54 protein-coding genes and 4 tRNA genes (1 of these 58 only partly in view) are annotated in these 55,233 nt (G+C 71.2%); 25 read left to right on the top strand and 33 right to left on the bottom strand.

The features are described from left to right. Window positions 1-132, top strand: the 3' portion of a protein-coding gene (locus ACULK2_RS00290; protein ID WP_445967729.1) for a hypothetical protein. It extends 87 nt beyond the left edge of the window; 132 of the gene's 219 nt are visible here — the last part of the coding sequence; its start codon lies off the left edge, out of view; it ends in the stop codon at window positions 130-132. A gap of 59 nt (window positions 133-191) precedes the next feature. Here the strand turns inward: ACULK2_RS00290 and ACULK2_RS00285 are convergent, their stop codons facing one another. Further along, window positions 192-1,175 (bottom strand): acetylxylan esterase, encoded by a 984-nt coding sequence (locus ACULK2_RS00285; RefSeq protein WP_445967730.1) that lies wholly within the window; start codon window positions 1,173-1,175, stop codon window positions 192-194. Window positions 1,176-1,298: 123 nt separating this feature from the next. Here ACULK2_RS00285 and ACULK2_RS00280 point away from each other — a divergent pair, with 123 nt between their 5' ends. Then, a complete protein-coding gene (locus ACULK2_RS00280) occupies window positions 1,299-2,171 on the top strand; it encodes a carbohydrate kinase family protein (RefSeq protein WP_445967731.1) in 873 nt (290 codons plus the stop codon). 79 nt (window positions 2,172-2,250) lie between these two features. Here the strand turns inward: ACULK2_RS00280 and ACULK2_RS00275 are convergent, their stop codons facing one another. The 4 genes from ACULK2_RS00275 to ACULK2_RS00260 all read right to left on the bottom strand — a co-directional run bounded on the left by ACULK2_RS00275 (window position 2,251) and on the right by ACULK2_RS00260 (window position 6,090). Next, window positions 2,251-2,676: a pyridoxamine 5'-phosphate oxidase family protein gene (locus ACULK2_RS00275; protein WP_445967732.1), complete on the bottom strand. Its 426-nt coding sequence runs from the start codon at window positions 2,674-2,676 to the stop codon at window positions 2,251-2,253. A gap of 62 nt (window positions 2,677-2,738) precedes the next feature. Then, the gene (locus ACULK2_RS00270; protein ID WP_445967733.1) at window positions 2,739-4,163 is read right to left on the bottom strand and encodes an MBL fold metallo-hydrolase RNA specificity domain-containing protein; all 1,425 of its coding nucleotides are present in this window, start codon (window positions 4,161-4,163) and stop codon (window positions 2,739-2,741) included. Window positions 4,164-4,169: 6 nt separating this feature from the next. Beyond that, a complete protein-coding gene (locus ACULK2_RS00265) occupies window positions 4,170-5,006 on the bottom strand; it encodes a universal stress protein (RefSeq protein WP_445967734.1) in 837 nt (278 codons plus the stop codon). Between the two features lie 166 nt (window positions 5,007-5,172). Further along, on the bottom strand, window positions 5,173-6,090 hold the full coding sequence (locus ACULK2_RS00260; protein WP_445967735.1) for a DNA-3-methyladenine glycosylase family protein: 918 nt from the start codon (window positions 6,088-6,090) through the stop codon (window positions 5,173-5,175). Between the two features lie 183 nt (window positions 6,091-6,273). Between ACULK2_RS00260 and ACULK2_RS00255 the strand changes: the two genes are divergently transcribed. From ACULK2_RS00255 to ACULK2_RS00240, 4 genes are all read left to right on the top strand, one after another. Then, complete coding sequence (locus ACULK2_RS00255) at window positions 6,274-7,428, top strand: trans-sulfuration enzyme family protein (RefSeq protein ID WP_445967736.1); 1,155 nt, start codon at window positions 6,274-6,276, stop codon at window positions 7,426-7,428. A gap of 102 nt (window positions 7,429-7,530) precedes the next feature. Continuing rightward, window positions 7,531-8,016: a hypothetical protein gene (locus ACULK2_RS00250; RefSeq protein ID WP_445967737.1), complete on the top strand. Its 486-nt coding sequence runs from the start codon at window positions 7,531-7,533 to the stop codon at window positions 8,014-8,016. 86 nt (window positions 8,017-8,102) lie between these two features. Then, window positions 8,103-9,098 (top strand): hypothetical protein, encoded by a 996-nt coding sequence (locus ACULK2_RS00245; RefSeq protein WP_445967738.1) that lies wholly within the window; start codon window positions 8,103-8,105, stop codon window positions 9,096-9,098. 9 nt (window positions 9,099-9,107) lie between these two features. After that, on the top strand, window positions 9,108-10,346 hold the full coding sequence (locus tag ACULK2_RS00240; protein WP_445967739.1) for a DNA polymerase domain-containing protein: 1,239 nt from the start codon (window positions 9,108-9,110) through the stop codon (window positions 10,344-10,346). Between the two features lie 79 nt (window positions 10,347-10,425). Here ACULK2_RS00240 and ACULK2_RS00235 read toward each other — a convergent pair whose 3' ends face one another. After that, window positions 10,426-11,028: a TetR/AcrR family transcriptional regulator gene (locus ACULK2_RS00235; protein WP_445967740.1), complete on the bottom strand. Its 603-nt coding sequence runs from the start codon at window positions 11,026-11,028 to the stop codon at window positions 10,426-10,428. A 75-nt stretch (window positions 11,029-11,103) separates the two neighbouring features. Between ACULK2_RS00235 and ACULK2_RS00230 the strand changes: the two genes are divergently transcribed. The 3 genes from ACULK2_RS00230 to ACULK2_RS00220 all read left to right on the top strand — a co-directional run bounded on the left by ACULK2_RS00230 (window position 11,104) and on the right by ACULK2_RS00220 (window position 13,590). Then, on the top strand, window positions 11,104-12,186 hold the full coding sequence (locus ACULK2_RS00230; protein WP_445967741.1) for an SDR family NAD(P)-dependent oxidoreductase: 1,083 nt from the start codon (window positions 11,104-11,106) through the stop codon (window positions 12,184-12,186). A 115-nt stretch (window positions 12,187-12,301) separates the two neighbouring features. Continuing rightward, entirely contained in the window at window positions 12,302-13,318 is a 1,017-nt protein-coding gene (locus ACULK2_RS00225) for an SDR family oxidoreductase (RefSeq protein WP_445967742.1), read from the top strand. A gap of 101 nt (window positions 13,319-13,419) precedes the next feature. Next, entirely contained in the window at window positions 13,420-13,590 is a 171-nt protein-coding gene (locus tag ACULK2_RS00220) for a hypothetical protein (protein WP_445967743.1), read from the top strand. 20 nt (window positions 13,591-13,610) lie between these two features. Here ACULK2_RS00220 and ACULK2_RS00215 read toward each other — a convergent pair whose 3' ends face one another. Beyond that, the gene (locus tag ACULK2_RS00215) at window positions 13,611-14,795 is read right to left on the bottom strand and encodes a low temperature requirement protein A (RefSeq protein ID WP_445967744.1); all 1,185 of its coding nucleotides are present in this window, start codon (window positions 14,793-14,795) and stop codon (window positions 13,611-13,613) included. A gap of 158 nt (window positions 14,796-14,953) precedes the next feature. On the opposite strand from ACULK2_RS00215, the gene ACULK2_RS00210 reads away from it, so the two are divergent. After that, entirely contained in the window at window positions 14,954-15,613 is a 660-nt protein-coding gene (locus tag ACULK2_RS00210) for a DUF305 domain-containing protein (RefSeq protein WP_445967745.1), read from the top strand. A 99-nt stretch (window positions 15,614-15,712) separates the two neighbouring features. Here the strand turns inward: ACULK2_RS00210 and ACULK2_RS00205 are convergent, their stop codons facing one another. After that, window positions 15,713-17,494 carry an LVIVD repeat-containing protein gene (locus ACULK2_RS00205; protein ID WP_445967746.1) on the bottom strand — a complete coding sequence of 594 codons (1,782 nt, stop codon included), beginning with the start codon at window positions 17,492-17,494 and terminating at the stop codon, window positions 15,713-15,715. 289 nt (window positions 17,495-17,783) lie between these two features. On the opposite strand from ACULK2_RS00205, the gene ACULK2_RS00200 reads away from it, so the two are divergent. Then, complete coding sequence (locus ACULK2_RS00200) at window positions 17,784-18,506, top strand: SOS response-associated peptidase (RefSeq protein ID WP_445967747.1); 723 nt, start codon at window positions 17,784-17,786, stop codon at window positions 18,504-18,506. 35 nt (window positions 18,507-18,541) lie between these two features. Beyond that, on the top strand, window positions 18,542-18,931 hold the full coding sequence (locus ACULK2_RS00195) for a DUF2255 family protein (protein ID WP_445967748.1): 390 nt from the start codon (window positions 18,542-18,544) through the stop codon (window positions 18,929-18,931). Window positions 18,932-18,957: 26 nt separating this feature from the next. Here the strand turns inward: ACULK2_RS00195 and ACULK2_RS00190 are convergent, their stop codons facing one another. The 7 genes from ACULK2_RS00190 to ACULK2_RS00160 form a co-directional block, all read right to left on the bottom strand. Next, window positions 18,958-19,272 (bottom strand): SHOCT domain-containing protein, encoded by a 315-nt coding sequence (locus ACULK2_RS00190; RefSeq protein WP_445967749.1) that lies wholly within the window; start codon window positions 19,270-19,272, stop codon window positions 18,958-18,960. 105 nt (window positions 19,273-19,377) lie between these two features. Further along, on the bottom strand, window positions 19,378-20,010 hold the full coding sequence (locus ACULK2_RS00185; protein ID WP_445967750.1) for a DnaJ family domain-containing protein: 633 nt from the start codon (window positions 20,008-20,010) through the stop codon (window positions 19,378-19,380). Window positions 20,011-20,034: 24 nt separating this feature from the next. After that, on the bottom strand, window positions 20,035-20,652 hold the full coding sequence (locus tag ACULK2_RS00180; RefSeq protein ID WP_445967751.1) for a DUF333 domain-containing protein: 618 nt from the start codon (window positions 20,650-20,652) through the stop codon (window positions 20,035-20,037). A gap of 85 nt (window positions 20,653-20,737) precedes the next feature. Continuing rightward, a tRNA-Gly gene (locus ACULK2_RS00175) sits at window positions 20,738-20,810 on the bottom strand. 144 nt (window positions 20,811-20,954) lie between these two features. Then, window positions 20,955-22,055: a hypothetical protein gene (locus tag ACULK2_RS00170; RefSeq protein WP_445967752.1), complete on the bottom strand. Its 1,101-nt coding sequence runs from the start codon at window positions 22,053-22,055 to the stop codon at window positions 20,955-20,957. Window positions 22,056-22,064: 9 nt separating this feature from the next. Continuing rightward, window positions 22,065-23,936 carry a substrate-binding and vWA domain-containing protein gene (locus tag ACULK2_RS00165; protein WP_445967753.1) on the bottom strand — a complete coding sequence of 624 codons (1,872 nt, stop codon included), beginning with the start codon at window positions 23,934-23,936 and terminating at the stop codon, window positions 22,065-22,067. Window positions 23,937-24,002: 66 nt separating this feature from the next. Continuing rightward, entirely contained in the window at window positions 24,003-24,668 is a 666-nt protein-coding gene (locus ACULK2_RS00160) for a phosphatase PAP2 family protein (RefSeq protein WP_445967754.1), read from the bottom strand. A 57-nt stretch (window positions 24,669-24,725) separates the two neighbouring features. Here ACULK2_RS00160 and ACULK2_RS00155 point away from each other — a divergent pair, with 57 nt between their 5' ends. Then, window positions 24,726-25,265 (top strand): YaeQ family protein, encoded by a 540-nt coding sequence (locus ACULK2_RS00155; protein ID WP_445967755.1) that lies wholly within the window; start codon window positions 24,726-24,728, stop codon window positions 25,263-25,265. Between the two features lie 45 nt (window positions 25,266-25,310). On the opposite strand, the gene ACULK2_RS00150 is transcribed toward ACULK2_RS00155, so the two are convergent. Continuing rightward, a tRNA-Leu gene (locus ACULK2_RS00150) sits at window positions 25,311-25,397 on the bottom strand. 364 nt (window positions 25,398-25,761) lie between these two features. Between ACULK2_RS00150 and ACULK2_RS00145 the strand changes: the two genes are divergently transcribed. The 9 genes from ACULK2_RS00145 to pknB all read left to right on the top strand — a co-directional run bounded on the left by ACULK2_RS00145 (window position 25,762) and on the right by pknB (window position 37,896). After that, a complete protein-coding gene (locus tag ACULK2_RS00145) occupies window positions 25,762-26,505 on the top strand; it encodes an HAD-IA family hydrolase (protein ID WP_501045003.1) in 744 nt (247 codons plus the stop codon). Continuing rightward, window positions 26,502-29,024: a glycoside hydrolase family 65 protein gene (locus ACULK2_RS00140; RefSeq protein ID WP_445967756.1), complete on the top strand. Its 2,523-nt coding sequence runs from the start codon at window positions 26,502-26,504 to the stop codon at window positions 29,022-29,024. The genes ACULK2_RS00145 and ACULK2_RS00140 overlap by 4 nt, the downstream gene beginning before the upstream one ends. A 99-nt stretch (window positions 29,025-29,123) precedes the next feature. Continuing rightward, window positions 29,124-29,873 (top strand): FHA domain-containing protein, encoded by a 750-nt coding sequence (locus tag ACULK2_RS00135; RefSeq protein ID WP_445967757.1) that lies wholly within the window; start codon window positions 29,124-29,126, stop codon window positions 29,871-29,873. Next, a complete protein-coding gene (locus tag ACULK2_RS00130; RefSeq protein WP_445967758.1) occupies window positions 29,870-30,406 on the top strand; it encodes an FHA domain-containing protein FhaB/FipA in 537 nt (178 codons plus the stop codon). The genes ACULK2_RS00135 and ACULK2_RS00130 overlap by 4 nt, the downstream gene beginning before the upstream one ends. Before the next feature lie 2 nt (window positions 30,407-30,408). Next, complete coding sequence (locus tag ACULK2_RS00125; protein WP_445967759.1) at window positions 30,409-31,641, top strand: PP2C family protein-serine/threonine phosphatase; 1,233 nt, start codon at window positions 30,409-30,411, stop codon at window positions 31,639-31,641. Window positions 31,642-31,702: 61 nt separating this feature from the next. After that, complete coding sequence (locus tag ACULK2_RS00120) at window positions 31,703-33,034, top strand: FtsW/RodA/SpoVE family cell cycle protein (RefSeq protein WP_445968210.1); 1,332 nt, start codon at window positions 31,703-31,705, stop codon at window positions 33,032-33,034. Beyond that, window positions 33,031-34,485, top strand: coding sequence for a peptidoglycan D,D-transpeptidase FtsI family protein (locus ACULK2_RS00115; protein ID WP_445967760.1), 1,455 nt, complete (start codon window positions 33,031-33,033; stop codon window positions 34,483-34,485). The genes ACULK2_RS00120 and ACULK2_RS00115 overlap by 4 nt, the downstream gene beginning before the upstream one ends. Then, entirely contained in the window at window positions 34,482-36,167 is a 1,686-nt protein-coding gene (locus ACULK2_RS00110) for a serine/threonine-protein kinase (protein ID WP_445967761.1), read from the top strand. Before ACULK2_RS00115 ends, ACULK2_RS00110 begins: the two co-directional genes overlap by 4 nt. A 52-nt stretch (window positions 36,168-36,219) precedes the next feature. Continuing rightward, complete coding sequence (pknB, locus tag ACULK2_RS00105; RefSeq protein WP_445968211.1) at window positions 36,220-37,896, top strand: Stk1 family PASTA domain-containing Ser/Thr kinase; 1,677 nt, start codon at window positions 36,220-36,222, stop codon at window positions 37,894-37,896. Window positions 37,897-37,906: 10 nt separating this feature from the next. On the opposite strand, the gene ACULK2_RS00100 is transcribed toward pknB, so the two are convergent. The 3 genes from ACULK2_RS00100 to ACULK2_RS00090 are packed head-to-tail and all read right to left on the bottom strand — an operon-like array spanning window position 37,907 to window position 39,497. Beyond that, on the bottom strand, window positions 37,907-38,545 hold the full coding sequence (locus tag ACULK2_RS00100) for an anthranilate synthase component II (RefSeq protein ID WP_445967762.1): 639 nt from the start codon (window positions 38,543-38,545) through the stop codon (window positions 37,907-37,909). Continuing rightward, window positions 38,542-38,706 (bottom strand): hypothetical protein, encoded by a 165-nt coding sequence (locus ACULK2_RS00095; protein WP_445967763.1) that lies wholly within the window; start codon window positions 38,704-38,706, stop codon window positions 38,542-38,544. Before ACULK2_RS00095 ends, ACULK2_RS00100 begins: the two co-directional genes overlap by 4 nt. After that, window positions 38,703-39,497, bottom strand: a complete 795-nt coding sequence (locus tag ACULK2_RS00090; RefSeq protein WP_445967764.1) for a class E sortase — start codon at window positions 39,495-39,497, stop codon at window positions 38,703-38,705. Before ACULK2_RS00090 ends, ACULK2_RS00095 begins: the two co-directional genes overlap by 4 nt. An 80-nt stretch (window positions 39,498-39,577) precedes the next feature. Between ACULK2_RS00090 and ACULK2_RS00085 the strand changes: the two genes are divergently transcribed. Next, window positions 39,578-39,817 carry a cell division protein CrgA gene (locus ACULK2_RS00085; RefSeq protein ID WP_430646827.1) on the top strand — a complete coding sequence of 80 codons (240 nt, stop codon included), beginning with the start codon at window positions 39,578-39,580 and terminating at the stop codon, window positions 39,815-39,817. Window positions 39,818-40,134: 317 nt separating this feature from the next. Here the strand turns inward: ACULK2_RS00085 and ACULK2_RS00080 are convergent, their stop codons facing one another. Both ACULK2_RS00080 and ACULK2_RS00075 read right to left on the bottom strand, forming a co-directional pair. Beyond that, window positions 40,135-40,761 carry a rhomboid family intramembrane serine protease gene (locus tag ACULK2_RS00080; RefSeq protein WP_445967765.1) on the bottom strand — a complete coding sequence of 209 codons (627 nt, stop codon included), beginning with the start codon at window positions 40,759-40,761 and terminating at the stop codon, window positions 40,135-40,137. A 250-nt stretch (window positions 40,762-41,011) separates the two neighbouring features. Then, window positions 41,012-41,551: a peptidylprolyl isomerase gene (locus ACULK2_RS00075; RefSeq protein ID WP_445967766.1), complete on the bottom strand. Its 540-nt coding sequence runs from the start codon at window positions 41,549-41,551 to the stop codon at window positions 41,012-41,014. A 15-nt stretch (window positions 41,552-41,566) separates the two neighbouring features. Here ACULK2_RS00075 and ACULK2_RS00070 point away from each other — a divergent pair, with 15 nt between their 5' ends. Both ACULK2_RS00070 and ACULK2_RS00065 read left to right on the top strand, forming a co-directional pair. After that, a complete protein-coding gene (locus tag ACULK2_RS00070) occupies window positions 41,567-42,211 on the top strand; it encodes a hypothetical protein (protein WP_445967767.1) in 645 nt (214 codons plus the stop codon). Window positions 42,212-42,763: 552 nt separating this feature from the next. Continuing rightward, window positions 42,764-43,000, top strand: coding sequence for a hypothetical protein (locus ACULK2_RS00065; RefSeq protein WP_445967768.1), 237 nt, complete (start codon window positions 42,764-42,766; stop codon window positions 42,998-43,000). Window positions 43,001-43,088: 88 nt separating this feature from the next. Here the strand turns inward: ACULK2_RS00065 and ACULK2_RS00060 are convergent, their stop codons facing one another. From ACULK2_RS00060 to dnaA, 12 genes are all read right to left on the bottom strand, one after another. After that, window positions 43,089-43,532 carry an NUDIX hydrolase gene (locus ACULK2_RS00060; protein WP_445967769.1) on the bottom strand — a complete coding sequence of 148 codons (444 nt, stop codon included), beginning with the start codon at window positions 43,530-43,532 and terminating at the stop codon, window positions 43,089-43,091. Then, window positions 43,532-44,335 carry a class I SAM-dependent methyltransferase gene (locus tag ACULK2_RS00055; RefSeq protein WP_445967770.1) on the bottom strand — a complete coding sequence of 268 codons (804 nt, stop codon included), beginning with the start codon at window positions 44,333-44,335 and terminating at the stop codon, window positions 43,532-43,534. The genes ACULK2_RS00060 and ACULK2_RS00055 overlap by 1 nt, the downstream gene beginning before the upstream one ends. 108 nt (window positions 44,336-44,443) lie before the next feature. After that, the gene (locus ACULK2_RS00050; RefSeq protein ID WP_445967771.1) at window positions 44,444-44,665 is read right to left on the bottom strand and encodes a hypothetical protein; all 222 of its coding nucleotides are present in this window, start codon (window positions 44,663-44,665) and stop codon (window positions 44,444-44,446) included. 184 nt (window positions 44,666-44,849) lie between these two features. Then, window positions 44,850-44,922, bottom strand: a tRNA-Ala gene (locus ACULK2_RS00045). Window positions 44,923-44,963: 41 nt separating this feature from the next. Next, a tRNA-Ile gene (locus ACULK2_RS00040) sits at window positions 44,964-45,037 on the bottom strand. A gap of 65 nt (window positions 45,038-45,102) precedes the next feature. Continuing rightward, window positions 45,103-45,507, bottom strand: a complete 405-nt coding sequence (locus ACULK2_RS00035) for a DUF3566 domain-containing protein (protein ID WP_129233062.1) — start codon at window positions 45,505-45,507, stop codon at window positions 45,103-45,105. Window positions 45,508-45,512: 5 nt separating this feature from the next. Then, window positions 45,513-48,026, bottom strand: a complete 2,514-nt coding sequence (gene gyrA / locus ACULK2_RS00030) for a DNA gyrase subunit A (protein WP_445968212.1) — start codon at window positions 48,024-48,026, stop codon at window positions 45,513-45,515. A 73-nt stretch (window positions 48,027-48,099) separates the two neighbouring features. Beyond that, the gene (gene gyrB / locus ACULK2_RS00025; protein WP_445967772.1) at window positions 48,100-50,115 is read right to left on the bottom strand and encodes a DNA topoisomerase (ATP-hydrolyzing) subunit B; all 2,016 of its coding nucleotides are present in this window, start codon (window positions 50,113-50,115) and stop codon (window positions 48,100-48,102) included. Between the two features lie 124 nt (window positions 50,116-50,239). Beyond that, a complete protein-coding gene (locus tag ACULK2_RS00020; protein ID WP_445967773.1) occupies window positions 50,240-50,719 on the bottom strand; it encodes a DciA family protein in 480 nt (159 codons plus the stop codon). Next, entirely contained in the window at window positions 50,712-51,995 is a 1,284-nt protein-coding gene (recF, locus tag ACULK2_RS00015; protein WP_445967774.1) for a DNA replication/repair protein RecF, read from the bottom strand. The genes ACULK2_RS00020 and recF overlap by 8 nt, the downstream gene beginning before the upstream one ends. Before the next feature lie 68 nt (window positions 51,996-52,063). Continuing rightward, window positions 52,064-53,218, bottom strand: a complete 1,155-nt coding sequence (gene dnaN / locus ACULK2_RS00010; protein WP_445967775.1) for a DNA polymerase III subunit beta — start codon at window positions 53,216-53,218, stop codon at window positions 52,064-52,066. A 509-nt stretch (window positions 53,219-53,727) separates the two neighbouring features. Further along, on the bottom strand, window positions 53,728-55,233 hold the full coding sequence (gene dnaA / locus ACULK2_RS00005) for a chromosomal replication initiator protein DnaA (protein ID WP_501044942.1): 1,506 nt from the start codon (window positions 55,231-55,233) through the stop codon (window positions 53,728-53,730).

The following is a 55,233-nucleotide window of genomic DNA, read 5'->3' as shown; positions in this document are numbered from 1 at the left end:
GTGCAGGTACGGGAGGACCTGCGCCTCGGCCACGCGCAGGACGAGGCAGGGGAGCTCCGGCGCCGCTTCGCCGACGCCGGCATCGCGGTCTCCGACGACGAGATCGAGCGCTACGCGGCGCACGAGATCTGAGCCGGTCGCACGAGACCGACCCGTGCGGCGAGCCCGCGCGTCCACCCGGGTGCCGAGCGTCAGCGCGCGTCGACCGCCGCGAGCCGCTCGGCGAGCCAGGCCGCCTGGCGCTCCCAGTGCACGCCCTGCCCGCCCTCGTGCTCGTTGAACGCGTACTCGACGACCTCGGCGCCCACGCCGTGGTGGTTCGCCGCGGCGTAGACCGTCGACGGCGGGCACACCGGGTCCATGAGCGCGACGGAGACGAGCGCGGGCGCGCTGGCGCGCTTGGCGAAGTTCACGCCGTCGAAGTACGACAGTGTCGAGAACACGGTGGGAGCGGCATCCCGGTGGATCGACAGGTACCGCACGATCTCGCGGTACGGATCGCGGTCGGTGAGTCCGACCGAGCGCTCGAAGCAGCAGAGGAACGGCACGTCGGGCATCGCGCCGACGAGTCCCTCGACCAGTCCGGCCGCGGCGAGCGCGATGCCGCCGCCCTGCGACCCGCCGGTCACGGCGACCCGGTCCGCGTCGACCACCTCGAGCGAGCGCACGGCGTCGATCGCGAGCACCGCGTCCGTGAACACGCGCCGGTAGTAGTACTCGTCGGGGTCGTGGATGCCGCGGGTCATGAACCCGGGGAACGACGGGCCGGTGCCGTGCGGGTCGGGCGTGCCGCCGCCGGTGCCCCACGCGCTCCCCTGCCCCCGGGTGTCCATGAAGAAGTGCGCGAACCCGGATGCCGCCCAGTGCAGCCGCTCGTGCGGGAGGCCGCGACCGCCGCCGTACCCGTTGTACTCGACGACCGCGGGCAGCGGCCCCGAGGCGTCCGCCGGCACCAGGAACCAGCCCTTCACCGGGTCGCCCGCGTACCCGGAGAACTCGACGTCGTAGACCTCGACGAGCGACAGGGGCGAATGGATGCGCTCGAGCCGGGGCGGCTCGGCGGCGGCGCGCGACGCCGCGAGCGTGCCGGCCCAGAACTCGTCGAAGTCGGCGGGCTCGGCCACCTCGGGCCGGAAGGCGCGGAGGTCGGCGGCGGGCAGGTCGAAGAAGGGCATGCGGAGCTCCTCCGGATCGCGGCGGGACGGGCGTGGAGGTCAGCGTAGCCGTGCCGGCGCTCGCGGCGAGCAGGCAGGATGGGACGGACGCCGCGATCGACGCGGCCGGGACGGGAGCAACGCGTGGGCGGCAGGGTCGTGGTCTCGGGGCCGGCGTCGTGGAACCGGATCGTGCAGGTCGAGCACCTGCCCCAGCCGGTGCCGCACATGCAGTTCGCCCTCGGCGACCACGAGACCATGGGCGGCACGTCGGCGGGCAAGGCGCTCGGCCTCGCGGCGCTCGGCCGGCCGGTGGCGCTGTTCACGTCGATCGGGTCGGATGCCGACGGCGTGCGCCTGCGCGAGATCCTCGGGCGCGTCGACGGGCTCGAGCTCGACGTCGTCGACGGCGGCCGCACCGAACGCCACCTCAACCTCATGACACCGCTCGGCGAGCGCGTGTCGATCTACCTCTCGACGCCCGACGATGCGGACTCGCCCGACGACGACCGGCTGACCGCCGCGATGGAGGACGCCGCGGCGATCGTGCTCGACCTGTCGGAACGCTCGCGCCGCCTGATCCCCGACGCCCGCGCCTCGGGCCGGCCGATCTGGACCGACCTGCACGACTACGACGGGGAGAGCGAGTTCCACCGGCCGTTCCTCGATGCCGCCGACGCGGTGTTCCTGAACGCCGATCGCCTGGCCGGCGACCCGCTGCCGTTCCTCCGGCGCGTGATCGACGAGGGTGCCCGGCTCGCGGTGTGCACGCTCGGCGCCGAGGGAGCGGTCGCGCTCGCCTCGGAGCACGGCGCGGTCACCGGGCATCGCGTCGACGCGGTGCCCGTCGAGGTGCTCGACACGAACGGCGCCGGCGACGCCTTCATGTCGGGCGTGCTGCACGCGATGCTCGACGGGGCCGGCGTCGATGCCGCGCTCGGGCTCGGTGCGCAGCACGCGGCATCCGCCCTGGTCACGCGGCACCTGCACCCGACGCTCGACGCGCTCATCGGCTGATCCGGGCGGTCCCGTGGCAGCCTGATGCCGCGGGCGCCGCCGCCCGCGGCGCGACCGCCGGCGACCGGCTCGCTCCCGCTCAGCGCAGGAACTGGCGCCCGCGCACCTCGGCCGGCTGGATCCGCACCCAGCGGTCCTTCGATTCGGGAGCCCACGGGCGAACGCCGAGCGTCTCGGCATGCTCGATCTCGCTCTGCCGCTCGAGCTGGCGCGCCTCGCCCTTGACGACGACGCTGTACGCGCTCTCGTCGGTGTACCCGTCGACCTCGAACGCGACACGCGAGTGGATCGTCAGCTCGAGGAGCTTGGTGCCCGCGGAGGTGCGGAACACGATCGCGGGTCCGTCGACGCCGTCGCGGTCGACCACGTGGTTGACCGGGAAGATGTCGACCTCGCCCGCCGCGAACACCGCGATGCGGCCGAAGGGCGCGGCCTCGATGCGCTTCCAGCACTCCTCCTCGCCGAGCTGCTCGGTGGGGGGCCGCAGGTCGTCCTGTTCGTCCATCGGTGTCCCTTTCTCTGTGGTTCGAACCTGTCGGTGAGCGGATGGCGGTGGCGACCCCCCGCTCAGATCGAGGCGTCGATCGCCGCGACCGCGTCGGGCATCGGCGCGGCTCGCGCCGGAGCCGGCTCGAGCGCCGCGACCTGGCCGTGCTCGGGGACGCGTGCGCGCCAGCCGAGCTCCCTCCGGATCCGGGCGCGGAGCGTGTCGGCGGCATGCGCCTCGCCGTGCACGACCCAGGTCATTCCGGGCGCCTCGGGTGCGGTGCGCATCCAGGCGAGGAGCTGCTCCGCATCGGCGTGCGCCGACATCGACTCGATCGTCGCGACCTCGGCGCGGATCGGCAGGTCGTGGCCGAACAGGCGGAGCGAGCGTTCCCCGCCCTGCAGCGCCGCGCCGCGCGTGCCGCCCGCCTGGAAGCCCGTCAGCACGATCGCGTTGCGCGGATCGGAGCCGTACGCCTCGAGGTGATGGAGGATGCGGCCCCCCGTCAGCATGCCGCTCGCCGAGATGATCACGAGCGGGCCGCCGCGCAGGTTCAGGAGCTTGGAGTCGTCGACGGTCGTGACGCGGCGCGCCAGGCGGTACATCCGCTCGAGTTCCTCATGGCCGAGCCGGTGCTCCTCGGGGTGCTGCTCGTAGATCTCGGCGGCATCGACCGCCATGGGGCTGTTGAGGTAGATCGGCACGTCCGGCAGCTCGCCGCGATCGGCGAGGCGCGAGAGGTGCAGCAGCACGGTCTCGGTGCGCCCGACGGCGAACGCGGGGATGAGGACGACCCCACCGCGACGCGCGACGCGACGGATGACGTCGCCGAGTTGCCGCTCCGGGTCCCCGGTGGGATGCGCGCGGTCGCCGTAGGTCGACTCGACGACGAGCACGTCGGTCGCCTCGAGCGGTTCGGGGGGCCGCATCAGCGGGTCGTCGGCCCGGCCGAGGTCGCCCGTGACGTGCACGGTCGCGCCGCCGACGTCGAGTCGTGCCTGCGCGGCGCCGAGGATGTGGCCGGCGTGCACCAGGCGCGCGTCGACGCCCGGCGCGATGCGTCGCTGCTCGTGGAAGTCGAGCGGCTCGAACCGGGCCATCGTCCGGCGCACGTCCTCCGAGGTGTAGAGCGGGCGAGGCTCGGCGTGTCGCGACCAGTGACGGGATGCCGCGTGGCGGGCCTCCTCCTCCATGAGGTACGCGCTGTCGGCGAGGAGGATCGCCGCGAGCTCGATCGTGCCGGGCGTCGCGAGGATGCGGCCCGCGAAGCCGTCGCGGACGAGTGCGGGCAGATGGCCGGAGTGGTCGAGGTGCGCGTGCGTCAGCACGACCGCGTCGATCGTGGCCGGCGCGACCGGGAACGGCTGCCGGTTCCGCGCGCGGAGCACCTTGTACCCCTGGAACAGCCCGCAGTCGACGAGCACGCGCGTCCCCTCGGACTCGACGAGGTGCCGCGACCCGGTGACGGTGTCCGCCGCGCCGAGGAACCGGATGCTCGCGCCCACGACGACCTAGCCGAGGTCGCTGACGACGATGACCGGGCCGGTCGCGCGCAGCAGCAGGTCGTGGCTCACCGAACCGAGCAGGAAGCGCGCCATGCCCCCGGCCGTGTGGCTCGCGACGATCACGACGTTCGCGGTCTCCGATGCGGCCGCGAGCACCGCGGCCGCGGCGCCGCGCTCGAGCCGACCGTTCGGGGCGGCCCCGAGCGATCGCGCGTGCGCCAGCGCGTCATCGAGCACGTCGCGGCGCATGTCCTCCATGAGCGAGACGTCGCCGAGGTACTCGATGTACGCCGTGTTCCAGCTCGTCGGGACGACCCACGCGTGCACGAGCTCGAGCGGTTCGCCGAGGCGCACCGACTCCTCGATGCCGAAGCGCACGGCGTCCTTCGCGCGCGCGGACCCGTCGACGCCGACGACCACGCCGTGGCGGTCGGCGGCCTCCCAGTCGGGCGGGATCACGGCGACCGCGCCGTGACCGCGGCGTCCGGCCAGTCGGGCGCCGAGGGTCCAGGCCGTCTCGTGACCGCTCTGCGACGAGCCGACCACGACGAGCGCGCCGCCGTCGATGTACGCGGCGAGCTCCTTGTCGGCACGGCCGTGGACGGTGAGGGTGTCGATGGACCGGCCGGGGTGCTCGGCGCGGAGCTCCCGGGCGCGGTCGATCAGGGCGACGCGCGCCTCCGGGAGGTCTCCGGTCGCGGCCAGGTACTCGCTCGACGTGTCCTGGCCCGGAATCGTGTGGACGATGAGCAGCGGAGCGGCGTCGCCGCGGGCTGCGGCCCACCTCAGCGCCGCCTCCGAGTTCGGCGATCCGTCCCACCCGACGACGATCTGCGAAAACACGTCCGATCACCCCTTCGTGCCGTATCCCGACGGCGTGGTCCCAGCCTCCCGGAGGGCGCTCGCCGCCGTCGGGCCGAAGGTCACTCGAGCGAGCGGATGCCGCGGGGCGTGCGCCGACGATGGCGCGCCGTGCTCGGAGCCGGGGCCGCCGGTGATCGGCCGCCGCTCAGCGACCGCGGTGGTCGACGAACGACATGCGAGGCCCGCGTCGCGGCCGCCCGCGGAGCCCGGCCGCCATCATGAGCCGGATCACCCGGTACCGCTGCCCGGCCCACGGGGCCAGGGCCTCGAGCATCTCGTCGTCGGTCATGTCGCGCCCGAAGAGCGCGTGGCCGACGTAGTTCGCGAGGTGGTAGTCGCCGACCGACACCGCGTCGGGGTCGCCGAACGCGCGCTGCGCGACCTCGGCGGCGGTCCACGCTCCGACTCCGGGGAAGAACGTCAGCCGCGCCCCGGCGTCGCCGTGCGCGAACCCGGCCGCCTCCTCGACTCGGGCGGCCCGGGCGGCGACGCGCTGGATCACCGCGGCGCGCTTGGGGTCGACGCCCGCCCGGTGCCACTCCCAGACCGGGATGCCGCGCCATCCGTCGGCCGAGGGCACGACCCGCATGGGGCGCGGCACCGGACCGGGCGCGGCACTGCCGAAGGCGAGCACCAGCCGGCGCCAGGAGGCGTGCGCCTGCAGCGTGATGACCTTCTGCTCGAGGATCGCGGGCACGAGCGACTCCATGACCCGCGCCGTGCGCGGCACGCGCATGCCGGGGTTGCGCCGGTGCGCGACGTCGAGCTCCTCGATGCCGGTGCGGAAGCCCGTCGTGTCGTCGCGCTCACCGAGCATCGACGGTGCGAGCGCGATCGCAGCCTCGGCGCCGGGCCCCCACGCCTCGACGCGGACGAGGTCGACCTCCCGCTGCAGGACCCGCAGCGTCGCCGCGCCGGCATCGGTCAGCGTCGTGCGCCACATCGCGCCGTCGGGCGTTCGCATGAAGGTCGGGTCCCCCGGCCCGCGCCGCAGCACCCCGAGCGTCTGGGCGACGTCGGTCTCGTGCGGCGCGCGCCAGTCGAGCGCGAGGTCGGGACTCACCCCTCCAGTCTGCGCCCCACCGCCGTCACCCGGCGACGCCCCCGCGGCGAACCCGCCCCGCCCCCACGCGAGGGCGCGGAATCCACGAGCGCGTGGGCGTGATCCGCCGCCGTCATGGGCGACGCCGTTCGCGCCCGCATGGGCGAGGATCGTAGGACCGCGCCGCACGACCGAGGAGCCGACATGAACGAGCAGCCCGGGGCATCCGCCCCGCACGACGACCTGCACCCCGAGACCGTCGCGGTGCACGCCGGGCGCCCGCCGCGCGAACCCGACGGGCCCATGAGCACCCCGGTGCACCTCGCGTCGACCTTCCACGCGGGCGGCCCCAATGCGTACGGCCGCTACGGCAACCCCTCCTGGACGGCGTTCGAGGAGGCGCTCGGCGCGCTCGAGGGCGGCGAGTGCGTGGCGTTCGCGTCGGGCATGGGCGCGATCTCCGCGGTGCTCGCGCTCGTGCCGACGGGCGGCACGGTCGTGGCGCCGCGGCACTCGTACACGGGCACGATGGGGCTGCTCGACGATCTCGTCGCGACGCGGGACGTCACGGTGCGGTACATCGACGTCCGCGACGCCGGGTCGGTGGCGGATGCCGCGCAGGGCGCCGACCTCGTCTGGGTCGAGTCGCCGACCAACCCCGCGCTCGAGGTGGCCGACCTCGACGCGATCGGGCGCGCCGCACGCGAGGCGGGCGCGCTGTTCGCGGTCGACAACACGTTCGCGACGCCGCTGCTGCAGCGTCCGCTCGAGGCCGGCGCCGATCTCGTCGTGCACTCGGCGACGAAGTCGATCTCGGGCCACAGCGACGTCATCATGGGAGCGGTGATCGCGCGGGACGGCGCGCTGCGCGACCGGATCGTCGCCCGTCGCAGCCTGAACGGCGCCATCCCCGGCGCGCTCGACGCCTTCCTCGCGCTCCGCGGACTCCGCACCCTTCCCGTGCGACTCGAGCGCGCCCAGTCCACCGCGCGCGAGCTCGCCGCCCGCTTCGCGGGCCACCCCGCGCTCGACGAGGTCCGCTACCCCGGCTTCGGCTCGATCATCTCGATCGTCGTGGCCGGCGGGGCGGATGCCGCGGAGCGCGTCGCCGCCGCCACGCAGGTGTGGGTGCATTCGACGAGCCTCGGCGGCGTCGAGTCGCAGCTCGAGCGGCGCCGCCGCTGGGCCGCCGAAGCGGACACCATCCCCGACGGGCTCGTGCGGCTCTCGGTCGGACTCGAGCACGTCGACGACCTCGCCCGCGACCTCGAGCAGGCGCTCGAGCGAGCCGGAGACCCGGGCGATGCGGTGGCCGCCGGCCCGACGAGCCCCGTCGCGCCCGCGGCCTCCGGTCACTGACGATGCGAGCCGCGGCATCCGCGTGACCTTCGACCCGCGCCGCGGCGCGCCGTCCGGTTCATGCTGGTGCCGACCCGGCCGATGGCGAAGGGGGTGGCGCCGATGACGATGCAGGGACTCGCGCGCCTGGTGCTGCTGACCGTCCAGATCTTCGTGGGCATCACGAGCACGCTCGGCGGGGCGGCGCTCGCGCTCGGCGGCGTGATCGACTTCAGCGGGACGGCGCTCGCGATCCCGCTCGATTACCTCGAGGGATCGCCGTTCACGACGTTCCTGGTCCCGGGCCTCGCGCTCGCGATCCTGGTCGGCGGCACGCACCTCGTGGCGTTCGCGATGCTCGCCCGACGCATGCGGTGGGCCATGATCGCATCGGCCACCGCCGGCTTCGCGATGCTCGTCTGGGTGTTCGTGCAGATGATGTTCATCCCGTTCAGCCCGCTGCAGGCGATCTACTTCGGCCTCGGCCTGGCGGAGCTCGCGGCGACGTTCGTGCAGCTCGACATCCTGCACCCGTGGTCGCACGCCACCGTGCACCGCGCTCGCACGCACACCGACGACGCCGAGGCGGACGTCGCGCGCTCCGGCTGAGCCGCGCGCAACGGGTACCACCCGTCCGTGATCCGTGCCATGGTGGGCACGAGGGCCACCTGCTGCCGGACACGAGATGAGGTCGCATGACCCGGACGCCGCGGATCGGAGTGCTCGCCGGGCGCCGCGCCCGCGCCGGGGCCTCGTTCCTCGCGGTCGCGGTCATCCTCGCGGCGACGAGCGTCTCGGTCGACCTCGCGACCATCGGGTTCGCGTCGACGGTGCAGCCCGTGGTCGTCGGGGCGCTCTCCGACGTGCTCGAGGTCGTCGCCGTGTGGGGCGCGCTCCCGCTCGGCCTGCTCCTGCTCGTCAGCGCGGGCGAGCCGCGCGCGTGGCGGCGATGGGCGGCGATCATCGTCGCCGTCGGCGCGCCGATCGCGGTGCAGCTCACGGGGGCCGGGGACTCCCCGTTCCTGATCCTGCTCGCACTCGCGGCCGCGGTCGGCGGCTATGCGCTCATCGCGCTGGGTCTCTCCGAGCACCGTCGCGACCCGATCCGTCCCGAGCGGGTGCGGACCGCCGTCATCGTCCTTGCGGCGGCTGAGGTCGTCGTGATCATCCTCGGCCTGCTCCACCTGCTCGTCTGGAACCCGTCGGCGACGGTGCCCGAACTCTCGCTGGCCCAGATCTACGGCATCCTCGTCGAGCGGTTCGGCGTCATCGACGGCGGACCCTTCATCTGGGCGCTCGGCGCGACGCTCGCCACCGCGGGCGGGGCGATCGTCGCCGTCCAGGGCGCGCGCCGCGGGTTCGTCACCGCCCACGCCGTCGTCACGGTCGGCCTGGTGCTCATCCACGTCACGACGTTCTTCCTGTGGTGGGCGGGCTTCGCGCTCGGGCTCAACCTCGCCGACGCCTTCGCGGCGACGGGCGGCGACGTCTCGTCGGTCGGCTCGCTCCTCGCGCTCGTGGGCGCCTCGTGCCTGGCCGCGGCGATCCTGCTCCAGTTGCGGCGCGCGCCGGGCGACGGTGCGGATGCCGCGTACGACGACGACGACGAGACCCTCGCCGGGCACGCCGACCCGCACCCCGTCGAGCACCGAGGCGGCGCGTCAGGCACGGCGGAGCGGGTCACCCCCTAGCGTGGTGTCATGGCTGCCCGCAGCGACGACGCGGTGGTCCTCGACGTCGGGGGCCACGAGGTCCGCGTGAGCCATCCCGGCCGCGTGGTGTTCCCCGAGCCGGGACTGACCAAGCTCGACCTCGTCGAGTACTACCTCGCGGTCGCCGACGGCGCGCTCCGCGGCGCGGGCGGACGGCCCATGGTGCTGAAGCGGTTCGTGAAGGGCATCGGCGCCGAGCCGTTCTTCCAGAAGCGCGTGCCCGAGAACCATCCCGACTACATCGACACCGCCACGCTGCAGTACGCGCGCGGCACCTCGGCCGAGGAGGCGGTGGTGCGGGATGCCGCGGGGCTGGCCTGGATCGTGAACCTCGGATGCCTCGACCTCAACCCGCATCCCGTTCGCGCCGAGGACCTCGACCATCCCGACGAGCTGCGCGTCGACCTCGACCCGATGCCCGGGGTCGACTGGTCGCAGATCGTCGACGTGGCGATGGTCGCGCGCGACGTGCTCGACGACCACGGGCTCGTCGGCTGGCCGAAGACCTCGGGCTCCCGCGGCATCCACCTGCTCGTGCGCATCGCACCGCGCTGGGACTACGCCGAGGTCCGGCTCGCCGCCGAGTCGCTCGCACGGGAGGTCGAACGCCGGGCGCCCGGGCTCGCCTCGGCGCGCTGGTGGAAGGAGGAGCGCGGCGAGAGCGTCTTCGTCGACTTCAACCAGAACGCGAAGGATCGCACCGTGGCATCCGCCTACTCGGTGCGCCCGCTGCCCGACGCCCGCGTCTCGACGCCGCTCGACTGGGACGAGGTGCGTTCACGACGCCCCGAGGAGTTCACGGTCGCCACCGTGCTCGAGCGCTTCGGCGAGCGCGGCGACCCGCACGCCGGCATCGACGACGCGGTCGGGTCGCTCGACGGGCTGCTGCGCCTCGCCGAGGAGCTCGGCCCGGCCGAGAAGGCGCCTCGGGGCGCCACGCGCGGCGACGGCTCGGGCCGGCGCGTGTCGTCCATGCCCCTGATCGAGGTCGCGCGCACCGAGACGAAGCCCGAGGCGATGGACGCGCTCGAGCGGTGGAAGGCGGCGAACCCGGACCTCGTCCGGCATCTCAGCCCGGCGGACGTGCTGGTCGACGGCATGCGCGGGTCGAGCTCGCTCTGGTACCGGGTGCGCGTGAACCTGCAGCACGTGCCGGAGGGCGAGCGGCCCGAGCAGGGCCCGCTGCTCGCGGACTACGACCCGTGGGCCGGGCGCCTGCCCGAGTGACGGCGCCGGCTCTCTCCGGCGGGCGCGCGCGGTTCGGTTCGCAGCACGGAGATCGCCCACGGGATCGCGCGCGACGCGGTCACCGGCTCGCCGTGCTCCCGGAGCGGGGCGCGAATGCCGCGTGCAGTAGCGCCCAGGCCCGCTCCGCGGTGGTGGCGCGATCCGCCGGCTCGGTCCGGGCGACGATGCCGGCGAGCATCGAGATGGCGAGGAGCACGTCGTCGACGTCGACGTGCTCGCCGACCCGGCCGGCGGCGCGTTCGTGGTCGACGGCGGCGACGGCGATCTCGCGAACGCGGGAACCGAGCCGTTCGACGCGCGCGTCATGCGGGTTCGCCGTGATGAGGTCGATCAGGGCGGTGGAGACGAGCGCCTGCGCGATGACGCCCTGCAGCAGTGCGTCGAGGCCCGCGTCGGGCGGGGCGACGGCGGCCTCGAGCTCGTCGAGGTTCTCCTCGTAGACGGCCACCGCGAGGGAGAGCCGGTCGGGGAAGTGACGGTACAGGCTGCCCTGGCCGACGCCGGCGCGCTTGGCGATGGCGCTGAAGGGCGCGGAGAGTCCGTCGGCCGCGAAGATCTCGCGCGCAGCCGCGAGGAGGGCGCGACGGTTCGCCGGTCCCGCGCTCGGACCGAGGTTCGGCTTCCGCGGCCTGGGACCTTCTCCCTGTCGATGCTCGGGCATGGGTGTTACGTTACTACCGGACAGAGATGTCCGGTGTCCTCCGGGGCACCGACCCAGAGACAGAAGGACACCCTCATGAGCACCAGCACATCCCTCACCGGCGACTCCTCCATCAAGACCTGGCTCGAGGATCCCGTCGGCGGCCCCATCGTCCGCGAGCTCCTCTCGCAGTCCGGACAGGATCCCGACGTCCTCCGCCCGGTGCAGCGGCTCGCGCTCAAGCGGCTCGTCAAGCTGAGCAAGGGCCGGTTCTCGCAGGAACTCGTCGACCAGCTCGTCGCGCGCGCCTCGGCCGGCGACGTCCCGGCGGGCGCGCCCGCGGCATCCGCCGCCGCCGAGACCGACGCCGGCGAGGCCACCGCCGACGAGCCGGTCGCCGACGCCGTCGAGCGCCCCGAGTGGGTCGAGCGCATCGATCGGGGCCGCTTCACCGGCAAGACCGTCGTCATCACGGGCGCCGGCTCGGGCATCGGGCGCGCGACCGCGTCGCGCATCGCGCGCGAGGGCGGCAGGGTCGTCGCCGTCGACGTGTCGCAGGAGCGCCTCGACGACTTCAGGGCGGAGCACGACGGCGCCGAGGTCGTGACGCTCGTCGCCGACATCACCGACGACGCGAAGGTCGCCGAGATCATCGCCGCCGCCGGCGGCCGCATCGACGGGCTCGCGAACATCGCCGGGATCATGGACGACATGACACCCGTCGGCGAGCTCACCGACGCCGTGTGGGAGCGCGTCATGCGCGTGAACGTCGACGGCACCATGAAGCTCATGCGCGCGGTCGTCCCCGGCATGCTCGCGCAGGGCGCCGGCTCGATCGTGAACACCGCCTCCGAGGCGGCCCTCCGCGGCTCCGCCGCCGGCGTCGCGTACACCACGTCGAAGCACGCCGTCGTCGGCCTCACCAAGTCGACCGCGTTCATGTACGGCCCGAGCGGCCTCCGCGTGAACGCCGTGGCGCCCGGGCCGACCATCACCAACATCGAGGCGTCCTTCGCCTCACCGCTCGGCGCGCAGCGGGTGCGCCAGGCCATGGCCGTGCTTCCGGATGCCGCTGAGGCCGAGGCCCTCGCCGCGTCGATCACCTTCCTGCTCTCCGACGACGGCGTGAACATCAACGGCGTCGTGCTCGCCTCCGACGGCGGCTGGTCCGCCGCCTGATCCTTCCGGTCGACGGCCCAGCGCCGACCGGAACCGCGGCGCCGGGCGGAGCGACACCTCCGCCCCGGCGCCGCACCCCCTCCTCAGCGGGCCTCCCGGGTGACAGCATGGGGCGATGGGCACTGATTCGAAGCGCATCCTCTTCATCGGCGGCAGCGGCGTCATCAGCTCGGCATGCGTGCGACGGGCCGTGGCCGTCGGCCACGACGTGACCGTCCTCAACCGGGGCGGGTCGTCGGACCTCAGGCCGCTGCCGGCCGACGTGCGCCAGGTGGTCGGAGACATCCGTCGCCCCGACAGCGTGCGCGAGGCGCTCGCACACGGCACCGACGATCCGCTCGAGTTCGACGTCGTCTGCGAGTTCCTCGCCTTCACGCCCGAGCACGTTCAGGCCGACCTCGACCTGTTCGAGGGTCGGGTCGGGCAGTACGTGTTCATCAGCTCGGCGTCGGCGTACCAGACGCCGCCGAGCCGCCTGCCCGTCACCGAGTCGACGCCGCTCGTGAACCCCGAGTGGCAGTACTCGCGCGACAAGATCGCGTGCGAGGACCTGCTCGTCGCGGCCGTTCGCGAGCGCGGCTTCCCCGCCACGATCGTGCGGCCCTCGCACACCTACGACGCGACCCTCATCCCCACGCTCGGCCACTGGACCGACCTCGCGCGGATGCGCGCCGGGCAGCCCGTCGTCGTCCACGGCGACGGCACGAGCCTCTGGACCATCACCCACCACGACGACTTCGCGGTCGCGTTCGTCGGCCTGCTCGGCAACCCGATGGCCGTCGGCGACGCGTTCCACATCACGGGCGACCACGCGCCCACCTGGAATCAGATCTACCGCTGGCTCGCCGAGGCCGCCGGCGCACCCGACGTCGAGCTCGTGCACGTCGCATCCGAGACCATCGCCGCAGTGCACCCCGACTGGGGCCCCGGCCTCCTCGGCGACAAGGCGCACTCGATGGTCTTCGACAACGCCAAGGTGAAGGCGCTCGTCCCCGAGTTCCGCACCACGGTCATGTTCGACGAGGGCGCCCGGCGCATCGTCGAGTTCTACGACGCGCACCCCGAGCTGCAGGTCGTCGACCCGGTGGCGGATGGCGCGTTCGAGCGCATCCTCGCGCTCCCGCGCCGCTGAGGTGTGAGGTTCCTGCGACCCGTTCCCTCGTGGCGGGGCTCGGGTCTACCCTGAGGGCACGCGGTCGACGTCGCCCGGACCGGCCGCCGGAAGGGGATGCCATGAGCAGCTTCGTCGACCCGCTCGGCGGACGATTCGACCGCGGCCAGGAGGCCGAGATCGAGTACGAGGAGGAGCTCGAGGCGGAGGGCGTCGGCGAGGACGACGTCGAGTTCGTCATGGAGGAGGTCGCCGACCCCGAGGACGATCAGGAGGAGTTCGGCGGGCGCTGAGCGCGCCGGAACCCGCGGGGTCAGCCGCCCTCGGGCACCCGTCGGCGGTGGCGTTCGATGGTCTCGCCGGCGGCCGTGCCCACGAGCACGAGTGCGGCGAGCGCGCCGGTGGCGAGCGGATCGAGGAGCGGCGAGAGGCCGGCGACGATGGCGATGCCGACGATGCCGGCGAGTTGCGCACGCATCCACCGCCGCTCGAGCACCCGCCGGAACAGCAGCGTGCCGGCGAGGAACAGCAGCGGGCCGCCGAGCACCGTGATGACGGCCGGCAGGCTCTGCTCGTGCGGGTGCGCCAGCAGTTCCTTGTCGCCCACGCTCAGCAGCACCACGCCGGCCACGATCAGCAGGTGCACCCAGACGTAGGCCGTCCGCGCCATCCGCCCGGGCGCTCCGGCCGCCTGCAGCGCCTCGGAGCCGATCCGTTCGCCGTGGTCGAAGTAGATCCACCAGCACGCGACCGCCGCGACGAAGGCGATGAGCATCGCGAGCACGCGGTCGACGCTCGTCTCCTCGCCGGCGAACTCGAACCCGGTGACGAGGAGCCCCTCACCGAGGGCGATCAGCACGAAGAGCGCGCTCCGCTCGGCGAGGTGCCCGCCCGAGACATCCCACCGGTCGATCTCCATGCGGCCGCGGCCGGGCACCGGGTAGCCGCGGATGCTCCCGACGAGTTCGACGCCGAGCGCCGCTGCCCAGAACGGCAGCTGGAAGGCGAGCGGCAGCACGGCGCCCGCGATCCAGAGCACCGAGGTGGCGAGCGCCCAGATCAGCACGTTGCCGAAGTCGTGGGCGACGCGCTCGTCGTGCCTCCGGGTGGCCCAGACCATGAAGACGGCCCGGCCGAGCTTCAGCACGACGTACGCGAGTGCGAAGGTCCAGGCGCGGTCGCCGAACGCCTCGCCGATGGCGGCGCTCATCACGAAGGCCGTGAACGCGAGTGCGAGGACCGCGAGCCGCACGGGGAGCTTGACCGGGTCGAGCCAGTTCGTCACCCACGTCGTCGAGACCCACACCCACCACAGTGCGCACACCATGATGACGCCCTCGAGCGCGCCGAGCGGGGTCTGGTTCTCCGCGAGGTACGACGCGAGCTGGTTCAGCCCGAACACGAACACGAGGTCGAAGAAGAGCTCGACGTAGGTGACGCGCTCCGCGCGATCCGTGTCGGCCGGGCGCAGCACGTCGGCGCGAAGTCCGAAGGCCATGCGCCCATCCTGCACCCGGCCGGCCGGCGATCGACGGATGCCGCGTCCGCGGGGTTCGCGAACGCGCGCGTTTTGACGTTAGATGAAGGGACCCGCGCGACGGCCGCCCTCGGCGTCGCCGGGTGACCGAGGCTCTTCGACGAAGACGGGGTACTGGGATGACGGCGCTGCCGTGGAGGACCTGCGCGTTCGGCGCGGCGACGGTGCTGGCGCTCGTGCTGACGGGCTGCACGAACGAGGGCGACGACGCCCCGCAGTCGACGAGCCCCACGGTGCAGCTCGGCGCGCCGGGCGAACCGAATCGCACGCTGTCGCCCGATGAGGCCGCCGGCATCGAGCAGCCGGAGCACACCGAGGCCGACGTGGCCTTCATGCAGATGATGATCGTGCACCACGACCAGGCCGTCACCATGACCGAGTGGGTCGAGGATCGGACGACGGATCGCGATCTCCGGCTCCTGGCCGAGCGCATGCGGATCAGCCAGGAATCCGAGATGGAGTTCATGGCCGGCTGGCTGCAGGACCGTGGGACGCCGCTGCGCGGCGATCACGCCGACCACTCGGCGGGGTCGATGCCCGGCATGCTCACCGAGGCGCAGCTCGAGAAGCTCGAGGCGGCGAGCGGCGAGGAGTTCGAGCGGATGTTCCTGCAGTACATGATCCAGCACCATGCCGGCGCGCTCGAGATGGTCGCCGACCTGTGGGCCGACGGGGGCGGGAACGAGATCGCGATCGGCCGGTTCGCCCGTGACGTCGAGGGCGACCAGGGGATCGAGATCGCCCGGATGCAGCAGATGCTCGCCGAGCTGGGCGCGTAGCGCGCGCGAGCGCGCAGTACGATGCCCGGCGGCCGGATGGCCGCCGGGCATCGTCATGAGTCGGCGGGGAGGCCGGTCGCCCGGCCTCCCCGCGTCGGCTCAGCCGAACGTCGCCTTCAGCGCGGCGATCGCCTCGACGACGGCGGAGTCGGGCGCGGCGCCCGACTTCTTGATGGCGTTGTCGAGCTGCGCGATGACGGCCCTGCTGCTCGAGCCGTCGGCGACGAGCGCCTCGGCCTCGGCGAGGTGCTTGCGCACCTGGGCCAGCTGCTTCGCGCTGAGGTCGCCCGAACGCTCCGCCTGGTCGACGTACGACCCGGCGACCGCGAAGCTCGGCGCGTGGACGAGCATCGACTGCGTCTGGGCGTTGAACACGTCGAGCTCGATCTCGCCCGCCGCGGCGATCTCGTTCGCCGACATCCAGTCGCTCTCGGTGAGCGCGAGGCTGTCGAAGCCGCGCGCGATCTCGCTGCCGAGCACGTTGCCGTTGTACCAGTAGGTCGACCAGTAGCCGCCGAGGTTGATCCCGGTCGGGTTCGGCTCGTCGATCGGCCCGCGGTCGAGGTACGCGATCTCGACGGGGTTCGCCGTGTCGGTGAAGTCGATGATCGACACACCGCCCTGGTACCAGGCCTGCACCATGATGTCGCGGCCGGGCACCGGGACGATCGAGCCGTTGTGCGCCACGCAGTTCTCCTGAGCCGTCTGCGGCGCAGGCAGCTTGTAGTAGCTGGCGAACTCCATCTCGCCGTCGACGATGTCGAACAGCGCGTTGGCTCCCCACTCCGGCTTGTGGATGTCCTGGCAGCGCGCCTGCGTGCCGCCGCCCCACTCGTCGGTGAAGACCACCTTGCTGCCGTCGTTGCTGAACGTCGCCGAGTGCCAGTACGAGAAGTTCGGATCGGCGACCGCGTCGATGCGCACCGGGTTCACCGGGTCGCTGATGTCGACGAGGAGGCCGTTGCCCTGGCAGGCGCCCGCGAGCAACCCGATCTCGGGGAACGCCGTCACGTCGTGGCACGTGTTGGTGTTCGGCGTCGGCGAGTAGACGGAGCCGCTCGGGTGCAGCTCGGTTCCCGGCAGGGTGTTCTGCAGCCCGTTCCAGGCGCCGGTCTCGACATCGGTGAAGATGCGCGGCTGGCTCACGATCGCCGCCGTCTCAGGTGCCGCCAGCGGCACCTTGATGACGTCGATGCGCCACTGCGTCGGGTTGCCCTCGGTGACCGGCTCCGTCGTCAGCGCCGCGTTCTCGCAGCCCTCGAGCTCCATGGGCGAGCGCACGGTCGAGGTGCCCGAGTTGTAGATGTACACGTTCGCCGCGTCATCCGGGTCGGTCACGATCGTGTGCGTGTGCGACCCGCGGCACGTCTGCACACCCGGCAGCTGCACCGGGTTCGAGAGGTCGCTGATGTCGAAGATGCGGACGCCGCGGAATCGCTCCGGGTCGACCGAGCCGACCGTGCCCTGCGTGCCGCAGTCGACGCGCCCGTTGGTCGCCTCGACCGACATGAACAGCAGGTCGCCGTGGATCGAGACGTCGCCCTGGCCGCCGGGGCACACGAACGCCGTCTCGAGCACCGGGGCGGCCGGGTCGGAGACGTCGAAGACCTGGAACCCCGAGAAGCTGCCGACGACGGCCTTGTCGCCGGTGAACGCGAGGTCGGAGTTGATGACGAAGCCCGCCGGGATCGGCAGGCTCTCCAGCAACTCGACGCCGCTCGCCGCGATCTCGGCGTCGTACAGGCCGCCGCCGAGCCCGACCCGCGGGTCGTCCTCGGCGGATGCGGCGGTGGCCGTCACCAGCGACGTGCCGAGCAGCAGTGCTCCGGCGGCGGCGATCGCGCGTCTGCGCCATCGCGCGGGTGGGTGTTGAGTTCTCATCATCGGGCCCTCTCTCACTGAACGGAACGTGGTTCCACGTTGCGATCGACGCCCTCCGACGAGCAGGCCGCACGACGTCGTACGGCCCGCCGGCCCCGGACGGGCCGATCTCTGGGTCTCACGCTACCGATCCGGCCGCGTTCGCAACAGGATCCGTTTTCCAACCCATCCGGGGCGCCGGACAGGCCAGGCGGGCCGCGGCGGATGCCTCGGGCACCGACCGGGGTTCACGCCGTGGGCGGCCCCACGTAGGCTCGATGGCATCCGGAGCCGGGAGGGGGCACCCCGCATGTGCGGACGCTTCGTGGTCTCGCAGCAGGCCGACGACCTCACCGCGGTCTTCGACACCGAGAACGACTTCGCCGACTGGCGGCCGTCGTACAGCCTGGCGCCCACCGACACCGTGCCCATCGTGCGCGAGCGGGCGCGATCCGACACCGGCGAGTTCGTGCGCCGGCTGGAACCCGCGCGGTGGGACTTCCACCCGGCCTTCATGAAGGAGTCCAAGCGGCCGCAGTTCAACAGCCGCATCGAGACGGTGGCGACCAACGGCCTGTGGAAGGGCGCGTTCGCGTCCGGTCGGTGCATCGTGCCGATGCGGGGCTACTACGAGTGGACGGGCGAGCCAGGGAGGAAGCGGGCGCACTACCTGCACGGCGCCGACGACCTGCTCGCCGCCGCCGGCATCTCGACCGCCCGCAGGCTCGACGACGGCTCGTGGGAGGTGTCGACCTCGATCATCACGCGCGAGGCGCGCGACGCCTCGGGCGAGGTGCACGACCGGATGCCGGTGTACCTCCCGTTCGACGCGATCGACCACTACCTCGATCCAGAGAAGCTCTCGCCCGCCGCCGCACAGGCGATGGTCGACTTCCTCATCGCGCAGTCCGACCGGGTCGCACCGACCATCGGCGAGTACGAGGTCGATCCCCGCGTCAACAACCATCGTCGGATCGACCCCCACGATCCGACGCTCATCGAGCCGATCGGCGAGGAGCCGACGCTCGCGTGACACCATCCCCGCTCCACCCAAGAGAGAGGACCGACATGACCGGCTGGACCGATGACCAACTCGACCGCGTGGGCGAGGCAGACCAGCTGGAGGTGGCCTCGGAACGGCCGGACGGCTCGTTGAACCCGTACCGGACCGTCTGGGTCGTCCGCGTCGGCGACGAGCTCTTCGTCCGCTCGGCGTACGGCCCGAACAACGGATGGTTCCGGCGCGCGAAGTCCACCGGGATCGGTCGCATCAAGTCCGGCGGCGTCATCCGCGATGTCACGTTCGCGGAGGTGCCGGCGGAGGATCTCGACCTGCACGCGTCGCTCGACGCCGAGTACACCCGGAAGTACGGTGCCAACCACGCCCCGCAGGTCATGGAGACCGTGCTCGGCGACGACGTCCGCGGGGTGACGCTGCGTCTCGACGCGCAGGACTGAGCCGCCGAACCGACAGCACGCCCGGCTCAGGCGGGCCCGCTCCGCCTGCCCTCGTCGAGCACGGCCGAGAGTTCACGGAACTGCTCGGGGGTGATCTCGCCTCGCGCGAGGCGCTCCTCGAGGATGCGCTTGGCCGTGTCCGCCTGCGGATGGGCGCCGGCTCCGCCGGGACCGGCACCGTGCGCTCCGCCGGGGGCGCTCGACGCGCCGTGCCCGCCGCTCGCCGACCGGACGAGCAGCACGATGAGGACGACGATCCCGGAGATGACGAGCCCGCCGAACACGATCCCCGGCAGCCACATCCACCATCCGCCGATCCCGTAGCCGTAATCCCACATCATCGGCGCCACCTCCAGGTCGCCGCCCGGCCGACCGACCGGGCTCGACTCCAGCCAACCCGATCGTGGCGTCGACGCCCGGGCCCTTGGACCCGGGAGCGGGTGCCCTCAGCGTGCCCGCCTCCACCACCGGCGGCGACGTTCCGCCTCGCCCTCCGATCGGAGCTCCGCCGCCTCGGCCTGCACGCGATGTCGCGCGTCGCGACGCGCCCGCCAGGCCAGGACCTCGGCGTCGACGTCGCGCGTCGGCGTGACGACCGGCGGACCGCCGAGCAGCTGCCGCCGGGCTTCGATCACCCGGGCATTGAAGTCGGCGAGCACCTCGCGCACCTCCGGCTCGCGGTGCATGGCATCGAGGCGACCCTCGAGCTCGGCGGATTCGACGCGAAGCGACAGCGCCGGCGGACCGAGCCCGGAGAGGCGCTCCTGCTCGATCTTCCGCCGGATCCACCAGTCGGGGTCGTGCCGGTCCAGACCCGTCAACGGCTTGCCCGCGCCCGGCAGGTCGTCGAACTCGCCGCGACGGATCGCCTGCTGGATCACGACCTCGACGTACGAGGCCCGCTCCGCCGCGGCCGTGCCGCCGGTCGACCGGCCGGCCGGCCGCTCGGCCCCGGCATCGGCCGGCGCACCCTCGTCGGCGGCGGTGTCGCGCCCCGTGCGCGCCTCCTCCGCGAGCCGCTCGCGCTCCCACCGGTCGAGGCGGTAGTCCGCCGCGGCGCGTCGCGCATCGTCGACCATCCGCATCGCCTCCCGTCCGAGCGCCTAGAACACCTCGGGCAGCGTCGACCGGTCGAACCGGAAGACGCCCGCCAGGTCGATGCCTCGCACGGTCCCCTCGGCGTAGTACGCGACGCCCCACTCGTCGATGAACGAGCCGTCGGCGAAGGTGCACGGCGCGACGACGGGGTCGTCCGGGTCGTCGGGCGCGGCGAGCCCGCCGCCGTCGGCGCTCGAGCCGAAGCTGCTCGTGCCGCCGAGCGAGGAGCAGAGGGCGGATGCCGGGTTCCCGGGCGGATCGTCGGGGATCTGGGTTCGCGAGAGATAGGCGAGCGCGGCGAGCGTCGGCTCCTCGGCGGTGAGGGTGACGAGGTCGACGTAGATGCGCGACTCGGCCTCGTCGTCGAGCGTCTGGAACCGGCACACGGCGACCGGGTCGCCGAGCGGCACCCAGTCCTGCTCGTCGAGGTTCGTGCCCCAGGCGGGCTGGCGCTGCTGCACCTCGCCGCCCTTCTGCTCGCAGTAGGCGGCGGCGTCGGCCAGGTCGGCGGCGGAGGTCGCCGGGTCGCTCGCCGAGGGCTGCGTGATCGTCTCGCCGCATCCGACGAGCCCGGTCGTGGCGAGCAGCGCGGCTCCGGCCATCCAGCGGATCCGTGTGCGCATGCGCGGTCCAATCCCGATCGCGATCATTCGTCCGCCCAGAGTACGGCGAACGAGCGGCGGCGGACGAGACCTTGACAGGGAACGGAGCGGATGACGGGGTTCGAACCCGCGACCTTCACCTTGGCAAGGTGACGCGCTACCAACTGCGCTACATCCGCACGAGGCGGCTTCGCCGCTCCGGCCGGACTCCCGCCCGGCTGGATGAGCCTACCTGATCCGCGACCCCGCCTCGGACCGACGCCGCCGCAGCGGCGATCGCCGCTCGACGGGACCCTGGTCCGATCGTCGGTCCTGCGTTCGCGTCAGCCGCCTGCACCCGGCGCTGCGCCGGTTCCGTCGCTCGATGCACGCTGCCCCGAGGGAAGCTCGCCCGGCGCGCGCTCGCCCGAGGCGCGTTCGAACGCCCGCTCCCACTCCTGCAGTTCCTTGCGCCCGCCGATGAGGCCGTCGAGCGACACCTGGAAATGCAGCCCTCGCCGGGCGTTGATCTGCTTGATGTTCTGCACGACTTCTCCCGACACCGCGACGACCGCGTCGCGCACCTCCCGCACGCGCACGTCCGGATCGTCCCACAGGTGCGGGTGGGTGAGGATGTCGAGCAGGTAGTCGCGGTCGAGGGCCGCGCTGAGCTTGCGGAGCGTGTCGTCGTACTCGATCGCGGCGATGCCGCGCTGGCTTCCGGCCTGACCGGCGCCCGCACGGTCGAGCCTGAGGAACAGCTCCTCGACGTTCTCGGCGATGCCCAGCATGTCGTTCGCGGTCTGCGCGGCCACGGCGTTGCCGCGCGCGCCGACCTGCGCGTACTCTGCGGCGAGCGACCGCAGGTCGGCCACGTGCCGGCGGATCGGATCCGGGAGCTTCGCGTCGACGGCTCCCGGGCCGCGGCGCCGCGCCCGGACCACCCCGAACACCGCGCCCGCGGCGGCGACCAGCACCGCCCCGCCGATCACGAGCCCCAGGACCGGGTCGAACCCGTCCCCGCTGTCGCCGCCCCCGACGAGCGGCGGCGGCTCGTCGGCGGCCTGCACGCCCTGCACGGTCTCGGCGAGCGCGACGTCGAGGCTGTCGGCGGTGGACTCCGCCTCGTTCGCGATCTGCATCGCCTCGCCGGCGTCGAGCACGCGCGACCCGGCGGCGAGGTCGTCGCCGACCGCGACGATGATCGTGTCGTAGCCGGTCGTCTCGGCGAGCTGGGTGACGATCTCGGGTCCGGATGCCTCGAGTGCGGCGTTGTCCGAGAACACGGCGATGCCGATCGAGTCGTCGCCGACCTGCGCGAGCAGCGCGTCCTGCAGGGCCGACGCGCCGCCCACCTCGGACGAGACGTAGACCGGTGAGGTCTGCAGCGCGTCGGAGGCGTCGTCGACGTACCCGTCAGCTCCCGCCATGAACAGGCCACCCATCCGCCGCCCCTAGAAGTTGTTGATGACCGAGGCGAACACGAGGTCGATCTTCGCGGCATCCGACGCGTCGAACCACTGGCCGCCGGTCGCCTCGGCGATCCGCTGCAGCGAGCCCGTGTCGGCGCCCTCGCCGTATGCGATCGGGAAGATCCGCACCGGCGCGGCGTCGCCGCCCTCGCGTGAGGAGCCGCCGATCTTCGCGATCAGCGAGTCGATCGAGATCGACGAGTCGGTGTCCTGCCCGTCGGAGAGCACGACGATGGCGTTGATTCGGCCGGGCTCGGCGCGGGCGACCATCTCGTCGTACGCGACGGCGATCGCGTCGTACAGCGGCGTGCCCTCGCGGTTCGCGTACCTCAGGTCGTCGACCGACGCACTCAGTGTCTCGCGGTCGGATCCGAGCGCCGAGACGTCCCGCAGCACGATCAGGTTCTCCCCCGCCGCGGAGTCCACGCCCGTGGTGAACGCCCACATGCCGACCTCGTCGGTGCCGCGGAAGTGACCGAGCGTCGCCTGGGCGCCCTCGATCGCACCGTCGAGCTTCGACCGCCCATCGCCGATCGGATCGTCCATCGAACCGGAGACGTCGATGAGCTCGAGCACCGACGACGGCTTGCGGATCTGGGTCCACTGGTCGAGCGCGGCCGAGACCACGTCGACGGCCGGGCGAGGCAGGGTGATCGCCGGGCCGGCGGGGTCGACGCCGTACTGCTCGGTGAAGAGATCGCCGAGCGGCACCGACTCGTCGAGCGGCCGGAACCCGTACTCGGGAAGGATCCGCTGCGCCGGCTCGGTGGCGAGGAAGTCGACGAACGCCGCACCGGCGGTGCGCTGGGCATCGGTGACCCAGTCGGCGCCGAGCACGGTGATGGGGTTGTCCGACCACATCGACCCGCCGGACGGGTAGATCGCGACGAGCTTCTCCTTCGGCGGCGTCAGGGTCTCGCCGGGCTGCACGGTGTGCGAGTCGGGGTTGCCCTGGTTGTAGTTGAGCATCGAGGTCTCCTCGAGCGCCACCGCCGAGACGTAGCCGGAACCGCCCGCGCCGTTCTGCGTCTCGTCGTACAGCGTCGTCAGCACCTTGCCCGTCGTGTCGCCGTAGTGGATCACGCACTCCTCGAACACGCGCGAGAACTCCTCGGCGCCCGCGACATCCGCGGCCGTGAGGTCGGCCGTCTTGCCGGATGCCTCGTACGACTGCATCAGGATCGCCGACAGGCCCGTGGTCGACGTGTTCGGGTTGGTCTTCGAGATCTTGAACGAGCCCCAGATCGGCTTGCCGGCGCTGCTCCAGCCGTCGGGGTCGGCGCACAGCCCCTCGAAGTCGGAGATGCCGATCTCGGCGTCGGGCCAGCCGAGGGCCTTCGCCATCGTCTCGGGCATGGCGAAGATGATCGGCGTGTGGGTGAACGACACCGGTTCGCCCACGAGCGAAGCGGATGCCGCGGCCGCGACGCGCTCGGTCCACACCGTCGAGGCGGGCGACCAGAGGGCCGGCCAGCGCCGCGCGTCCTCGTCGGGCCAGTCGCCGCCCGCGGTCAGGAAGCGCGTCGCATCGCCCGACGACACGTTGACCGGCCGCACGGTCGCGCACTCGTCGAGGCCCGCGTGCTCCGGCGATTCCTTGAACGCCGCGGCCAGCGCGTCGAGCATGTTGACCTTCTCGGACGAGGTCGCCACGACGACGCTCGTGCACCCGTCGTCGGCGAAGTCCCCGCCGTCGATCGGGCCGGAGTCGACGTCGTCCTGGCCGAACGTGCACGCGCTCAGGGCGAACGTCATCGCGGCGACGACCGCCACCGCGAAGCCGCCGCGGACCCACCGCCCAGACGTCGACGTGGTCGCGGGGCGAGCGGCCGTGCGCCGCGGAACGGGTGCCATGTGAACAGGGTAGGTCCCGCGAATATCGAACGCATCACGGTCGGGACACTCGCGTGCCCGACGACGTCAGAGCAGCGCCCGCCGCACGACTCCTGCGCTCCAGCGGCCGAGCAGCGCGCCCGCCACGGTGTCCGAGATGTGGTGCTGCCCGCGGTGGATCCGCGAGAAGGCGACGGCAGCCGGAATCGCGTACCGCAGCACCGGCCCGAGCGCCCGGGCCCGGCGGGCGCCGTGCCGGTCGAGCAGGTCGGCGAGCGTGGTGTGCAGGGCGACGGATGCCGCGGTGTGCCCGGACGGGAACGACGCCGTCGCGTGCGGCGGCTCGGGCCGCCAGACGCCCTGCGGTCGCGGGCGCCCCACGAGGGCGGCGGATACCACGAAGCACGCGGTCTCGAGCGCGAGCGTCGCGGCCGGGGCGACCGCGGAGCGTCGGTCGCGCGTCGCCGTCCAGGTCACGGCGCACCAGATCGCCCCGTTCGCGATCGTCTGCGGCACCCCCGAATACCACGAGAGCGGTGCGGTGATGCGATCGAGCGGCGCTCCGGGCTCGAACGCCGCCTCGCCGGCGCCGGCGTCGTCGGGCCGGTGTCCGGACGCGACCTGGAGCGCGCGCACCGCCCGGTCCTCGCGCGGGTCGTCACCGCCGGCGAGCCGGAGCATCCGACCGGACGCGGCGAGCACCGCGATCGCCCCGAGCCCCGGCAGGACGAACGAGCGGAGGACCCGGCGCATGCCCGCAGCATAGTCGCGGCCCGGCTACGGACCCCGACGCCCGTAGGCTCGTGGACCATGGCCCTCGGTGCGACGATCCACACGTTCGATGTGCAACTCGCGGACGTCGACCGCGGCCGCTACGAGAGCCTGACGCTCCGGATGGCGCGGCACCCCTCCGAGACCGACGCCTTCATGGTCACCCGCCTGCTCGCCTACTGCCTCGAGTACGAGGAGGGCATCGCCTTCAGCGAGGGGATCGCCGCCACCGACCAACCCGCCGTGCTCGTGCGCGATGACACCGGGCGCCTGATCGCGTGGATCGAGATCGGCGCCCCGGATGCCGAACGCCTCCACCGCGGCGCCAAGCTCGCCGATCGCGCCGCCGTCTACACGCACCGCGACCCGTCGAAGGTCGCCGCGGCGTGGACCGGGAAGCGGATCCACCGCGCCGAGGAGATCCCGCTGGTCAGCTTCGACCCCGGGTTCGTCGACGACGTCGCCTCAGTGCTCGAGCGCCGGAACGCGATGACCCTCTCGATCACGGAACGGCACGCCTACCTCGAGCTCAACGGGTCGAGCTTCGACACGGCCATCCACGAGCAGGTGGTGGGCTGACGAGAGAACGGCCCGAACCCCATCGGGGATCGAGCCGTTCTGAGATGGTGCGCAAGGGGGGAGTTGAACCCCCACGCCCTCACGGGCACACGGACCTGAACCGTGCGCGTCTGCCTATTCCGCCACTTGCGCATACCGCTCCGCACGAGGTGCGAACCAGCCAACCGAGACTAACACAGGTGATCGACGCCCCCGAATCGAGCGGATGCCGCGCGCCCGAGCCGCGCGAAGGCCGTGAACGCGGCGCGGACCGGGGCGGCGAGCCGCCTTGGCATCCGCTCAGAACCACCGCCGCATCTCGCGTCGCCGCCGACCGCGGGCATACCCTTGCACCACGGCACCGGCGCCCGACCGACACCCCTGATTGAAAGGATCGCCCGTGACCCACCCCCGCGACGCGCACGCGCCCGTCGACCCGCACGACGTCGACCTGGGCGGCATCCGCGGCTGGCTGTTCGACCTCGACGGGGTGCTGACGCCGACGGCGGTCGTGCACATGCACGCGTGGGCGCGGCTGTTCGCGCCGTTCCTCGAGGCGCAGGGCGCCGAGCCGTACCGCGACGCCGACTACTTCGCCCACATCGACGGCAAGCCGCGGTACGACGGCGTACGTTCGCTGCTCGCGAGCCGCGGCATCCGTCTGCCCGAGGGCGAGGTGACCGACGCGCCGACCGAGGAGACCGTGCACGGCCTCGGCAACCGCAAGAACGAGGCCTTCAACGCGACGCTCGCCGAGGAGGGCGTGGCGCCGTACCCGGCGAGCGTCGCGCTGCTCGACGCGATCGAGCGCGCCGGCGGGGATGTCGCGGTGGTGTCGAGCTCGAAGAACGCGCCCGCGGTGCTCGAGGCCGCCGGGCTCGCCGAGCGCTTCGAGGTCGTCGTCGACGGCGCCGTCGCGGCGCGCGAGGGGATCGTCGGCAAGCCGGCGCCCGACATGTTCGTGCGCGCCGCCGAGCTGCTCGGGCTGCCGCCGGAGGAGTGCGCCGTGATCGAGGACGCCGAGTCGGGCGTGAAGGCGGGCGCGAGCGGGCCCTTCGCCCTCGTCGTCGGCGTCGACCGCGGTGTGGGGCGCGCGGCCCTCACCGAGCTCGGCGCCGACGTCATCGTCGACGAGCTCGACGAACTGATCCCGGCCCTCGAGCGCGCGGGCGAGACCTCCGCCATCCTGAACGACGCCGCAGACCCGCAGACCCCCGCACCCGCCCCCGCCCCCGCCCCCGACGAGGAGGACCGCGCATGAGGTTCGCCGACACCGACCCCCTGAACCGCACCGTCTTCCCCATGGACGAGTGGGCGCTCGTCGAGACCGAGTTCATCGGCGACGACATGGGCCGCACCGAGACGCTGTTCGCCGTCGGCAACGGCTACCTGGGCCTCCGCGGCAACGTCGAGGAGGGCCGCGACGGCCACATGCACGGCACGTTCATCAACGGCTTCCACGAGACCTGGCCCATCCGCCACGCCGAGGAGGCGTTCGGCTTCGCGCGCGTCGGGCAGACCATCGTGAACGCGCCGGACGCCAAGATCATCCGCCTCTACGTCGACGACGAGCCGCTCGTCATCACCGAGGCCGAGATCATGGCGTACGAGCGCCGGCTCGACTTCCGGCTCGGCGTGCTCAGCCGCCGCATCGAGTGGCGCACGCCGTCGGGCAAGCGCGTGCTGATCACCAGCCGCCGGATGACGAGCTTCACCGACCGGCACCTCGGCGTCATCGACTACGAGGTCGAGCTGCTCGACGCGGATGCCGCGGTGACGATCTCCAGCCAGATCCTGAACCGCCAGGACGGGCGCGACGAGTACCGCGGAGGGGTGACCGAGGCACCGGGCACCTTCGACCCGCGCAAGGCGGAGATGTTCACCGAGCGGGTGCTGCAGCCCCGCGTGCAGCGCAAGACCGAGGACGGCCGGTTCGTCCTCGGCTACCAGACCACGAACTCGAAGATGGCGATCGCCGTCGGCACGCAGCACGTCCTCACGACCGACAACGACGTGACCGCCACGGGCTCGATCGGCGACGACCTCGCGAAGCAGACCTACCGCGTGAGCGCACGCCGCGGCGTCCCGATCCGCCTCACGAAGCTGATCAGCTACCACACGGCCCGGAAGGTGCCCGCGCGCGAGCTCGTCGACCGCTGCGACCGCACGCTCGACCGCGGTGCCGAGGTCGGCCTCGCCGAGCTGTTCTCGCAGCAGCGCTCGTGGCTCGAGGACTTCTGGGCGCGCTCCGACGTCGAGATCGCCGGCCAGCCCGAGCTGCAGCAGGCGACGAGGTGGAACCTCTTCCAGCTGGTGCAGGCGACCGCCCGGACGGACGGCGGCGGGGTCGCCGCGAAGGGCGTCTCGGGCTCCGGCTACGGCGGCCACTACTTCTGGGACTCCGAGATCTACGTCATGCCCTTCCTCAGCTACACCGCGCCGATCGTGGCGCGGAACGTGCTGCGCTTCCGGCAGCGGATGCTCGAGCCCGCACGCGCTCGCGCGCTCGAGATGAACCAGCACGGTGCGCTCTTCCCGTGGCGCACGATCAACGGGCAGGAGTCGAGCGCCTACTACGCGGCGGGCACCGCGCAGTACCACATCGACGCCGACATCTCCTATGCGCTCACGCAGTACGTGGCCGCGACCGGAGACGGCGACTTCCTCGCCCGCGGCGCGATCGACATCCTCGTCGAGACCGCCCGCATGTGGGAGGACCTCGGCTTCTGGCGCACGAACGCCGACGACGTGTTCCACATCCACGGCGTCACCGGCCCCGACGAGTACACGACGGTCGTGAACGACAACCTGTACACGAACGTCATGGCGCGCGCGAACCTCGCGTCCGCGGCATCCGCCGTCGACAACCTGCAGGTGCTCGACCCGCACGCGCACAAGAAGCTGGTCGAACGCCTCGGCGTCACGCCCGCCGAGGTGGCCGGATGGCGCCGCGCCGCGGCATACATGCACATCCCGTTCGACGAGAAGCTCGGCGTGCACCCGCAGGACGCCGCCTTCCTCGAGAAGGAGCTGTGGGACCTCGAGCACACGCCGGACAACCGGCTCCCCCTGCTGCTGCACTACCACCCGCTCGTGATCTACCGCTTCCAGGTGCTCAAGCAGGCCGACGTGGTGCTCGCGCTGTACCTGCAGGGCGACCGCTTCACGACGGAGGAGAAGCTCGCCGACTTCGAGTACTACGACCCGCTCACGACGGGAGACTCGACGCTGTCCGCGGTCGTGCAGTCGATCATCGCGTCGGAGGTCGGGTACCACGAGCTCGCACTGCGGTACTTCCGCTCGGCGCTGTTCGTCGACCTCGCCGACCTGCACCACAACGCCGCCGACGGCGTGCACGTGGCCTCGACGGGCGGGGTCTGGGCGGGGCTCGTGTCCGGTTTCGGCGGGTTCCGCGACCACAACGGCCGGTTCACGTTCGACCCGAGGCTTCCCGACGGATGGGAGCGGCTCACGTTCCGCCTCACGATCCGGGGGTCGCGCGTGCGGGTCGACCTGACCGAGGATGCGATCCGGTTCCGTCTCGAGACCGGTGGGCCGGATGCCGCGGTGCCGCTCGCGGTCCGCGGCCAGGAGGTGCTCGTGACCGCCGACGCGCCCGTCGAGGTGGCGCTCGACGGCCATGGAGCGCGACGCGTGGGGGCCCCGACGATGCAGAACGTGCGGGGCGCGCGCCGCGCCGACGGCACGCTGCTCACGGCGTCGATCCCGACCCTGTCGATGGACCTCGACGAGGAGGAGCAGGCCGCGGTCTTCGATTGAGCGGAACCTCTCGGAACCGCATCGTTCCGCACGGGGCCCGGCGGGTTCGCACGGGCTGCGGTTAGCATGTGAGTCGAAAACGCACCGGACGGGAGACCTGTGGGCCTACTGGACAACTTCGAGAAGGGTCTCGAGCGCGCGGTCAACGGCGCGTTCGCCAAGACCTTCCGCTCGGGGCTGCAGCCCGTGGAGATCACCGCCGCGCTGAAACGCGAGATCGACACGAAGGCCGCCGTCGTCTCCCGGGATCGCGTGCTCGTACCGAACCGCTTCGTCGTCCGGATGTCGCCCGCCGACCACCAGCGCATGGAAACGCTCGGCCCCGCGCTCATCGACGAGCTCACCGACCTCGTCCAGAAGCACGCGGCGACGCAGCGGTTCCAGTTCGCGGGCGGCATCTCCATCGCGTTGCACCCCGACCCGGGCCTGTCCGAGGGCATGGTGCAGGTCGAGTCGCAGAACGTGAAGGGCCGCGTGGCGTGGACCCCGGTGCTCGACGTCGATGGCAAGCGGCACCCGATCCTCAAGGGCCGCACGGTCATCGGCCGCGGCAGCGAGGCCGACCTCACGCTCGACGACTCCGGCGCGTCGCGCCGGCACGCCGAGGTGCAGTGGGACGGCCAGCGCGCCCGCGTCCGCGACCTCGGCTCGACGAACGGCACCCAGCTCGACGGAAGGCCCGTGAAGGAATCGGTGCTCGAGCCCGACTCCGTCATCACGATCGGCCGCTCGCGTATCGTGTTCCGGGTGCTCGCCCAAGCCGACCCCACCGACACCGCGGCCGCCCGCCGCGCCGACCCGGCTTCGGAACGTCGCGACGGCGGCGGATTCTGGGGGCCGGAGCGATGAGTGAACTGACGCTGCTCGTCCTCCAGCTCGGCTTCCTGCTGCTGTTGTGGGTGTTCGTGTTCGCCATCGTCTACGCACTGCGCAGCGACCTGTTCGGCCAGCGCGTGCGCAAGCTGCAACCGGATGCCGCGGGCGCAGCGGCATCCGCCCCCGCACCCGCCGCGAGCGCCACCGCGCCGACCGCCGCGGTCTCGAAGCCGGCGCCCTCCCCCGCCGCCGGCGGCGGCGACGCCACCACGGAGAACGCGTCCCGCCTGGTCATCACGTCCGGCGCGAAGTCGGGGGTCGAGTTCCCGCTCGGCCGCGACGAGATCACGATCGGCCGCTCGAGCGACTCGGCGATCATCATCCGCGACGACTACACGTCGACGCATCACGCCCGCCTGATGCTGTGGAACGGCCGCTGGATGATCCAGGACCTCGACTCCACGAACGGCACGTTCCTCAACGGCTCCCGAGTCACCGTGCCCACGCCCATCCCGCTCGGAGCCACCGTCAAGGTCGGAGCGACGACGTTCGAGCTGCGGCGGTAGCCATGGCCAGCGTCAAGGCGAGCGCGGCGGTCTCGCACGTCGGCCGGGTCCGCGCGAGCAACCAGGACTCCGGCTACGCCGGCCGTCGGCTCTTCCTCGTCGCCGACGGCATGGGCGGGCACGCCGGCGGCGACGTCGCGAGCGCCATCGCGACGCGTCGGATCGCCGAGGCCGACGCCGACTACGAGTCGTCGGCGGATGCGGCCGCCGCGCTCGAGGACGCGCTGCTGTCGGCGAACCGGAACCTCGAGGAGACGGTCGCCGAGCACTCCGAGCTCACGGGCATGGGCACGACGACGAGCGCGATGCTCGTGCAGCAGGACCGCGTCGTCATCGCGCACATCGGCGACTCGCGCGTCTACCTCTTCCGCTCCGGCGAGCTGAGCCAGGTCTCGATCGACCACACGTTCGTCCAGCGTCTCGTCGACGCGGGTCGCATCACGGCCGAGGAGGCCATGGTGCACCCCCGTCGCTCGGTGCTCATGCGCGTGCTCGGCGACGTCGAGGCGTCCCCAGAGATCGACACGATGGTCATCGACACCCACCCGGGCGACCGGTGGATGCTCTGCTCCGACGGGCTGTCGGGCGTCGTCTCGTTCGACGACATCCACGAGATGCTCTCGGCGGATGCCGGTGCCAAGCAGGTCGCCGACCGCCTCGTCAAGGCCTCGCTGGACGGCGGCGCCCCCGACAACGTCACGGTCGTGGTCGTCGACATCGGCGACCCGCCGGCGCCCGAGACGCCGCCGCTCATCGTCGGCTCGGCCGCCGCACCGCTCGCGTTCGGCGTCGCCGCGGAGCCGGCGCGACGCCCCGGCATCCGGCTCACGCCGTTCCGGCCGCACCCCGTGCAGGAGACGCACTTCGAGCCCGACTCCGAGGAGTTCTTCGACGAGCTGATCGAGGAGGACGAGCGGCGGCGGCGGCGACGGCGCATCATGTGGGGCGTCTGGATCGCGCTGCTCGTCGGCGCGATCGTCACCGTGGCGGCGCTCGGCTACCAGTGGACGCAGACGCGCTACTACGTGGGCGAGTACAACGGCCGCGTCGCGGTCTACCAGGGCATCCAGCAGGACCTCGGGCCGATCTCGCTGCATCGCCTGCACTCCGAGACGGCGGTCGACATCGCCGACCTGAAGGTCTACGACCAGCAGCGCGTGGAGCAGACGATCACCGCGGGGACCCTCGAGGAGGCCATGCGCATCGTGGACCGATTGGAGGAGTCCGTTGAGTGACCGAGGCGCGGCCCGCGCACCCGAACGCGCCCCCGCCACGGGGAGCGTCCGCCGCATCCGCATGCCGCAGCGGCTGCGCAACCTCGAACTCGGCCTGCTCATCGTCGCGTGCATCATCAACGCCGGCGCCATCGTGCTCGTGCAGCTCGGGGCGCTCGGCCGGGTCGACACGCAGCTGGTGCTGCTCGGCGCCGGGCTGTCCGTGCTCGTGTTCGGGCTCCACATCGCGATGCGGTTCGTCGCGCGGGACGCCGACCCGTTCCTCCTGCCGGTGGCGACCGTCCTCAACGGCCTCGGCATCGCGATGATCTACCGCATAGACATCGCCTACGGCGACGCGGGCTGGGACAGCGCCGCGGTCCGCCAGATCGTGTGGAGCGTGATCGCCATCGCCGCGGCGCTCGCGACGATCCTGCTCATCCGCAACCACCGCACGCTGTTCCGGTACACCTACCTGTCGGGGCTCATCGCCATCGTCCTCCTGCTGCTCCCGCTCGTCCCCGGGCTGGGGCAGACCCGCGGCGGCGCCCGGGTGTGGATCGGCATCGGCGATCTCGTGACGTTCCAGCCGGGCGAGATCGCGAAGATCGCCCTCGCCGTGTTCTTCGCGGGATACCTCGTGCGCAACCGCGACTCGCTGTCGATGGTCGGGCGCACCTTCCTCGGCATGCGATTCCCGCGCGGCCGCGACCTCGGACCGCTCCTGGTCGTCTGGGCGCTGTCGATGGCGGTCATCGTGTTCCAGCGCGACCTGGGTACGGCACTGCTCTACTTCGGGCTCTTCCTCGTCATGCTCTACGTCGCCACGAGCCGGCTCTCGTGGGTCGTGCTCGGACTCAGCCTGTTCTTCGCCGGCGCGATCATCGCCAGCCAGACGCTCGACTACGTCAACGGCCGCTTCCAGAACTGGCTCAACGCGTTCGACCCCGCGGTCTACGAGGCGCAGGGCGGCTCGTTCCAGCTCGTGCAGGGCCTCTTCGGGCTCGCCAACGGCGGGCTCATCGGAACCGGCCTCGGCCAGGGCCGCCCCGACCTCACGCCCGTGCCGCAGTCGGACTACATCATCGCGAGCCTCGGCGAGGAGCTCGGGCTCGCCGGGCTCTTCGCGATCCTCGCGCTGTACGTGCTCTTCGTCGCCCGAGGGTTCCGCATCGGCTTCGCAGGCCAGGACGACTTCGGCAAGCTCCTCGGCGTCGGACTCGCGTTCGTCGTCGCGCTGCAGGTGTTCATCGTCGTGGGCGGCGTGACCCGCGTCATCCCCCTGACGGGACTGACCACGCCCTTCCTGGCGGCCGGCGGCTCCTCGCTCGTGGCGAACTGGATCATCGTCGCGCTGCTGCTCCGGCTGTCCGACACGGTCCGCAACCACCCGAGGCTGGTGATCGACGGATGAATCGCGAACTCAAACGGGTGACGATCGTCTCCCTCCTCATGTTCCTCACGCTCTTCGTCGCCTCGACGGTGATCCAGTACGTGCAGGCCGACGCCCTCGCGGCCGACCCGCGCAACGCGCGCACGCTCTACCAGAGCTACTCGGTCGAGCGCGGGCCGATCCTCGTGGGCGGTGAGCCGATCGCGTTCTCGGAGCCGTCCGACGACGACTACAAGTTCCAGCGCATCTACGCGAACGGGCCGCTGTACGCCCCCGTCACGGGATTCATCCCGGTCAACGGCGAGGCGACCGGGCTCGAGGGTTCGCTGAACGCCGAGCTCAGCGGCACGTCGGAGTCCCAGTTCTTCGATTCGCTGAACCGGCTCGTCTCCGGCCAGGACCCGATGGGTGCGTCCGTCGAGGTCACGATCGACCCGGTCGCCCAGCAGGCAGCATGGGATGCGCTCGGCGACTACACGGGGGCGATCATCGTGACCCGACCCGCCAGCGGCCGCATCGTCGCGATGGTCACCAAGCCCACCTACGATCCGAACACCCTCGCCGTGCACAACGGCGAGGAGGTCGAGCAGACGTACCAGGGGCTTCTCGAGGACCCGGGCGACCCGCTCTTCAATCGGGCGACCGGCGGCGACATGAACCCGCCCGGCTCGGTCTTCAAGCTCGTGATGACGGCCGCGGCCCTCGAGTCGGGCCAGTACACGCCCGACAGCACCTTCCCGAATCCCGCGGAGTTCACGCTGCCCGGCACGAGCTCGGTCGTCCGCAACTCGAGCGGCGGAACGTGCGGCAGCGGTTCCGAGGTCACGCTGGCGACCGCGCTCCGGCTCTCGTGCAACATCCCGTTCGCGGAGCTCGCGCTCGAGCTCGGCGACGACGCGATCCGCGCCCAGGCCGAGAAGTTCGGGTTCAACTCCGACTTCACGATCCCGAATCCGACCGAGATGAGCACGTATCCTGCGAACCCCGACGAGCCGCAGACGGCGCTCACCGGTTTCGGGCAGGGCGACGTGCGCGCGACCCCGATGCAGATGGCCATGGTCTCCGCGGCGATCGCGAACGGCGGCATCGTGATGAACCCCGACCTCGTCGAGTCGATCACGGCGCCGGACTTCCGGCCGATCGAGGAGTTCGAGGGCGTCGAGTTCGGCCGTGCGATCAGCGAGACGACAGCCCGGACGATGACCGAGATGATGGTCAACGGCGTCGAGAACGGCGCCGCGAGTAATGCAAGAATAGACGGCGTCAGCGTGGCCGGTAAGACGGGTACAGCAGAGAACGGCGAGGACGATCCCTACACCTTGTGGTTCACAGGTTTTGCCCCCGCCGACGACCCTCAGTATGCGATCACGGTGCTCGTGGAAGACGGCGGAGGGCTTGGTCAGGAGGGGTTCGGCAATCTGATTGCCGCGCCATTGGCGAAACAGGTACTAGAGGCGGTGCTGAACAAATGAGACCGAGTGCTGGGCTCACCTTCGGTGGACGGTACGAGCTGCAGTCCCGGATCGCCATCGGCGGCATGGGCGAGGTGTGGCAGGCCACCGACCTGGTCATCGGCCGCCAGGTGGCGCTGAAGATCCTCAAGGACGAGTACCTGGGCGACCCGGGCTTCCTCGAGCGCTTCCGCGCCGAGGCACGTCATGCCGCGCTCGTGAACCACGAGGGCATCGCCAACGTCTTCGACTACGGCGAGGAGGAGGGCAGCGCCTACCTCGTCATGGAGCTCGTCCCCGGCGAAGCGCTCTCCACGATCCTCGAGCGGGAGCACGTGCTCTCGACCGACAAGGTGCTCGACATCGTCGCGCAGACCGCTGCGGCGCTGCAGGCCGCGCACGCGGCCGGTCTCGTGCACCGCGACATCAAGCCCGGGAACCTGCTCATCACGCCCGACGGTCGCGTCAAGATCACCGACTTCGGCATCGCCCGCATCGCCGACCAGGTCCCGCTCACCGCGACCGGGCAGGTCATGGGCACCGTGCAGTACCTCTCGCCCGAGCAGGCCTCCGGTCACCCGGCATCGCCCACGACCGACATCTACTCGCTCGGCATCGTCGCCTACGAGTGCCTCGCCGGCCGTCGTCCGTTCACGGGCGAGTCGCAGGTCGCCATCGCGATGGCGCAGATCAACGAGACGCCGCCCGACCTCCCCGTGACCGTCTCCGAGCCCGTTCGGAACCTCGTCTACTCGTGCATCGCGAAGAACCCCGCCGACCGACCGCAGACGGCGGCGCACCTCGCCCGCGCGGCGACGGCGCTGCGACGCGGCGACGTGCAGGCGGCAGCTGCCGCCGTGCCGGCAGTGCTCGGCGCGGCGGCGGGCGCGACCGCGGCCACCATGCTCATGCCGCAGGCGGGGGCGAACACCGCCGCGACGACGGTGCTGCCCGCGGGCGCGCCGCTTCCCGACGGCGAGGAGGAACAGCCCGCCGAGCGCAAGCGCAGCCCGTGGACGTGGCCGCTCATCGTCCTCATCATCCTGCTCGCGCTCGTGCTGATCGGCACCCTCATCGCGCTCGCGCTGAACAGCGGCAACCGTGAACCCGGGTCCACGTCGACGTCGGCCCCGCCGTCGACGTCCACCACGTCGCCACCGAGCACATCGAGCACTCCCCCGGCCGAGCCGACCACAGAGGCGCCGACCACGGAGCAGGTCGACCGCGCCGCGTACATCGGCCGGAACGTCGACGAGGTCCGTGGCGAGCTCGAGAGCCTCGGCTTCGTCGTGAGCACCCAGGAGGGTGCGCCCGCGACGACGCCCGATCAGGCGAACACGGTCTCCGACGTGAACCCGAGCGGCCCCGTCCCGATCGGCTCGACGATCACGGTGACCTACCTCGGCGCTCCAGAGACGCCGAGCGCACCCGCGAACGCGCCCACGGTGAACCCGACGGAGATCGAGTCCGGCGGCATCGTCCAGGTGAGCTGGCCCGCGGCGACGTGCCCGTCGGGCCAGCAGTTGAGCGGGTACGAGGTCGCCGTCACCAACGACGCGACCGCGCCGAGCCCGGTGGGTGCCGGCACCACGAGCGTCAACGTGCAGGCCGGATCGCAGTCGTTCGAGGTCACCTACCGGTACTTCTGCGGCCAGCTCGACTCGGCCTTCTCGCCCGCGGCGCCGGTGACGGTCGCCCCGTAGCCTTCGGAACGAGCCCTACACGAACGGAGACACCGTGAACGACGACGAACGCATGCTCGCGGGTCGGTACCGCGTGGGTGCGCTCATCGGGCGCGGCGGCATGTCGGACGTTCACGTGGGCACCGACTCCCGGTTGGGTCGTCAGGTCGCGATCAAGCTGCTGAAGCCGCAGCTCGCGACCGATCCCGCATTCCGGATGCGGTTCCGCCAGGAGGCGCAGTCGGCGGCCCGGATGGCGCATCCGACGATCGTCCGCGTCTTCGACGCCGGCGAGGAGACGGTGCTCGACGGGTCGGGGCACGAGGTGCAGCTGCCCTTCATCGTCATGGAATACGTCGAGGGGAGGCTCCTGAAGGACATCATCCACGACGGGCCGCTCGACCCGGCGGCGGCGGCGCGCGTCATCGACGGGGTGCTGACCGCCCTCGAGTACTCGCACCGTGCGGGCGTCGTGCACCGCGACATCAAGCCGGGCAACATCATGATCACCACCGGCGGCCAGGTCAAGGTCATGGACTTCGGCATCGCGCGGGCCGTGTCCGACTCGGCGACGACGGTGGCCCAGACGACGGCGATCCTCGGCACGGCCTCGTACTTCTCGCCCGAGCAGGCGAAGGGCGAGACGGTCGACGCACGGACCGACCTGTACAGCACCGGCGTCGTGCTGTTCGAACTGCTCACGGGCCGTCCGCCGTTCCGCGGCGACACCCCGGTCGCCGTGGCGTACCAGCACGTGAGCGAGCGGCCGGTCAAGCCGAGCGTCATCAACCCCAAGGTGTCGCCGGCGCTCGACGCGGTCGTCATGCACGCCCTCGCGAAGGATCGCACGACGCGGTACCAGACGGCGGCGGAGTTCCGCGCCGACGTCGAGGCCGCGGCATCCGGTCGGGTCCCCGTCCAGAAGAAGACCGACGAGACGGCGCTGTTCTTCGGCACGCCGACCGGCTCGCTGTCGACCTCCGAGCTCGCCCTGCGGCAGCTCACGGAGGACGACACCATGACGCGCACCCAGCGGCGTCCGCCGGCGATCTGGATCTGGTCGGGCATCATCGCGGTCGTCGTCATCGTCGTCGCCGTCATGTACTGGGCGTTCAACCTCCAGCCCGCCGACACCATCCCCTCCAACGCCCGCGAGGTCCCGGTCCTGACCGGCTCGACGTGGGAGGAGGCGGCCAACGAGTTGCAGGCGCTCACGCTGCCGCCCACGCGGATGGATCGCGTGAGCGACACGGTTCCCGCGGGCGAGGTCATCGAAACCGAGCCGGCGGCGGGCGAGATCGTCGACACGGGCACGCCGATCAGCGTGTTCGTCTCGACGGGCCGCGAGGCGGTCTCGGTCCCCGATGTCGTCAACATGCAGCTCGGCCAGGCGAAGTCCACGATCACCGATGCCGGGCTCACGCCGGGGAGCGAGACGAGAGCGAACTCGCCGACGGTCGCGGCCGGCGTCATCATGTCGACCGATCCCGAGGGCGGTTCGTCGGTGGACCAGGGCAGCACCGTGAACTTCACGATCTCGTCCGGCAACGTGACGCTGCCCGACCTCACCGGCCAGTCCCTGCAGGCGGCGTCCTCGTACCTCGGCACGTCGACGTTGCAGCTCTCGCCGAAGCCCGTGCCCGACGGCAGTTGCCCGTCGCAGCCCGGGTCGCCGATCGTCCGGCAGTCGCCGGCTCCGGGAGACGTCCCGCAGAAGTCCGAGGTCGAACTCGTCTACTGCGCCGGCTGAACCCGGCCCGTCAGGTCGCGCGCACCAGCGGGTGCAGCGACCGCGATCGCTCGCGCGCCTCCGGCAGCCCCGCGAGGGCGAGCCAGTTGCCGAGCATCCGATAGCCGCCCTCGGTGAGCACCGACTCCGGGTGGAACTGCACGCCCAGGATCGGCGCGGTCGCGTGGCGGAGACCCATGATGACGCCGCCCTCGGTGCGGCTCGTGACGACGAGCTCGTCGGGCACCGTGCCGTCGACGACGGCGAGCGAGTGGTAGCGGGTCGCGGTGAAGTGCTGCGGCACGCCGTCGTAGAACGGGCTGTCGTCGTGCACGACCTTCGAGGTCTTGCCGTGCATCAGCTCCTCGGCGTTCGTCACGATGGCGCCGAACGCCTCGGCGATCGCCTGGTGGCCGAGGCACACGCCGAGGATCGGCTGGCCCGAAGCGAGCGCCGCCTCGACGACGGGGATCGAGACGCCCGCGTCGGCGGGCTTGCCCGGGCCGGGCGAGATGAGGACCGCGTCGTACTCGGCGATGCGGTCGGCGACCTCGTCGGCCGGGATGTCGTCGTTCCGGACGACCTCGGTCTCCGCGCCGAGCTCCTGCAGGTAGCCGTTCAGCGTGTACACGAAGCTGTCGTAGTTGTCGATGACGAGGATCCGGGTCATTGCTCCACCGTGACGTCGATTGGGTTGACGATCCCGTCCACCCACGGGAAGACCCAGGCGAACAGGACGAAGATCACTCCGGCGAGGATCGCCAGCACGAGGATGACGCGGAACCAGACCGGTCCCGGAAGGATACGCCACAGAGCCGGGTACACGCTCATCGCCCCCATGCCGCGACGTCGGCGGCGATCTCGTCGGGCGGTCCCTCGGAGGCCGGACGCCACGACTCGAGCACGCCGTAGGCGATGATGCGCTCGGCGGTCGAGTACAGCGGGTTGCAGGTGGTCAACGTGATGAGCCGATCGGTGGCGGCGAGCTCGGGGTGGTGCGGCACCGGCGCGAGCACGCCGACGGCGTCGGGCGCGACGTACTCAAGGTCGCGGAACCGGTAGGTGTACCACCCGTCCGCGGTCTGGATGAAGATGCCGTCGCCGAGCCGGAGCCGGTCGATCTCGTGCATCCCGCCGCCGTAGGCACTGCGGTGCGCGGCGATGGCGAAGTTGCCGATCTCGCCGGGCATCTGCGTGCCCTCGTAGTGCCCGACCCCGGTGTCGGCGTCGTTCAGCACGTCGAGGCCGGTGCCCTCGGCGATGGTGCGCTGCGAGTCGTCGCCGAACCTCGGCACGTACATCACGGCGAAGGCGTCGCCGTACGCGTGCTCGGTCGCGTCGACCGGCGGCTCGATCTCGTCGGCCGGGATCGCGTCGGACGAGGCCTCGTCGGTCGCGACGCCCGAGGCCTCGCTCGGGGCCCCGGCCTGCTCCCGCCATCCGGTCGAGAGATCGGATGCCGCGGCGGACTGCTGCGCGCCGGTGATCGCGTCGTTCCACCAGAGCTGCCACCCGAGGAAGAGCAGGACCAGCACCCCGGCGGTGAGCAGCAGTTCGCCGATGACGCCGACGACGCTCACGCGCCGGCGCTGCGGCGGCCGCGGCGTGGGTGCATCGCGCATGACGGCGAGTCTATTCGGCAGCCGTGGCCCGGTCGGATCCGCGGATCCCGCGCAGAACCGGGTGCAGTAGAATCTCGGGCATGGCACGCACTGATTCTTCGAAGCCCGCGCGCGCGGAGCAGCCGAGCGGCGAGGACGCGCCGAACCCCGTCTGGTTCAAGCCCGTGATGTTCGGCTTCATGCTGCTCGGGCTGGTCTGGATCATCCTCTTCTACGTGAGCCAGGGCGCCCTCCCCGTCGCGGCGCTCGGCTCGTGGAACATCCTCGTCGGCTTCGGCATCGCCTTCATCGGCTTCCTCATGACCACGCGCTGGCGCTGACGCCGGCCCGAAACCACCTCGAAGCGGGGCGGATGCTGCGGCATCCGCCCCGCTTTGCTCATCTCTGCACAGTGTTATCCACACCTTCCACAGGTTTCTCCACATACTCCACACCCTGTGGAGAGGCGGAACGCCCGGAATTGCGGACATCGTTCTGAATCACACCCGTGTAACTCTCCCCAACTGTGGACAGCGTTGTGGATAAGTCCGCCGTACCGCTCACAATCACCGGGTTTGGCGGTGTCGGAGCCGGCGCGAATGCGCGCGGAAGCGCCCGCGCGACCGGCTCGTCCGCGTGCGGAGGGAACAGCGGCGCGTCAGAGGAGCGGCAGGTAGAAGTACCGCAGGCTCAGGACGATGAGGACGACCACCAGACCCGCGAGCAGCAGCCACTGCAGGCGCTGCTGATCGCGCTTGCGCGTCTCGACGAAGATGAGCCCGACGATGGCGCCACCGATGAGGCCGCCGAGATGCGCCTGCCAGGCGATGTTGAACCCGGGCACGAATCCGATGACGAGGTTGATCCCGACGAGGATCAGGAGCTGCGTGGCGTTGCCGCCGAGCCTGCGCTGGATCACGAGGAACGCGCCCATGAGGCCGAAGATCGCACCTGAGGCGCCGACGACGCTCGTGTTCGGATCGGACAGCCAGATGACGCCGACCGATCCGGCGAGCCCGGAGATGAGGTAGAGCGCGAGGAAACGCCATCGGCCGAGCACGTTCTCGAGCAGCTGTCCGAAGATCCACAGCGTGTACATGTTCAGTGCGACGTGGAAGATCAGCTCGGTCGAATGCACGAGCACGGTCGTGAAGAGGCGCCAGGGCTGGAACGCCACCTCACTCACGGCGAGCGGCGTGAAGTACAGCCAGTTGGTGACGCCGAGCCCCGGGATAAGCTGCAGCACGTACACCGCGAGCGTGATGCCGATGATGGAATACGTCACCACTGGGGCGCCCCGGCCGGCCGCCGAGCGCGCGCGCGTCAGCACCGCGGGCTTGGTCCGCGGTGCTGACGCACGCTGCTCGCGCATGCATTCGGGGCAGATGACGCCGACGGGCGCCGGCGTCTGGCATTCCCCGCAGATCGTGCGCCCGCAGCGCTGGCACAGCACGAAGCTCTGCCGGTCGGGATGCCGATAGCAGGTGTTCGCGCGCTCGGGCGCCGGGTCGCTCACCGGGGGTCGGGGATCTGGATCAGGCCTGCTCGACGGTGATCTTCTCGATCACGACGTCGTCGAGCGGACGGTCGCGGCCGTCGGTGGGCACCGACGCCAGCTTGTCGACGACCGCGCGGCTCGCGGCATCCGTCACCTTGCCGAAGATGGTGTGCTTGCCCTGCAGCCAGGTCGTCGGGCCGACGGTGATGAAGAACTGCGAGCCGTTCGTACCCTTGCCGCCCTGGATGCCGGCGTTCGCCATCGCGAGGATGTAGGGCTCGGTGAAGTCGAGCTCGGGGTGGATCTCGTCGTCGAATCGGTACCCCGGTCCGCCGATGCCCTGGCCGAGCGGGTCGCCGCCCTGGATCATGAAGCCGGGGATGATGCGGTGGAACACGACCCCGTCGTAGAGGGGGTCGGTGGTGGTCTGGCCCGTGCCCGGGTGCGTCCACTCGATCTCGCCGGTCGCGAGGCCGACGAAGTTCTTCACCGTCTTCGGTGCGTGGTTGCCATAGAGGTCGACCTTGATGTCGCCGTGGTTGGTGGTGATCGTCGCGACTGCGGTGGGATTCGGCATACCGACGATTCTCTCATGCACGATTCGGCACGGCGCTGGCAACCCCCGGCCTTCCCACCCCACATCCAGCCGGTTCGGTGGCAGGATGGAGGAGTTCGCTGCACAACGATGGAGGTCGAGATGAGCCTGTCACGCAAGCGCCGGAAGGAACTCAAGCGACTGCGCAGCAGTGCAGAGGAACTGTGGGGGACCCAGCAGGACGTGCTTGATCACGCGAGCAAGGTCGCGCGTGAGGCGAGCCGTCAGATCAACCTGCTGACGCAGGAGGAAGTCGTTCCGCGCGTGCGCACCGGGTATCAGACCTACGTCCGTCCGGGCGTCGACCAGGCGCGCACCTATGCGCGCAGTGCCGGCGACCAGGTCGAGCGTACGCTCGGCAGCGCGCTCGGATCGCTGCTGTCGATCGGCGACATCGCCAACGACACGCGGGTGCGCCGTGCTATCGGGCGCGTTTCGCCGAGCGCGGCGGCCGAGCTCAAGCGCAAGCAGGGGCCCGGAGTCGGCACCTACCTCGCGATCGGCGCCGGCGTCGTCGCGGCGGTCGGCGTCGCCTACGCGGTCTGGCAGACGTTCCGCGCCGACGACGAGCTCTGGGTCGCCGACGAGGAGCCCGGCACCGCGACCGGCTCCGAGGCCGCCGCTCCGTCGCCGGTCATCTGACCCCACGGTTTCCCGAGCCCCCATCCGACGCGGATGGGGGCTCTCGCCGTCTCCGGCACCCGCAGGGTCAGTGCTGGCACCGATTTCCGGCCGATTCCGGATTTCCCCTTGCGAGTAATGAGCGAACGACGCTATGGTCGTGACTCGGCCCCACCGATCACGGTCGGGCACGGCACAGGAGAGGAGGCGAGACCCCATGATGATGCAGCGAATCCAGACGCCCATTCGACCGGCGGTCGCCTTCCTCGGCGCCCCGTTCGCGGCCTGCTAGCTCGCGCGATCCCGCGCTGACCGCTCGAAGCAGGTCCACCGCCTGACGAGGCACGCCCGCAACGCGGGTCGGCGCCAGTCCCCTCGGCACCGGATCACCTGATCCGCGTCATCCGACACGTTCGGCTCGCCGATCCTCTCCCGCCACTCGTGCGCCTTCGCCACGCTCGCCCACGGGGCGACGGATGCCGCGTCACGACATCCCGGGAGCCCGCATCCGTCACCTCCCGACGCGTCGCATCCGCGCGCGCCATCCATCACCACCCCGATGAAGGAATCACCGTGAACACCTCACTGACCGCAACACGTTCGACCGCGCAACAGGCCGCGGCCGGGGCCGAGCGCCTGCAGGAGCGCCTTGCGCGCCGCGCCGGACTCGCGCTCCTGGCATGGAGCCGCGCTGCCGAGGCACGCCGAGCTCACGCCGAGCTGGCGCGCACCGTCGGCCTCCAGCGAGAGGCGGCGCGCCTCCGCGAGGAGAACTTCAGCACCCTCGCGCTCGTGGCCCGGACGCTCTGATCGCCATGAGCACCGTGTCCGGACCGATCACGACGGCCCCGTCCGCTCGCCGGGCGGGGCCGTCGCCCATCTCCGGGAGCGACCTCCCTCAGGCGCGCGGCGGCGCGCCGTCCGCCGGCTCCTCCGCGTTCATGCGCAGCGCGATGTCGAGCAGGCTCACCCGCGTCAGCGACGCGACCTCGTCGAGCGGGAACCACTTGGCCTCGTCGCTCGAACCGCCGACCTCGTTCTCCAACCGCCCGCCGACGACGTGCGCGCGGTACACCACCCGCATCGCGTACAACGGAGCCGAGCCGTGGTGCCGCTTCGCGGCGGGCACGACCATGGTGTCGATGCCGAGCAGCCGGTCGATCTCGGCCTCGTAGCCGGTCTCCTCGCGGATCTCGCGCCGGGCCGCCTGGAGGGGATGCTCGGCCCCCTCGATGCCGCCGCCCGGCAGCGTCCACGCCGACCGCCCGTGCTCGTTCCAGTGGGACAGCAGGATCTCACCGTCGCGGATGATGACCCCGTACGCGGCGATGCGGATGTCCATCACGCCACTGTATTCCCCGCGACGAGCTCGAGCACGCCCGTGCTCGACTGGTTCGGGGGATGGACGCGGGCGCGCCACCCTGCGGCGCGGGCACGGGTCGCCGCGACCGGCAGCTGGCGGGCACCCAGCTCGAGGAGCAGCGACCCGCCTGGGACCAACCACGGTCCCGCGCCCAGGATCAGGCGGCGAGCGTGATCGAGCCCGTCGGCCCCGCCGCCCACGAGCGCCCCGGTCGGCTCGTGGTCTCGCGCCTCTCGGGGCATGAGCCCGACTTCGGTCCCGGGGACGTACGGCGGCACGGCGGCGATCACGGTGATGCGTCCGCGGAGTGCACGGGGCAGGCCGTCGAACGCGTCGGCGTGATGCACGCCCGCTCCCGCGGGCAGGTTCCGGCGGGCGAGCGCGATCGCTGCCGGATCCCGGTCGGCCGCGTGCACCTCCACCCGGTCGACGGACGCCGCGACCGTCGCCGCGAGCGGCGCCACACCGCAGTACGGCTCGAGCATGACCGGCACGGCCGCCGCACGGGCGCGCCGGACGGCGAGCCGCGCCAGCCGGAGGCTCCGCTGTCGCGGCACGAAGACGCCCGGCCCGACCGCGAGTCGAAGTGCGCCGAACCGCACCCATCCGACGAGCGGCTCGAGCGGCTCGCCCGCGACGCGACGCCGCACGAGCTGCTCGAGCTCGGCGTCATCCGCCGCCGACTCGATGAGGACGGCGGCCTCGTCCTCGGCGAACACGCTGCCCGCCGCCCGGAGGCGCGACGCGATCACGTGGATCACCGGATCGGGACGGGAAGGCACTCCCCCAGTCTGGCGCAGGGAGGCAGGCTGGGCGCCGGACATGAGTCGGCGGCTCGGAACCGGGTGGTCCGAGCCGCCGACGACGCGTGCAGGACGCGTCAGGCTCGATCAGTCGCCGCAGAGGCCGCGAGCGATCTCGTTCTTCATCTGCCCGCCGACAGCCTGGACGACCTCGCCGACCCCGTTGAAGCCGAGGGCGCCCTCGGTGTTGAGGGTCTTGTGGATGCCGCCGAAGCATGCGGCGTCGTTGGGTGCGGCGTTCGCGGGGCCTGCGGCGAGACCGACCGCAGCGAGACCGACGATGAATCCGGTGGCGAGAATGCGCTTCATTGGACTTCCCCTTCTGTCTGCGGGTGCCATCCACCCGACATCCCTTACTTCCGGGATCGGAGTGGGATCGGATGCACCCGGCCCGAGAAATCTCGGACGGACTCGGAGGCGGCAGGATCGGTCGGTGATCGGCGTGCCGTCGAGGGACCTGGAGGATCGGCGGCCGATGAGGGGAACCGGACTGTGGAGCCTAGGAGATTCGAACTCCTGACATCCTGCTTGCAAAGCAGGCGCTCTACCAACTGAGCTAAGGCCCCGGGGCGGATGCCTGGGGCACCCGGGTGTGGAGTTATCGGAGTGGGGATACGAGGACTTGAACCTCGGACCTCTTCGTTATCAGCGAAGCGCTCTAACCGCCTGAGCTATATCCCCGGATTTCGGCCGAAGGAAAGACTACCCGAAGGGGTGCGAATCTCCGAATCGAGCCGACGGCGCCCTCAGTTGTTCGTGAAACCGACCAGGATGCCGCCCGTGATCTTCACGCTGAGGTTGTACAGCACCGCCACGACCGCACCCAGCGCGGTGGTCACGACGAGGTTCAGCAGCGACGCCACGACGGCGAAGCCCATGACGTTGCCGACCGACAGGATCGAGCGGAGGTCGGTGCCCGCGCCCGCGACATCCTGCACCAGGCTGTTCAGGTTCTCGAACAGGCCCGTCGACTGGACGATCGTGAAGACGAGGAACGTCGCCACGATGTTCACGACCGAGAGGCACACCGCCACCAGGAAGGACAGCTTCACGGCCGACCAGAAGTCGATGTAGACCAGGCGCAGGCGCACCTGCTTCGCCGGGGGCTTCCGGTTCGACTTGCCGGCCAGCTTCTCAGCGACGCTGCTCATGACGGTCACTCCTCTTCCGCGGTCTCGGCCGCTTCGGGCTCTGCGGCCTCATCCACCAGGTTGCGTTCGGAATTCTTCGCGATCGCGATGATGCGATCGTCCGCGACGAACTTCGCGAACACGACGCCCATCGTGTCCCTGCCCTTGGCGGGGACCTCGGCGACGTCAGAGCGTACCACCTTGCCGCTGGCAAGAACCACGAGGACCTCGTCCTCGCGTGCGACCGTCAGCGCGCCCGCCAGGTCGCCGCGATCGTCGCTCAGCTTGGCCACCTTGATGCCGAGGCCGCCGCGCTGCTGCTTGCGGTACTCCTCGATCCTGGTGCGCTTGGCGTAGCCCCCCTCCGTCACGATGAAGACGTAGGTGTTCGCCGCGCTGTGCTTCTGCCCCGTGGCATCCGCCGGCGCATCGGCCCCGTCGTCGCCGTTGGAATGGGGCACGACGGATGCCGCGAGCAGCTCGTCGCCCGAGCGGAAGCTCATGCCCTTCACGCCGGAGGTGGAGCGACCCATGGGCCGGAGCGCCTCGTCCGTCGCCTCGAAGCGGAGCGACATGCCCTTGCGCGAGACGAGGAGGATCTCGTCGTGCTCGTCGACCAGCATCGCCGAGACGAGCTCGTCGCCCTCGCGGAGGTTGATCGCGATCACGCCGCGCGAACGGTTGGTGTCGTAGGCCGTCAGCTCGGTCTTCTTGACCAGTCCGTCGCGCGTGGCGAGGACGAGGTAGTCGGCCACGCCGTAGTCGCGGATGTCGAGGATCTCGGCGATCTCCTCGTCGGGCTGCAGTTCGAGGAGGTTCGCGACGTGCTGGCCCTTCGCGTCGCGGCCGGCCTCCTGGATCTCGTAGGTCTTCGCCCGGTACACGCGGCCCATGTTCGTGAAGAAGAGGAGCCAGTGGTGGGTGGTGGTGACGAAGAAGTGGTCGACCACGTCGTCGGCGCGCAGCTGCGCGCCCTTCACGCCCTTGCCGCCACGGTGCTGCGAGCGGTAGTTGTCGCTGCGCGTGCGCTTGATGTACCCGCCGCGCGTGACCGTGACGACCATCTCCTCCTCGGGGATCAGGTCTTCCACCGACATGTCGCCGTCGAAGCCCGGGACGATGTGCGTGCGGCGCTCGTCGCCGAACTTGTCGACGATCTCGCGCAGCTCGTCGGCGATGATCGTCCGCTGACGCGACGGGGTCGCGAGGATGTCGCGGTAGTCGGCGATCTGGCGCTCGAGCTCGGCAGCCTCGTCCGTGATCTTCTGGCGCTCGAGCGCGGCGAGGCGGCGCAGCTGCAGCTCGAGGATGGCACGGGCCTGGAGCTCGTCGATGTCGAGGAGCGTCATCAGCCCGTCGCGTGCGTCCTCCGCGGTCGCCGAGCGGCGGATGAGCGCGATGACCTCGTCGAGCGCGTCGAGCGCCTTGAGGTAGCCGCGCAGGATGTGCATCCGTTCCTCGGCCTTACGCAGGCGGAACTCGGTGCGGCGGACGATCACGTCGACCTGGTGGTCGACCCAGTGCGAGATGAACCCGTCGATCGAGAGCGTGCGGGGCACGCCATCGACGATCGCGAGCATGTTCGCGCCGAAGTTGTCCTGCAGCTGGGTGTGCTTGTACAGGTTGTTCAGCACGACCTTGGCGACCGCGTCGCGCTTCAGCACGATCACGAGGCGCTGGCCGGTGCGACCCGACGACTCGTCGCGGATGTCGGCGATGCCGGCGAGCTTGCCGTCCTTCACCAGGTCGGCGATCTTGACCGCGAGGTTGTCGGGGTTGACCTGGTACGGGAGCTCGGTGACGACGAGGCAGGTGCGGCCCTGGATCTCCTCGACGTTCACGACGGCGCGCATCGTGATCGAGCCTCGACCGGTGCGGTACGCGTCGTGGATGCCCTTGACGCCGAGGATCTGCGCGGCCGTCGGGAAGTCCGGGCCCTTGATGCGCTGGATCAGCGCGTCCTGCAGTTCCTCGCGCGAGGCATCCGGGTTCTCCAGCGCCCACAGGGCGCCGTCGGCGACCTCGCGCAGGTTGTGCGGCGGGATGTTGGTCGCCATGCCGACCGCGATGCCGACCGAACCGTTGACGAGCAGGTTCGGGAATCGGCTCGGCAGGACCGTCGGCTCCCGCGTGCGGCCGTCGTAGTTGTCCTGGAAGTCGACGGTCTCTTCCTCGATGTCGCGCACCATCTCCATGGCGAGCGGCGACATCTTGGTCTCGGTGTAGCGGTGCGCGGCCGCGCCGTCGTTGCCCGGCGAACCGAAGTTGCCCTGCCCGAGCGCGAGCGGGTAGCGCATCGACCACGGCTGGACGAGGCGCACGAGCGAGTCGTACACGGCGCTGTCGCCGTGCGGGTGGAACTGGCCCATGACGTCGCCGATGACACGCGTGCACTTCGAGAACGCACGGTCGGGGCGGTAGCCGCCGTCGTACATCGTGTAGATGACGCGGCGATGCACGGGCTTCAGGCCGTCGCGCACGTCGGGCAGCGCACGCCCGATGATCACGCTCATCGCGTAGTCGAGGTAGGACCGCTGCATCTCGAGGTGCAGGTCGACCTGGTCGATCCGACCGTGGATGCCGAAGCCCTCGCCCGCGCCGGGCTCGATCGTGTCAGATGTCAAGGAAACGCACGTCCTTCGCGTTCTTCTGGATGAATGACCGGCGGGACTCGACGTCGTCGCCCATCAGGGTCGAGAAGATCTCGTCGGCTGCTGCGGCGTCGTCCATCGTGACCTGCAGCAGCGTCCTCGACTCGGGATTCATGGTCGTGTCCCACAGCTCCTGGTGGTTCATCTCGCCGAGGCCCTTGTAGCGCTGCACGCCGTTGTCCTTGGGCAGGCGGCGACCGGCCGCCTGGCCGTCGGCGATGACCGCGTCGCGCTCCCGGTCGGAGTAGACGTAGTCGTGGTCGGCGTTCGACCACTTGATGCGGTACAGCGGCGGCTGGGCGAGGTAGACGTAGCCCATCTCGATGAGCGGCCGCATGTAGCGGAACAGCAGCGTGAGCAGCAGCGTCGTGATGTGCTGGCCGTCGACGTCGGCGTCGGCCATGAGGACGATCTTGTGGTACCTGGCCTTCTCGGGGTTGAAGTCCTCGCCGATGCCGGTGCCGAACGCGGTGATCATCGCCTGGATCTCGGCATTGCCGAGCGCTCGGTCGAGGCGCGCCTTCTCGACGTTCAGGATCTTGCCGCGCAGCGGCAGGATGGCCTGCGTCTCGGGGTTGCGCCCCGTCTTGGCCGACCCGCCGGCCGAGTCGCCCTCGACGAGGAAGATCTCGGAGACCGTCGGGTCCTTGCTCGTGCAGTCCGAGAGCTTGCCGGGCATCCCGCTGCTCTCGAGGAAGCCCTTGCGGCGGGTCGCCTCGCGGGCCTTCCTGGCCGCGAGGCGCGCGGTCGCCGCCTGCAGCGCCTTGCGGATGATGTCGCGAGCCTGGTTCGGGTTGCGATCGAACCAGTCGCCGAGCTGGTCGCCGACGACGCGCTGCACGAACGACTTCGCCTCGGTGTTGCCGAGCTTCGTCTTCGTCTGTCCCTCGAACTGCGGCTCGGAGAGCTTGACCGAGATGACCGCCGTGAGGCCTTCGCGCACGTCGTCTCCGGAGAGGTTGTCGTCCTTCTCCTTCAGGATGCCCTTCTCGCGCGCGTACCGGTTGACGAGCGTCGTGAGCGCTGCCCGGAAGCCCTCCTCGTGCGTGCCGCCCTCATGCGTGTTGATCGTGTTCGCATAGGTGTGCACCGACTCCGTGTAGGCCGTGGTCCACTGCATGGCGACCTCGAGCGCGATGTGACGGTCGGTGTCCTCCGCCTCGAACGAGATGATCTCGTCGTTGACGAGCTCGACCTTCTTCGACCGGTTGAGGTACTCCACGTAGTCGACGAGTCCGCGCTCGTACAGGAAGGTGTCGGTGCGCTGCACCGGAATGGTGATGGCGCCGGTGGTCGGCGTGTCCTCCGGGTCGATCTCCACGTGCCCGGCGCGCAGGTCGGTCAGCGTGATGCGCAGCCCCTTGTTGAGGAACGCCATCTGCTGGAAGCGGGTGCGGAGGGTCTCGTAGTCGAACTCGACCGTCTCGAAGATCTCCTCGCTCGGCCAGAACGTGATCGTGGTTCCGGTCTCGGTGCTCGCCTCGTCCCGGGAGAGCGGTGCCTCGGGCACGCCGACGCGGTACGACTGCCGCCAGACGTGGCCCTGGCGCTTGACCTCGACGTCGAGCCGGCTCGAGAGCGCGTTGACGACCGAGGAACCGACGCCGTGCAGGCCGCCGGAGACCGCGTACCCGCCGCCGCCGAACTTGCCGCCCGCGTGCAGCACGGTGAGCACGACCTCGACGGTGGATCGCCCCTCGGTCTTGTGCACGTCGACCGGGATGCCGCGCCCGTTGTCGATGACGCGGACGCCGCCGTCGGGCAGGATCGTCACGTCGATGTCGTCGGCGTGGCCGGCGAGTGCCTCGTCGACGGAGTTGTCGACGATCTCGTACACGAGGTGGTGGAGTCCGCGGGGCCCCGTCGAGCCGATGTACATGCCGGGGCGCTTCCGAACCGCTTCGAGGCCCTCGAGAACCTGGATCGCGTCGGCGCCGTATTCGGGCGCACCCTGGGCCTTCGTCGGTTCAGCTGTCATGGGTGAATCGGGCTCCAAACCGTCGTTCTGGCGACTCTCGATCCTATCAAGTCCGAGGGGTCCCCCGAGCCGCTCCGCGCCGATCTGCGGGCCCGAGACAGGCGAAGTGACCGATTTTGCCGTCTCAGCCGTAGGTGTCGCGTGGACCGCGCCCTGGAACCGATCTGGGACCCTTTTTCCAGGTGGGGGCATCCGGCCCCTGGAAACGGATCGTGTCGACGCCGGCGCGAGGGTGCCGTTCGAGGATCGCCCGGATGAGTTCCTCGCGCATCATCCGCAGTTGCGTCGCCCAGGCCGTCGACTCGCATCGCACCTGCAGGACGCCGCCCTCGATGGCGATCGGCTCGGAGTGGCGCGCGATGTCTTCGCCGGCGATCTCGGGCCATGCGGAGAGCAGGTCCTGCTGCGAGAGCGGGCCCGTCCAGCCCAGCTGCGCGGTGAGCGCGTCGATCGCGGAACCGAGCGACTTCGGGTCGCGCCCGGGCGCGAACGGCTCGCTGCCCTCGGCCTCGCGCGTACGAACCCGAGCCCGGCCCGGGCGGATGCGGGGCTCGCCGCCGAAGATCTCGCGGAAGTGCTGGTACGTGCGCGCGGCCTCAGACACCGGATGCCTCCGACGGCATGGGTTCGGCGGACGCCTCGGTGCCGGGGCCCGCGTCTCCGGACGGCGCGTCCGGCTCGCCGCCGCGCGACGAGCCGGGGACCTCGACGACCTCACCTGCCGCGATGCGGATCACCCGGTGCGACAGCGGCTCGGGCACGTCCTCCAGCACCGCGGCCGTGATCAGCACCTGCTCGTAGCCGCCGACGGCGGCGGCCAACCGCTCGCGGCGGAGGCGGTCGAGTTCGGCGAAGACGTCGTCGAGCACGAGCACCGGGTCGCCCGTCGACGAGTCGCGTCGCAGCAGCTCGGCCGAAGCGAGGCGGAGCGCGAGCGCGAACGACCAGGACTCTCCGTGACTCGCGTAGCCCTTCGCCGGCAGGCCGTTGAGCAGGAGCAGCACGTCGTCGCGGTGCGGGCCGGCGAGCGTGACACCGCGCTCGAGTTCCCGGCGGCGCAACGAGGCGAGCGCCGCGGCGAAGCGTTCCGCCGTGGTGGCCGTGCCCGGCCCCGCCTCGGCACCGGTGCCGTCGCTGCCCGAATCGGGCGCGGCATCCGTCGACTCGTCGTCGGGATCGGCGCCGTCGATCGAGAGCACGGGCTGCAGCTCGGGGCGGTGGTCGGCGTCGACGATCGAGCGGTACGCGGCGGCCACCGGTTCGCGGAGCTCGGACACCAGGTCGTTCCGCCGGTCGATGAGCTCGGCGCCGAGCGCGACGAGCCGCTCGTCCCAGATGTCGAGCGTGGTCAGCTGGGAGGCGGCGAGCCCTCTGGCGCGGGCGCTCTTCAGGAGTGAGTTGCGCTGCTTCAGCACGCGGTCGTAGTCGGCCATGACGCCGGCGAGACGCGGCATGCGCTGCACGAGCAGGCCATCGAGCATGCGGCGCCGCACCGACGGCTCGCCCCGCACGATCGCCAGGTCTTCCGGCGCGAAGAGGACGGTGTGGGCGTATCGCGGCAGGTCGCGCGGCTTCGCCGAGCCCCGGTTCACCTGCGCCCGGTTGGCCCCCTGCCGGTTGAGCTGCAGCTCGAGCAGGACCTCGCGGCCGTCCGCCGACAGCACCGCGCGGACGATCGCAGCATCGGCCCCGGCGCGGATCAGCGCCTGGTCGCTCGACACGCGGTGCGATCCGAGCGTGGCGAGGTACCCGATCGCCTCGACGAGGTTGGTCTTGCCCTGCCCGTTGCGCCCGACGATGACCGTCGCGCCCGGTTCGAACGACAGCTCGGCCGAACGGTAGTTGCGGAAATCGGTGAGCGAGAGCCTCGCGACGTGCACGGTGCGGCTCCCTTCCTGCGAACCCCCACGCTACCCGCCGCCGCCGACAACGCCGGCGCGGTCGGTGCTCAGCGCAGCAGCAGGTTCGGCTGCAGCAGGTAGCGGTAGCTGTCCGCGCCCGCCTGCTCGCGCGAGGTCTGGCTCGTGATCAGCACGGGACCCGGCTTGTTCGGGTTCTCGGTCTTCGTGAACGAGATGCGCACGAACTCGCTCGGCACCGCCTGCAGTCCGTCGAGGAGGAACTGCGGCTTCAGCGAGACCACCGTCGGATCGCCCGTGAGGATCGCGTCGATCGACTCCGACGCCTGGGCCTGCTCGCTGCCGATCGCCTCGAGCGTGAGTCCGTCCTCCGAGAACGAGTACCGCAGCGCGGCCTCGCGCTCGAGCACGAGCGCCACCCGGCGGGTCGCCTCGATGAGCTCCGCGGTGTTCATGACCGCGTAGTTCTCGACCGTGTCGGGGAACAGCCGGCGCACGGGGGGGAAGTTGCCCTTGATGAGCAGGCTCGTGACCGTCTTGCGATCGGCGGAGAAGGCGATCAGCTCACGGTCGTCGCGGCTCGTGATCGCGACCGAGATCGTGCCCGAATGGCCGAACGTCTTGCCGACCTCCTGCAGCGTGCGCGCCGGCACGAGCGCGGTCGTCGTCGCGTCGCCGTCGCCGGCCACCCCGCCGCCGTCCCAGTCGATCTCGCGGATCGCGACCCGGTAGCGGTCGGTCGCCACGAGGCTCAGGTTGGTCTCGCGCACCTCGAGCTGCACGCCCGTGATGACCGGGGTGACGTCGTCCCGGGATGCCGCGACCGCGACCTGCGCGACGGCCGACGCGAACTCCTCGGCGGGGACCACGCCGGTCTGCTCGCCGATCTCGGGGATCGACGGGTATTCCTCGACGGGCATCGAGAGCAGGGTGAAGCTGGCCGATCCGCAGGTGACGGAGATGCGCGACTCCTCGGTCGACACGCGCACAGGGGCGTTGGGCAGGCGGCCGGCGATCTCGGCGAGCAGACGACCGGACACGAGGACGGTGCCAGGCTCCTCGACGTCGGCCTGGATCGCGGTGCGCGAGGACACCTCGTAGTCGAAGGAGGAGAGGACGAGGCCGTCGCCCTCAGCCTGGATCAGCACCCCGGAGAGGATCGGGAGGGTCGTGCGCTGCGGGAGCAGCTTGACGGCGAACGACACGGCCTCACTGAAGACGTCGCGATTGACCTGGAACTTCACGGTTCTCCCGTCGTGGAGGTGCTGGGTGGCTCCCATGCTATCCGGACGCCCGTTTCCGGCGCGGTGTTTTCGCGCGTCCCGGTGCACGTCCCACGGGCGCTCCCGACCGACCGATCCCAGGTTGCCGAACGCCGTGTGTTAATCCAGATATCTCTTAACGGTGTTAACCGGTGTGGAAACTGTGGATGGCGTTCGGAGATCCGCCTGAGCAATGGCATGCGGGCGGTTCGAGGCTGTGCACGGTGTGTGGAAACCCGGGCGCGCGGCATCCGTCGTCGCCGACCGCCGTTCGGAGTTGTGCACAGGGCGAGTCGGCGTCTCAACAGTCGTGGCGCGGTTGCTCGTTAACAATCCACAGATTTTCCACACCTGTGCGGAATCGTGTCGGCGCGCTCTCAGGAAGCCGGAATCGCCGGCTTGGGCGGTCGGCGACGGAGCCCCGGTTGGAACGGTGCGCGCGCCGGACGCCACGAGCTGCCGAGCGGGCGCGCGACATCCGTCGCCCGGATTCAGCGGTAGCGGGCGGTCTGCTTGATGCGAGCCGTCAGCTCGGTGACCTGGTTGTAGATCGAGCGGCGCTCCTTCATGAGCTCCGAGATCTTCTTGTTCGCGTACATCACCGTCGTGTGGTCGCGATTGCCGAACAGCTGGCCGATCTTCGGCAGGCTGAGGCTCGTGAGCTCCCGGCAGAGGTACATCGCGATCTGCCGTGCGGTCGCGACGGCCTGCGATCGGCTCGACCCGTACAGGTCGTCGACCGTGAGCTTGAAGTAGTCGGCGGTCGCCGTGATGATGTCGACCGGCGCCACGACGTTGTCCGTGTCATCGGTGATCAGGTCCTTCAGGACCGTCTGCACGAGCGGCATGTCGACCGGCGTGCGGTTCAGGCTGGCGAACGCGGTCACGCGGATGAGCGTGCCCTCGAGCTCGCGGATGTTGCTCGAGACCTTCGACGCCATGTACTCGAGGATGTCGTCGGGCACCTGGAGGTGCTCGTTCTGCGCCTTCTTGCGGAGGATCGCGATGCGCGTCTCGAGGTCGGGCGCCTGGACGTCGGTGATGAGGCCCCACTCGAAGCGGCTGCGCATGCGGTCCTCGAAGCCCGTGAGGTGCTTCGGGGGCACGTCGCTCGTGATCACGACCTGCTTGTTGTGGTCGTGCAGCGTGTTGAAGGTGTGGAAGAACGCCTCCTGCGTCTCCGCCTTGCCCTGCAGGAACTGGATGTCGTCGATCAGGAGGATGTCGATGTTGCGGTAGCGCTGCTGGAAGAGCGAGCCGCGGTTGTTCGCGATGGAGTTGATGAAGTCGTTCGTGAACTCCTCGGAGCTCACGTAGCGCACCCGGATGCCCGGGTAGAGGCTCATCGCGTAGTGGCCGATCGCGTGCAGGAGGTGCGTCTTGCCGAGGCCGGAATCGCCGTAGATGAACAGCGGGTTGTAGGCCTTGGCCGGCGCCTCGGCGACCGCGACCGCCGCCGCGTGGGCGAAGCGGTTGGACTGGCCGATGACGAAGCTGTCGAAGGAGTACTTCGGGTTCAGCCGCGCGTCGCGCGGCCGGTCGACGCTGCCGCTGCCGCTGTCGAAGATGGGCTGCGGGCCGACCGGGACGTCGTCGGTCGCGGTGTCGAGGCCCATCCCCATCGCGCCGGCCGACATGCCGAGGCCGCCCATGGCCGGGCCGGTGCCGCCGACGGACGACCCCGGGCCCATCGCGTTGCCCGAGACGGGTTCCGCCGGCCGCAGCTCCTCGAGTTCGGGGTTCACGACCACGTAGAACGAGGTGACCGGCGAGGGCGCGTCGATCGCGCTCATGGCCGAGAGCAGGGACACCCGCATCCGCTGGTTCAGCATGCTCGCGGTGAAGTCGTTCGGCACCTCGAGGTAGAAGGTGCCCGCGGCGATGCCCTTCGGTTCCACCAGGTTGAGGAAGCCCTGGAGCATCGGCGTGATGGCCTCGTCGTCGGAGAGTCTCCCGAGGACCGTCGCCCACGTCTCGCTGATGGGCTGTTCCGTCAT

The sequence above is a fragment of the Agromyces molybdatiresistens genome, from assembly GCF_052748445.2.
Note: the sequence above shows the minus strand (reverse complement) of the source record. Positions and strands in the feature narration are given on the sequence as shown.

Excerpts from the sequence above, each read along its gene's own strand:
- ACULK2_RS00255 (WP_445967736.1), top strand. The coding sequence starts at position 6,274 with ATGAACGAGCAGCCCGGGGCATCCGCCCCGCACGACGACCTGCACCCC.
- ACULK2_RS00195 (WP_445967748.1), top strand. The coding sequence starts at position 18,542 with ATGACCGGCTGGACCGATGACCAACTCGACCGCGTGGGCGAGGCAGAC.
- ACULK2_RS00155 (WP_445967755.1), top strand. The coding sequence starts at position 24,726 with ATGGCCCTCGGTGCGACGATCCACACGTTCGATGTGCAACTCGCGGAC.
- ACULK2_RS00070 (WP_445967767.1), top strand. The coding sequence starts at position 41,567 with ATGCACGATTCGGCACGGCGCTGGCAACCCCCGGCCTTCCCACCCCAC.
- ACULK2_RS00200 (WP_445967747.1), top strand. The coding sequence starts at position 17,784 with ATGTGCGGACGCTTCGTGGTCTCGCAGCAGGCCGACGACCTCACCGCG.
- ACULK2_RS00125 (WP_445967759.1), top strand. The coding sequence starts at position 30,409 with ATGGCCAGCGTCAAGGCGAGCGCGGCGGTCTCGCACGTCGGCCGGGTC.
- ACULK2_RS00215 (WP_445967744.1), bottom strand. The coding sequence starts at position 14,795 with ATGGCCTTCGGACTTCGCGCCGACGTGCTGCGCCCGGCCGACACGGAT.
- ACULK2_RS00140 (WP_445967756.1), top strand. The coding sequence starts at position 26,502 with ATGAGGTTCGCCGACACCGACCCCCTGAACCGCACCGTCTTCCCCATG.
- gyrA (WP_445968212.1), bottom strand. The coding sequence starts at position 48,026 with ATGCAGCGGTCCTACCTCGACTACGCGATGAGCGTGATCATCGGGCGT.
- ACULK2_RS00285 (WP_445967730.1), bottom strand. The coding sequence starts at position 1,175 with ATGCCCTTCTTCGACCTGCCCGCCGCCGACCTCCGCGCCTTCCGGCCC.
- ACULK2_RS00075 (WP_445967766.1), bottom strand. The coding sequence starts at position 41,551 with ATGCCGAATCCCACCGCAGTCGCGACGATCACCACCAACCACGGCGAC.
- ACULK2_RS00110 (WP_445967761.1), top strand. The coding sequence starts at position 34,482 with ATGAGACCGAGTGCTGGGCTCACCTTCGGTGGACGGTACGAGCTGCAG.
- ACULK2_RS00035 (WP_129233062.1), bottom strand. The coding sequence starts at position 45,507 with ATGAGCAGCGTCGCTGAGAAGCTGGCCGGCAAGTCGAACCGGAAGCCC.
- ACULK2_RS00050 (WP_445967771.1), bottom strand. The coding sequence starts at position 44,665 with ATGAAGCGCATTCTCGCCACCGGATTCATCGTCGGTCTCGCTGCGGTC.
- ACULK2_RS00165 (WP_445967753.1), bottom strand. The coding sequence starts at position 23,936 with ATGGCACCCGTTCCGCGGCGCACGGCCGCTCGCCCCGCGACCACGTCG.
- ACULK2_RS00235 (WP_445967740.1), bottom strand. The coding sequence starts at position 11,028 with ATGCCCGAGCATCGACAGGGAGAAGGTCCCAGGCCGCGGAAGCCGAAC.
- dnaA (WP_501044942.1), bottom strand. The coding sequence starts at position 55,233 with ATGACGGAACAGCCCATCAGCGAGACGTGGGCGACGGTCCTCGGGAGA.
- ACULK2_RS00160 (WP_445967754.1), bottom strand. The coding sequence starts at position 24,668 with ATGCGCCGGGTCCTCCGCTCGTTCGTCCTGCCGGGGCTCGGGGCGATC.
- ACULK2_RS00275 (WP_445967732.1), bottom strand. The coding sequence starts at position 2,676 with ATGGACGAACAGGACGACCTGCGGCCCCCCACCGAGCAGCTCGGCGAG.
- ACULK2_RS00220 (WP_445967743.1), top strand. The coding sequence starts at position 13,420 with ATGAGCAGCTTCGTCGACCCGCTCGGCGGACGATTCGACCGCGGCCAG.
- ACULK2_RS00170 (WP_445967752.1), bottom strand. The coding sequence starts at position 22,055 with ATGGGTGGCCTGTTCATGGCGGGAGCTGACGGGTACGTCGACGACGCC.
- ACULK2_RS00130 (WP_445967758.1), top strand. The coding sequence starts at position 29,870 with ATGAGTGAACTGACGCTGCTCGTCCTCCAGCTCGGCTTCCTGCTGCTG.
- ACULK2_RS00250 (WP_445967737.1), top strand. The coding sequence starts at position 7,531 with ATGACGATGCAGGGACTCGCGCGCCTGGTGCTGCTGACCGTCCAGATC.
- ACULK2_RS00180 (WP_445967751.1), bottom strand. The coding sequence starts at position 20,652 with ATGCGCACACGGATCCGCTGGATGGCCGGAGCCGCGCTGCTCGCCACG.
- ACULK2_RS00210 (WP_445967745.1), top strand. The coding sequence starts at position 14,954 with ATGACGGCGCTGCCGTGGAGGACCTGCGCGTTCGGCGCGGCGACGGTG.
- ACULK2_RS00120 (WP_445968210.1), top strand. The coding sequence starts at position 31,703 with ATGCCGCAGCGGCTGCGCAACCTCGAACTCGGCCTGCTCATCGTCGCG.
- ACULK2_RS00060 (WP_445967769.1), bottom strand. The coding sequence starts at position 43,532 with ATGGACATCCGCATCGCCGCGTACGGGGTCATCATCCGCGACGGTGAG.
- ACULK2_RS00185 (WP_445967750.1), bottom strand. The coding sequence starts at position 20,010 with ATGGTCGACGATGCGCGACGCGCCGCGGCGGACTACCGCCTCGACCGG.
- ACULK2_RS00225 (WP_445967742.1), top strand. The coding sequence starts at position 12,302 with ATGGGCACTGATTCGAAGCGCATCCTCTTCATCGGCGGCAGCGGCGTC.
- ACULK2_RS00090 (WP_445967764.1), bottom strand. The coding sequence starts at position 39,497 with ATGCGCGATGCACCCACGCCGCGGCCGCCGCAGCGCCGGCGCGTGAGC.
- ACULK2_RS00095 (WP_445967763.1), bottom strand. The coding sequence starts at position 38,706 with ATGAGCGTGTACCCGGCTCTGTGGCGTATCCTTCCGGGACCGGTCTGG.
- gyrB (WP_445967772.1), bottom strand. The coding sequence starts at position 50,115 with ATGACAGCTGAACCGACGAAGGCCCAGGGTGCGCCCGAATACGGCGCC.
- ACULK2_RS00115 (WP_445967760.1), top strand. The coding sequence starts at position 33,031 with ATGAATCGCGAACTCAAACGGGTGACGATCGTCTCCCTCCTCATGTTC.
- ACULK2_RS00230 (WP_445967741.1), top strand. The coding sequence starts at position 11,104 with ATGAGCACCAGCACATCCCTCACCGGCGACTCCTCCATCAAGACCTGG.
- ACULK2_RS00205 (WP_445967746.1), bottom strand. The coding sequence starts at position 17,494 with ATGAGAACTCAACACCCACCCGCGCGATGGCGCAGACGCGCGATCGCC.
- ACULK2_RS00100 (WP_445967762.1), bottom strand. The coding sequence starts at position 38,545 with ATGACCCGGATCCTCGTCATCGACAACTACGACAGCTTCGTGTACACG.
- pknB (WP_445968211.1), top strand. The coding sequence starts at position 36,220 with ATGCTCGCGGGTCGGTACCGCGTGGGTGCGCTCATCGGGCGCGGCGGC.
- ACULK2_RS00145 (WP_501045003.1), top strand. The coding sequence starts at position 25,762 with ATGCACGCGTGGGCGCGGCTGTTCGCGCCGTTCCTCGAGGCGCAGGGC.
- ACULK2_RS00085 (WP_430646827.1), top strand. The coding sequence starts at position 39,578 with ATGGCACGCACTGATTCTTCGAAGCCCGCGCGCGCGGAGCAGCCGAGC.
- ACULK2_RS00245 (WP_445967738.1), top strand. The coding sequence starts at position 8,103 with ATGACCCGGACGCCGCGGATCGGAGTGCTCGCCGGGCGCCGCGCCCGC.
- ACULK2_RS00240 (WP_445967739.1), top strand. The coding sequence starts at position 9,108 with ATGGCTGCCCGCAGCGACGACGCGGTGGTCCTCGACGTCGGGGGCCAC.
- ACULK2_RS00190 (WP_445967749.1), bottom strand. The coding sequence starts at position 19,272 with ATGATGTGGGATTACGGCTACGGGATCGGCGGATGGTGGATGTGGCTG.